Here is a 57,274-nt window from a genome sequence, read left to right as displayed (position 1 = left end):
GGTCAAGGCATGGCCGCCGAGCGCAACGCCCGGCAAGAGAAGCAAGATGGGAAACACTCGTCTCAACGCCGGCACGCCCTTCAGATCGACGAGAAGGACGTAGACGCTGACGAAGACCTCAATGATGACCTGCGTCGGTCATGTATACGGGGCTCCTGACGGCGACCGTTCTTGACCCGTTCGTCCAGGGAATTGAACTCGCGTCAATTAGTCCTAAAGGCGCTCAAACCAGCGTCATCTTTTTCAGCCAGCAACGCAACGCGATCAGACGGAAGCAAGTAGTTGTCGTTCAAGAGCCCTTGGCATAATGGCAACGCCATCTCTTACAGGAGAGCATGAATTCTCTTCTCCCCGGCGAGGTCGAGTTTTAGCATCCCGCTGCCGTTAAGTCCGGTGCAATTCACCTTAGCGGAGCAGGCGCGGATCACCCACGTGTTCTTCACCGAGCACCTGATGGTCGCCAAGCTCGGCACCACGGGCGTGAAGATCTCGATGCGTAAGGGAGCGTGAAGCGGTCACAGGCTGCTTCGCTCACTACACTGAGCGTCCTTGATTGATTTTATCGTCATTGCTTGACCATCTGGGCATCAGCAGCGCCGGTGAGGTCGAGCTCGGCGGCGATCTTCGCGCGGCCGGAGCTCGCATCGGCACGATGATCGGACGCGATCGCGACATAGACCGCCGGCAGCACGAAGAGCGTGAACAGCGTGCCTACGGACATGCCTGCGACGAGCACGAGCCCGATCGAGAAGCGGCTCGCAGCGCCAGCTCCCGTTACGGTCATCAAGGGTATGAAGCCCGTGACCATTGCCGCAGTTGTCATCAAGATTGGACGCAGTCGGACGCGCGCCGCCATCTCTATAGCCGAGCGACGGTCAAGTCTCTCCTTGAGCTGCAGCTCATTGGCGAACGCAACCATCAGGATGCCGTGCTTGGAAATCAACCCGACCAGGGTCAACAGTCCCACCTGGGTGTAGATGTTCATCGTCGCCCAGCCAAAGAATAGCGGGATCAACGCGCCGACGATTGCCATCGGCACGCTGATCAGGATGATGAGGGGATCCCGCAGACTTTCGAACTGTGCCGCAAGCACCAAGAATATGATTATGAGTGCAAATGCAAAGGGAATGGCCAGTTGGTTACCCTCGTGCACATATTGGCGGGCGTCGGCGAGGAAGTCGTGGCTGAAGCCTACGGGTAGTTTCTTCGCCTCGGCTTCCAGGAAGTCCACGGCCTGCCCGATCGTGACGCCGGGCATCGGGACGGCCTGAAAGGTCGCGCAGTTGAGCTGGTTGTAGTGGGTGAGCGCGTTCGGATCGGTCGCAGCCTCAATGGAGACTACGGTAGACAACGGGACCATCGAGCCCGTCGCAGCCTTCACATAATAGCTCCCGATTGCTTGCGGCGCCAGGCGTACCTCGCGTGGCACCTGCGGGATCACCTGGTAGGAGCGGCCCTGTAAATTGAAGCGGTTGACGTAGTTTCCGCCAAGTAAGGTGGCGAGCGCGTTACCGACTGTCTGCATGGTGATGCCAAGCTCGTTGGCCTTAGATCGATCAACCTTGATTCGTACCACCGGCTGGTTGAACTCGAGGTCGGAGTCGCTCACCATGAACAGACCGCTGTTCCGCGCGGCAGCCTTCAGCTTCGACATCTCCTCGTAGACGGATTGGAAGCCAAGCGTCGAATTGATCACCATCTGCACTGGTAGGCCACCCGAACCGCCAGGAAGCGGCGGCAAGCTAAAGGCAAACGCGTTAATGCCTTCGATTTTGGACAGCTCAGCCTGGACAAGGGACTTTAGCGCAATCGATGATCGCTTGCCCTCGTCCCAGGGCTTGAGCAGCATGCCGGCCATGCCAGTCTGCTGGCCGCTAACGCCATTGATCACAAAGCTCAAGTCAGTCTCTGGAAATTTCTGGAACGCGTGTTCGAGCTTGGCCCCGTAATAGTCGAGGTAGTCGATATTGGCGTATTTCGGCGCTTTGGTTAGAGCGAATACGATACCTTGATCCTCCTCGGGTGCGAGTTCCTTGGAAGTATGCATATAGAGAAACCCGACGAGGCCCAGCATAGTCAGCGCAAACAGGGCGGTAATCGGACGATAGTCGAGCGAGCGGTCGAGCTTGTGGCCGTACCATCGTGTCATGGCGCTGAGCCCGCGGTTCACAAATCTTGCAAACCGCCCCCCGTCAGCGCGCCTCAGGAAGAGGGAGCACATCATCGGCGACAGCGTCAAAGCGATCACGCCCGACACGATCACCGCTCCCGCTAGCGTAAACGCGAACTCGCGGAACAGCGCACCAGTGAGACCGCCGAGAAATCCGATTGGGGCATACACCGCAGCCAAGGTAATCGTCATGGATACAACGGGGCCGACGATCTCGCGCGCGCCCCTTATAGCAGCCTGTAGGGGCGGCGCACCTTCGTCTAAATGGCGATGAATGTTCTCCACCACCACGATCGCGTCATCGACCACGAGACCGATCGCGAGAACCATCGCAAGGAGAGTCAGGAGATTGAATGAGAACCCCAGCGCCAGCATCATGCTGCAGACACCAACGAGCGACAACGGAATAGTGACCACAGGAATAATGACCGACCGCAGCGAGGCCAGGAATAAGAAGATTACCACCACCACGAGTACGACGGCTTCGATGAGCGTCTTCTCCACTTCATCGATCGACGATTGAATGAATTTGGTGGAGTCGTATGCCACTTTCATCTTCAGTGACGGCGGCAGGTTACGCTCCATTTCTGGAAACAGCGCCCGAACGCCTCGCACTATGTTTAGCGGATTGCCTTGCGGGCTCGCCTGAACGCCGATAAAGACCGCGTGCTCGCCGTTCATTGCGACGCTAGTGTCTGCGGTCTGTGCGGCAAGCTCGATTACCGCAATGTCCTCCATGCGCACAAAGCCACCGTCATTGGCTTTGACGATCATGCGCTTGAAATCATCGACACTCCGCAGATCCGTGTTTGCCGTGACATCGGAGATTGTGAAGTAGCTCTTGGTCTGACCGGCCGCGGCCTGGAAGTTGTTAGCCGCGATTGCAGCCGAAACTTCGGCTGGCGACACGCCGTAGCCTGCCATTTTCCCAGGATCGAGCCATAGCCGCATCGCAAAACTCTGGCCCCCCAGGATGTCTGCCGCTGCGACGCCGTCGACGGTTGACATAACGGGTTGCACGACGCGCGTGAGGTAGTCGGAGATCGCGCTGGCCGCCAGTTCCTCGCTGGAGAAGGCGATATACATGACAGCGGTGGTCTGACCGGTCGACTTAGTGACGACCGGATCGTTTGATTCCTTCGGGATTAAGTATTTGACTGAATTAACTTTGGAGAGCACCTCGGTGAGTGCTTCGTTGGGATCGAAATTGAGCTTGATGTAGACTTGGATCGTGGAGGTACCGAGCACCGATGAGGAACTGATGTAGTCGACGCCCTCGGCGGAGGCGACTGCCTGCTCCAGGGGAGTGGTGATGAACCCCTGGATCAGGTCGGCGGAGGCGCCAGGATAGGAAGTCGTGATAGTGACGACCGTATTGGATAGCTTGGGATATTGCCGGATCGGCAGTACGGTGGCCGCGCGCAAGCCGATCAGCAAAATCAAGGAACTGATGACAATAGACAATACCGGACGTCTGATGAAAAGCTCAGTAAATGCCATCTCGACTCGCATTTCAAGGGGGATGCAAATTCGCCAGCAACTCGCGCACGGCAACGATCATCAATGCGGCGACTGCGCTAAGCCTGTGGTATGAGGGAAGCGTTATCGGCTACTCTAATGGCTGACGCGTTCCTGAGCATAACGCGCCCAATCGTCCGCTTCTCCATCTTCGTCGCTCGAATGAATGTTGACTCCGCTGTTCTGATGCCGATCACGATCTCGAATAGTCGGCACCTTCTAAAGATAAAGCCCCCTGCCTCTCGTCTTCGCACCTGATTGGAACGCAACGATTTTTTGCGCCGCCCCGTCGATCGAAGGATCCAAGTTCGACATCGAAAGTACAAACGACCAAACCGGTGCTCAACTCTACAAAGGTAAGTCGGTAATATAGCATGGGCTGCAAAACCCTATACCAAGGTTTGTCGAAATGAGCGCTGGTCGCAGCCGCGCGAAACTTCTGACGTTACCAGGCGCAAAGTTCTCGTTCCCACAATATTCCGTACGCACGCGCTATCGCTTCGCTAAGTCGCTAAACAAAGTCGCCTCGGAGTTGGCCCTTGGCTACGAGCTCGACGCCCCTTTTCCGAGCAGTGCCTTGAGCATTTCTTGCCGGCCAATATGCTGCGCGCGGTTTAGCCACGCATAGCGCTACCGAGTTCGCAACCCCAGTATTACGTTGTCGACCAGCCGCGTTGAGCCGACGTAGGCTGCCGCACAAAGCGCCGCGGGCGCCGCAGTGGACTGTCGGCGGGTTTGAGCGTGTCACCTTCGACAGGTTCAAGATACTGCAGGCGGTCAATTGCCTCTGAATGCTCCTTGGCGACCGCAATCAGCTTTCTCTACGTTGCACTCTCCCGAGCGAAATTCGTCGAGCGCTGCGGATAGTCCACGATTGATCGCAAGGGCCCGCTGACGCTCTTCTTAGCTGAGATAGCGGTTGCGACTGATCATTACGAGCCCATCCTGTTCGCGAACGGTTGGTAGTGACGATCTCGATCGGGAGATTGAGATCAATAACCATCCGACGCACGACCGCGCATTGAAGTCGCGCGGATAGGTGTTGTGATCCTCGTTTGGTCCGAACTGAGTGGGGTTGACGAAGATGCTAACTACCGTGACGTGGCACTGCGCCCGGCTCGCCGCGATCAGGGCCATGTGGCCATCGTGGAGATAGCCCATTGTTGGCACCAATCCGACCCGTTGATCGGCACCGCGGGATTTTGCGAGAGTACGGCCAGCGACCCTTGTGATCGTTTGCATGACGAGCTCTACATCAAGTTGGGTTGGACGGCGCCCAGTTGGTAATTGCCTCGCCGACGCCTTCGGGAAGCCTATAGGACTCTTGCGACCTCGGGAATGCACCACCGCGGACGTCCGCGGCCCAGCGCGAAAGCGCATCACGCAACTGCTGAAAGCCTTCTGCATAGGCGCGAACGAATTTGGGGCGATGACCTTCCGCCCAGCACGTCGTGAAACACGAGCACCTGGCCTGAACAAGTCCGGGCCGGCGCCGATTTCGATCGTCGGTATTGTCAAGGAATTGATTGCTCGAGCAGAAGGATCGGCCGGAATGCCCTCCAAATACCAAAGCGAAACAGCCGGCCTCCTGCAGACGGTGAGCATCATCGAGCAAACGCAGCGCCTCATCCGCTTTTCGACCCTGCACTTTGAACCCCCCATGGCATTGACGCTCTGGGGCATTAGACCGAGATGACCCGTCACAGGAATCTCGCAATCCACGAGGGCACGCACCATCTCGATTCTCTTGCCGCCGGCCCTGATCGAGCGCCTCGACAAACATCGATTACATTGACCGCGTTGTCTCCTCGCTTACCCAATCCTCCAGACATTCCGGCAAGAGCGTCAGCTGGGATCTGTCCGCGCCTGAAGCGTCCCATCCGTATCCCCCATCAGGAAACGGAAGAATCCGAGCCGACTCGAGCTTTTCACACATGGGGTAATTCCGGGCTCGGAGCCATACTCAGGCTCTGGGAATCAGCTCTCCAGGACTCGACAAGGCCTACCTCAGGGCCTTGCAACGACGGAGAGAGGCAATGGAGCACTATGTCGGATTAGATGTGTCACTGAAACTGACTTCGATCTGCATCGTCGATCGGACAGGAAAAGTCGAGCGCGAAGGGGTGGTTACGTCTGACCCGGAGGCAATCGCGACGTTCATCAAATTGCACGCGCCACACGTCGTTCGGATTGGACTCGAGACCGGAGCAACGTCGACATGGCTGTGGACCGAGCTGAATAAGATCGGGTTACCCGTTATCTGCATTGACGCCAGGCATGCGAAGGCGGTTCTGAAGATGCAGATCAACAAGAGCGACCGAAATGACGCCGCTGGTATAGCGCGTATCATGCAATGTGGTTGGTACAAGGAGGTTTGCGTCAAGGATCTCGATAGCCATGCGACCAAAGCCCTTCTTGTTAGTCGAGCTCTGCTCGTCAAGATCAAGCGGGATATCGAAAATCAAATCCGGGGGCTCCTCAAGAATCTTGGGCTTGTCATCGGACGAGCAAAGATGAATATGTTTGCTGTGCGTGCCGCGCAGTTGGCAGAGGATCGGTCAGAGCTTTTTGCCGCGGTAGATCCGTTGCTGAAGGCACGCGAGGCCGTTGAGCAACAGATTGTGGACCTTGACCGCAAGGTGCTGCGGCTGGCTCGCAACAATCTTCAGGTGCGACGGTTCATGTCGGCTCCTGGCATCGGCCCGGTCACCGCCCTTTGCTACCTTGCGACAGTCGATGACCCCGCTCGCTTCAAGAGATCACGAAGCGTGGGAGCCTACGCAGGGCTAACGACCCGCCGATACGCATCCGGCGAGATTGACTGGACGGGCCGAATCTCGAAATGCGGCGATAAGATGCTGCGAAGTTACCTCTACGAGGCGGCCAATGTGCTGCTCACACGCGTAGCAAAATGGTCAGCACTCAAAGCGTGGGGCATTCGGCTTGCGAAACGAAGCGGGCTACGCAAAGCCAAGGTTGCAGTTGCCCGAAAACTTGCTGTCATTCTGCATCGGATGTGGATCGATGGTACCGAATTTAAATGGTCATCAAAGGATGCTGCTGATCAGCCTGCATAAAGGATAACGAGTTCCCGCCGAACTGCGGGAGCGAACGTCCCTGCCGGGACGCTGGCGTTGGTGAGATCGCCCCTGGCTTTGCGGTGCTCGAAAGGGCAAAGCGCGCTTCACACATTGATCCGCTAACGTCATCCTACGCCATCATGCGGAGGGCACGCCCCTACCGCGGAGAGAACCATGGACCCGGCAAGGATGTTCAGGGAGAGCTTGACCTCACGCCCGGAATTAGAGAACAGCCAGGGTCACGACGCGGTGACCTTGACGCGGAGGCTTGTGGCTAACGCAGACCACGGGGCAGCCCTGTCGCTCGCTCCTCATCACCTTTCCAAGGAATTTCGGGAGGCATCGTCGAGAGACATTTGATATAATCTCCGCCAGGCTCTTCGCGGCGAGCCGCGGGCTGCTCTGTCGAGTCCCGCCACATGTATATCGATGGCCTACACGGTTGAACTTGCAGAGCTTGTTTTGATTTCGTTGGATCAGATCGCCGGGATGTTCACGTTCATAGCGCCGCACCGGCAGGGCCGGGTCAAGGTGCGCGATCGGCTCAATCCTAGCGGCCGCTGGATAGGGCTACGGCGTCAAGCCGACCTCGGTTGCGATCTATTTGCTTGTGTGGCGCTGTCGTCGCACACCTTCGGCGCATGTGGTAGACAGGGTTTGGCTTGGCATGAAAGAGGTCTTGTGGAGCGATCACGGTCCATCGACGCCTGCCTCGCGGAACGCTTGACCCACTTGGCGACGGTCTTCGCCGAAATAACAAAGTGCAGCGCGGCTGCAGCCTTTGTCAGGCCATCTACGATGACGCTCCGCGCCATAGCCTTTCGGCGTCAGAGGCGCATCCTTATGGGTGCCCATCGATCCTCCGGGAGTGGGCTAAAGCTTTGACAACTGCGCTCCCTCGTTCAGGACCGGTTGGACAACCTACCGAAAGCTCGCACTAGTGGTCTCACAGACATCCTACCCGAACCGGCTGACACCCAGGCGGCTCCTCTAAAAGCGCGCGTATGCGCGCAGCGATCTGCCGTGCTTCCTTGGGCCGCAGGTTAGGCTTCATGCAATCGAGTATGGCTAGCATCGCCCGAACTTCGTCGATGTTTAATGTCGCGACCTTTCGATCTGATAGTCCCAGCGACTGATCGGCGGCACGGACCTGATTGGCTACAAGTACCGCAAGCGCTTGCGACCGCAGGGACGCGATATGCCGCTCGAATGTATGCATTTATTGACCTGTAGCTGCCCTGGGCATGGTGTCGCAAGCGTTGGTGCAACCCGGTCGCACAGACTGGGGCTGGCCCCCTTTTGCTCCCAAGAGGCTCAAATTCTCAAGGGCTACTAAGCTGTATCTTCGAGAAGTAACAAAGGGCACCTACCAAAACCGGTCGGTCCCGTCCTCATCGGCGACTCTCTAAGCTGGGTCTTTGCCTCGAAGAAACTGGAGACACCAGCATTTCCAGACACGTGCGCGTTGCATAAACAAGAATGATAGGCCAAACGCACATGAGAGACCCAAGAATGTTGGCGGAGTAAATCCAGACGAAGCGCGATAGGAGAAGACGTTGGAAAGATATCCGAGACCTCGAAAGCCGCGACGGGGAGAACCGCCTTGATCGGAGAGGCTGTCGGCGCCGTCATCGGCCACACATGGCGGAGACAATTGCATCAAGACAACAGCGGACGGAATTCAGCCAGGCAATCTCCTTTCCCTCCTGAGCGTTGCTGATGATTATCGGAAGTAGTGCGGACGCGACTCGGCGTCGTTTGGTTGCGCTGGAGCAGACGCTGGTCCCTACCCCGCCCGCACTGCCAGTTGAACTTAGCAGAACTTGACTCAGCGCTTATCCCCCACGCATACACAGAGGCAGCGCTGTACCTGCCACCCAGCTAACTGCTCCAAACTCAGCTTGAAGTGACGGCAAGAAGCTGATCGGGAGCTTATCGCTCGCCAAACGAGCAAAATCGACGGAACGAGAACTAATCCGTGAGTTGGAAGCAGTGCGGACGCGGCTCGGCGCCTGACGGTCTGGGGGCATCATGAGGCACTATCCTGCCGCATCCGCAGTGCAATGAGCTTAACGGAAGCGTGACTCGGCACATGGTGGTCCTTCAGCTCATGCGCTGTCCCTGCCACGCCCCCGTTAACCAACGATTTCTTATCAGGGCTGGCTTACCGAAAGCTGACAGAGCTGCGCAGCAGTTTACAAAATGAAGGGCCATGTGGCCCGCTTGCCATCGGCAGCAATATCGACGTTTACGCCTCGGACAATAGCCATTCGGCGCGCTTGCGATCAGCGGCAGCCGCACCGGCGCTACGCGCCGGATTGACGCTCAGCCAATCCACAGCACGTTTGTGACTGATCGCCGCTATGACCTCACGCCCCCTGGCTCGTGCGGCTCTTCGATCGTGCAGTATTCGATCACGCCGATCAGCCGGTAGGGCGCGAAAACTAGACGCAATTGGCGAGTTCGAGAAAAAGCAGCGCGGATGCGACTCGGCGCCTATGTCCACCGGGGGACGGTGGATAAATGCGCTATTTTGCCGCATCCGCTTCGCCGGAAACCTTGGGGCCACATGACTCGGCACCCTCCATGGGAGAGAAGGAAGGCGCCGTCCCTATCACGTGCCGCTGGCTCAGTAGTCGGCCTCGGGGATCACAAGGCCAACCCACCCGGCTTTCCCGTGAGGCCCGTCGCCTCACGGCAGTGGGAATTTAGCGAGAGAGCGGCGTCGGGTGACCTACCAGCATTGGTAGTGATGCACAGCAATGGAAAAACTGTTGGTCAAACTTGAAGACCGGGCGAGTTAACGCCGCTCAGTCCTCCGAACGATCAGACGACGCCAGGGTCCCCCAGTTTCGCCACCTCTCGGTTTGGCTGCCGTAAGTAAAAAAAGAGCGCACCCTAAAGCATCGGCCAGCCGCAGCATTTCGTCACAACGCGGATGGCGCGAGCTGGCATGTCCTGCCGTCGTGAAGCGGTCCAAGTTAGGAACGGTAACAAGACTTGAGGCCGCTCCTCGAGAAGCGGAGGGCGTTTAGCGTCGACCGCCTAGTGCCACCTATGGGAGCAATCTTGCGCACCCCTGGATCACTCGCCACCAGCGATGACGGTTCGCGCATCTTCGATCGGCGCCGCGATAGAATTCTTGTCGACATTCTTCGGCACCAATGACGCGGTCTCCGACTAAGTATAAACTTACCATTATCCGGCATCCTTCGTTTGTTAGCGATGCAAGCTGCGATCGCAGCGCGCTTATGTCAGCGCGGCATAATTGAATGAATGCAGAGCAGCGCCTTCCCCGGGCGCTACGGGCTTGAGGAACGGATGCTCGGGCGGACCTTAGGATGTTGGGCCATGGCTTTTATTCTTCTTCGACCACGCGGTGTGCTCGCCCATTTTGCGCCGCCTGTCATACCAGAACCGCACTCGCGCCCCAACCACAAGCGGGACGTCGTAATTGGTCACGGTTCCGTCGGTGAAATAATAATCGCGCGTCTTGCCATCGGCGTGCAGGAAGCCATAGTAGCCGCGATCGTTCGGCTTGATCTTGACGACGCCATCGAGCGTTTCAGGCATTTGGCGGAAGCCGGACATTCCGCGCGCGGGTTTCGACCCATACCTTGTCTGCCACAGTCAAAGCTGACCCGCGTATGCGGCGCGTCTATCTCGTCGCGTCACAGCCGACGAGATCGCGCTCGTGAAAGTTGCTCACGGTCGTAACCCTCGCCAAGCGCCGCGTCGACGATATAGCCGTAGTGGCGGCTCCGATTGTTCGGTCTTCGCGGAAGACAATGATTCGCGCCTCAAACTCGCGAACTCGTTTTCAGGGAACTGGAAATTGCGTCATCACGCAAGACTTTGGTCCTGGCTTCGCTTCGAAGCGGGTGCTCAGCCAAGAACGAAATCACACTTTTCAGGCGCGTCAGGATTTCTCAGCCTCAGGTTGGCCGGTCGAAAATCGGTGCGGGCGTGACACTGTCGCGACGCTGTCTCAATTGCGTCGCGACATCGGGTCTCGTCGTCGCCTCAGCAAGCTTCTTAGTTCGCGTCGGTTCATAAACCAATGTCTTCGTCGAGCGCCAGCGAAGACGCGGCCGGTAACGAGACCGCGGCGATGTGGCTCATGCCGTCCACTGTGAGCTTCTGACCTTGCATGACGGCAGCATGCTTCATGCCGGGTTCGGGGGTATCAGGCGCTCCGTTACGCCGTTGCAGAGCATCTTTGAAGCATTGGAGCCCCCCACTACACCGCGGCTTTCTCGCGCCGATATAGCTCCCGGCGCTGTTCGCGATTCTGACGAACCGCTCGTTCCCCAGCGCCTCGCTCCCTTTGCTTGCGAGAGACCAAGGTACGGCCACCACGGCTTGCGGCGGCGAGCGTTGGCTTCGAGGCGTTTGTCCCTCGAGCTGGCTTCTGCGGCAAGCTTCCTGCCGTTAGGGAGCGCAGTTGCGCGATGAAGTTCGCGGCAAACAGCTCGTTGTCAAGCAGAGCCTTTGATCTGTAGAGAGGCGCAAGCCTCTGCATGCCCTTCTTATCACTAAGCATCGGTCAATCCCTTCTCTCGCGGTCGACCGAAACGGCTTTCGTTCCCAAAATTGAAGCCACGCCAGCAACGCGATGACGGCTTCGCGTGCCGCAATGCAGCCGGGCCTTGTGCGTACTGCAAGCGCGTGGCTCCGAAGCCCCGCAGGATCTTTCGCGATGGATTGCGAGAATTGGCGCGGCCTCAACTTGTTAGGCTGGGAGGCGATCAGTCTTGATGTTATCTGTGCTCAGCTAGCTTTGAAAGTCGCGTCTGCCGGTTCGTCAACGCTATGCCACCATTTTGCTTCGTCGGGACTCGGCGGAATAACTGGGAATATGGCAAATTGTGAATGTGAGGGATCGGCTGCGGAACTAGGCGCGGAAGAGAAGTGCGCTGCCGCCGTCGTCGGCCTTAGGATCTGCAGACTTGCTTGGCACGACGATCGGAAAGGAGCTTGTAGCTGCGCAATGCTGCGGTAGACTATTTATTTTGCGCGTTTGCCTCTTCGCTCTCGCCAAAAATCCCGACTCATCTGTGATATCTGTCTGTGCTGCAAAGATCCGCTCGCCTGCCGGATCGCAAAGGCGCGTATTAATCGGCGGCGTTTGGCGGCACCAGCATAATTCGGCGTCCTCTGCAGCTTAGCCGGGGTCAAGGAAGCTGTGACCTATCGATCTAAGAGGGCGCAAATCGACGTCGCTGATCAAGATCAGACATTGTCCATTGGTGACAGAAGCGATCAGCGGCGCTAGGTATCGTTCGGCAGCCGCTTCGGCTCATGATGTCGCTTGCCAAGGAACGCGTCCGCCCACTTTTGCAGCAGATCGCGAGAGTGACGCACCGCACCGTAACTGGCTGCCCGCCGTTCAGCGTCTCAAGGCTCTGGCCGACAGGAATTGACGGGCAGGGATCGGGCATGGCTCACCTGTTAATGTTTTGAAGTATTCCGAGCCCGGAAGGTCTAGCGGGGGAGGCAGCGCGGGCCGGCTCTCCGCGCCGTTTAAAGCTCTGAAACTACCGGCTCCGCGCTGCCAGCGGAGTTAAATGACGATGTGACTCGGCGCTCGTCGAAGAGGCCCTTGGAAAGCGCTGTCCCTATCACGTGCGCCACTTCGCTCGCCAGCGTCACGGTATTGCAACGCTGCCACCTAGCACCCTTGGGCGACTGCCCGGGGCGCTCTGCCTTTTATCGTAGAGAAGTCCCGCAAGGCACCCGCCAGATTTGGTCGGTTGAGCTAGTTACCAAGAAGAAACTGAAGTGAAAACCAGTCGTTGTGCCGACCACTCCTGTCCCCGAATCCAAGCCTGACGTCGCTTGTCGCGAGGGGCCATGAGGAGCTTCTGGCTTGTTCACAGTAGGCACGGATCTGATTCGCTACTCTGGCGAGGCCTTGAGTTTCCACTCAGGTATTCGGTAGATGGAGAGGGCGTGCGCTTCCCAGCGGCATCAATTCCGCCTAAGCAAAGCCATTGGCTCCTCTCTTTTTCTTCGCCTGGGCATCCGATTGCACGACGAGCTCATAGCGGCCGTTGCACCTAGTTTTCATCCGAGCAGGATGCTCGAAATGATCAGTTCCCCCCACGTCTTGTCGACTGGCCCCAGCGCAGGTGCGTGCACCTCGTTGAGCTGCGCGATGGCCTAAAGGTTCGGTCGTGCGGGAAGCCGATCGCAACTTTCCCTTGCAGACAAATCCAGACAAGGCGATCTTACGTCTCGCGCGAGTACTTGCCCGTGTGGCCGCGAGGGAAGATCATGAAAGACAGCTCATCGAGCGAAACGATAAGGAAAAGAGCGACGATCTATGCTCGATTCTCAACCGATCTACAGAACGAGAGATCGATTGATGATCAGCTTTCGCTTTGTCAGAGCTATGCCGAGCGCGAATGCTTAACTGTGGTCAGCACCTATGAGGATCGGGCCCGTTCGGGTGGCTCAGTCATGGGACGCGAAGGCCTTCTTCGGATGTTGGACCAAGCGCGGGAGAGATCCTTTGACGTGGTAATCGTCGAAGCGCTCGATCGTCTTTCTCGCGACATGGAAGATCTCGCAGGCATCCATAAGCGGCTGTCTTTTCTCGGAATCGAGATCCGGGCGGTTCACGAAGGTGTTGTCAACACCGTGCTGGTCGGCCTTCGCGGCTTAGTCGGACAACTCTATCGTGAAGACAACGCTCACAAGGTGCGTCGTGGCCAGGCAGGGCGGGTCAAGCAAGGTTTGGCTGGAGGTGGCCTGACATACGGATACGCCGCGGTTGCCGGAAAAAGCGGCGAGCGGGTCGTCCTCGAGACCGAGGCACAAGTGATCCGGCGCATCTTTCAGGAATACGTTGACGGTCGAACGCCTCGCGAGATCGCACACGATCTCAACAAGGAAAGGGTATCACCTCCGCGGGGGCGTGCATGGAATGCTTCAACTATCAATGGCAACGTTCAGCGTGGCGCCGGAATTCTGCAGAACGAGCTTTATGTAGGGCGCCTCGTTTGGAACAAGGTCAGGATGGTGAAAGATCCCGACTCGGGAAAGCGCCTGTCACGACCGAATCCGAGGAGTGATTGGCAGATTGCTGAAGTGCCGCATCTTGCAATTGTCGGTCCAGAATTGTTCACAGCTGCCCAGCAACGCAAAGGGGAGCGCAGCCACGGCCACCCCAGCCATCAACGTCGGCCCCGTCGGATGCTATCTGGCTTACTCCATTGCGGTTCATGCGGCTCGGGTATGGCAACGAATGGACGGGACAAATCGGGGCGCGTTCGGATTCGCTGCTCGGCGGCCACCGAAAGTGGCACGTGTCCTGACGCCAAGACGTTCTATTTAGACACGGTCGAGAGCGCAGTCCTCAGCGGCCTAAAGGCCGAATTGCGTGCGCCGAACGTTCTTTCGGAGTACGTGCGCACATATCTAGAGGAGCGGAAGCGCCTCGCAGCTACATCAAACGCAAAACGGCAGCGCCTTGAGCAGCAGCTTGGGCAATTGAACCGGGAAATCGAACGACTGGTGGATGCGATCGCAAAAGGGCATGGCGATCCGTCTGTTCTCGGACCGCGATCAACCGCACTGGATGCCAAACGAAAGCGGATATCCGAGGAGTTGCAGAGTGAACCGCTCGCCCCGAAGGAAGTCGCGCTGCATCCGGCCATCCTCAAACGATACGAGGATCAACTCGGTCGGCTTGAAGAAGCACTAGCAGAAGGTGCCAGTGGGGGCGACGGAGAGGCCGCAGAAGCCATCAGAGACCTGGTCGAGACGGTGACTGTGTTCCGCGATCCAGCTCGCCCAGGTGGTGTAGCCGTGGAGATAGCAAGCCGGCTAAATGCCCTGCTCGGGGAAAAGGCCTATCCCAACCACGTTAAAGGAGTGTGGGGAAAGGTGGTAGCGGGAGAGGGACTCGAACCCCCGACCCCAGGATTATGATTCCCGTGCTCTAACCAGCTGAGCTACCCCGCCACAGGGCTCGCGAACGGCTGCTATGGCCGATCTCGCGAACGCGCGGCATATAAAGAAGGGGGCGGGCGTAAGTCAATCCGCCTTCGCTAAAAGCTTTCCGCCTTTGCCAAGGCTTTCTTCGCCAAGGCTTTCTTGGCCAAGGCTTCGGCGGGACAAGTCGGCGAGAAAAGGCCGATTTGGGCGCCGGATTTGCCCGTTTGAAGACCGGACTCGTGGAGAATCCCCTTTACCCGGATCGCATCTGCGACGGCTCCGGCCTCTCCCGGCAGGCGGGGAGAGGCGAAGGGCGCGAGAAGCGCGAAATCGCTTATTTCGGCCGCACGTTCGGGTCGCCGCCGGGGCTGCCCGGGGGCGGGATCACCGGGGTGTTGCCGCCGGTTTCGGGGGCCGGGGCGTGCATCTCGGGGTCGACACCCGCGGGCGGGCACAGCACGCCGTCGGACTTTGCCAATCTGTCGCCGAGCGGTTCCCGGGACTGGCCGGTGGTGGTGCCGTCGGCCTGGCGGTTCGGGCGGTCCTGCGGGGTGCAATTGGCCGCATGTTGCGGGGATGGCGGCGCGGTCGCTTGCGGCGGCGTCGCCGGGGCGGGCGGCGCCTGCGCGATCGCGCTGCCGGAGGCGGCGATCAGCAGGCTGGCCAGGATGATGTTTGATGTCGTGCGCATGGGAGGGAAACGCGCAGGAAGCGCGGCCTGTTCCCGGTGGGAATGCGATGTGATCGGGCTATTCGCCGCGTTCACAGTGCACCTCTCCCGCTTGCGGGGAGGAAGCGCACTGCCGGCTTGGCAGGACGCGGGGCAAACCGCGATCAGGCTTTGTGGTAGCGGATCAGCGAAAAGTGCCCCATCGGCGGCATCGGCCTCCGCTCGGCCAGCGTGACGCCGCCGTGCCTGGCGGCCCAGCCCTCGAGGCGGGCCCACGGGAATTCCGGGCGCCAGCCGAGGCGGCGGGCGACGGGGGCGAAGGCGAGCTCGAACAGTTTGCGCGGGCCGGTCTCGGCGCCGATGTGGTTGACCAGGATCAGCTCGCCGCCGGGCTTGAGCACGCGCACGAACTCGTCGAGCGTGCCTTCGGGATCGGGCACGGCGGTGATGACATATTGCGCCACCACCGCGTCGAAGAAGTTTTCGGGGAAGGCGAGGTTTTTCGCATCCATCACCGAGAGCACTTCGACATTGGAGAGCCGAAGCGCACGCACGCGCGCCTGCGCCTTGCGCAGCATCGGCTCGGAGATGTCGACGCCGCAGATTTTCGTGGTGCGCGAATAGTCGGAGAGCGAAAGCCCGGTGCCGACGCCGACGTCGAGGATGCGGCCGCCGATGCGATCGGCCTCCGCGATGGTCGACTGCCGTCCGGCGTCGAACACCTTGCCGAACACGAGATCATAGACCGGCGCCCAGCGGCCATAGGCCTTCTCGACCCCGGCCCGCGAGATGTCTGCTGCCATGCCCCTGCCCTAACAAAAACTCTGGAGAGTAATAGCTGTTGGTGAGATCAAATCCAGCCCCGCGCGCGGTCTAGCGCCTCTCCCGCTTGCGGGAGAGGTCGACACGCTCGCAAGAGCGTGGCGGGTGAGGGTTTTTTCCTCTCGCGAGATATCGCGTGTGGAGAGAGCCCCCTCCCCAACCCTCACCCGCAAGCGGGAGAGGGGGCGCACCGCTGGTGCCGCGAGGATGCGATTCATTATCCTTAGCCGCGCACCGCTTCAGCGAGCGGCCTCGCTGCGTTGCTTGCGACCTTCGCGGCGGCGCTCTGAATAAAGCCGCCGCCGAGCACGCGCGCCTGCCCTGAGGGCGCGTCGTAGAACACGCAGGCCTGGCCGGGCGAGACGCCCTCCTCGCCGGCGACGAGCTCGACCTCGTAATGACCATCGCTGCCGCGCAGCCATGCCGGCTGGGGGCTGCGTGTCGAGCGCACGCGCACGAACAATTCGAGGCCGGCGCCGATGGCGCGGTCGATGTCGCCGCCGCCGATCCAGTTGACGTCGCGAAGTGCGATGCGGTGCATCTTCAAGGCATCGCGCGGGCCGACGACGACGCGGCGGGTGGCTGCCTCCAGTCGCACCACGAACAGCGGCGCGTGGGCGGCGATGCCGAGGCCGCGGCGCTGGCCGACGGTGAAATTGGCGATGCCGTTGTGCCGGCCGAGCACACGTCCATCGAGATCGACGATATCGCCGGGGTCCATCGCGTTGGGGCGCAGGCGCGTGATGATGTCGGTGTAGCGGCCCGTCGGCACGAAGCAGATGTCCTGGCTGTCGTGCTTGTCGGCAACGGACAGGCCAAAGCGCCGCGCGAGCTCGCGCGTCTCGGGCTTGGTCATGTCGCCGAGCGGGAAGCGCAGGAAGTCGAGCTGTGACTGCGTGGTCGCAAACAGGAAATAGCTCTGGTCGCGGTCGGCGTCGGCCGCGCAGACCAGCGCGCGCGAGCCGTCTTCGCGGCGGCGCGAGGCGACGTAATGGCCGGTGGCGAGCGCCTGCGCGCCGAGCTCGCGCGCGGTCTTCAGGAGGTCGCGGAATTTGACGCTGCGGTTGCACTCGATGCACGGCACCGGCGTCTCGCCGAGCGCGTAGCTGTCGGCGAAATTGTCGATGACGGATTCGCGGAAGCGATCCTCGTAGTCGAGCACGTAATGGGGAATGCCGAGTTTTGCCGCGACGTCGCGGGCGTCGTGGATATCCTGGCCGGCGCAGCAGGCGCCCTTGCGGTGGGTCGCCGCGCCATGGTCGTAGAGCTGCAGCGTGATGCCGACGACGTCGTAGCCTTCCGCCTTCAGAAGCGCAGCCGTCGTCGAGGAATCGACGCCGCCCGACATGGCGACAACGACCCTGGTGTCCTCAGGACGGCCTTCGAGATCCAGACTGTTGAGCATGGGCCTTAAGGGTTGTGACGGCGTGCGGCGATCCGCGATTTCATGCTTCTCGCGGGACGTCGGCGATCCCCGGGAACTATAGTTCCCGCAAGGCACGACTGCCCGGTCGAAAGCGGCTGAGAGTAACCTCTTTAATATAGGCGGCATTCCGGTGAAGCAATCACGGGGGCGGCCAGCTTAGGGCAATTCTTGCCGGGGAGGCAGAAATGGCGGGGTGGCGATGGGCCCTGCGGCGACGGGCTTTAACAATTAAGATATTGATTTTGCTATACAAATATACTTGGAAGGGCAGTGGCCCGCTCCTTGCTCCCCTGATACCGAAGATGTTTCCAAGGGGTCGCCTGTGGTCAGTCGTACGTCAGATGTCGTGGCCAGCGTGCAAGTGTCGAGCGCGCAGCAAAAGCCTGCGCGGTCGCAGAGCACCAGGGAGCCGTCCGCGAACGACTCCTTCGGGTCGCTGGTCGACAGCAACACCCAGGCGATCAACACCAATGCAGCCTCGCAGGCCCAGGATAGCGCGCCGCGGCGGAACGATTCGTCCTCCGCGGACAAGGGCCCGCGCGACACCTCCTCCACCGATCAATCCTCGCAGAGCAGGGCGAGCGACGACACCGACACCTCCGCGCCCGCCAGGAACGACAAGACGAACGACAAGGCGAACGACACGACCACCGATGCGGCCAAGGACGCCGGCACGGCCAAGGACAAGGTCAAGGACAAGTCCGAGGCGTCAGACGCCAAATCGGCTGATGCATCCGAGAAAACCAAGGACGACCAGACCGAGGGCACCGACACGCTCACCGCCGCAATCGATGCCGCGACAACGGCACCGGCCGACGCGGCGCAGGCCGTGCCCGATCCGAACGCGATCGTGGTTGCCGCGCCGGTTGTCCCGGCCGATCCCAACGCGGCGGCGAACCAGGCCGCCACCGCCTCGCCGCTGACGATCGCCGCCGCCGGCATCGCTGCCAGCGCCTCGACCGCGGCGCAGATCGCGGGCACCAAGACCGACACCGCCACGCCCGCCGACAAGAGCGCCAAGACCGCCGGCGCCAAGGTCGATGCCGACACCACCGCGACGCTGGCGGATGCCGCGACCGGAGCAACCGACGCGGCCACGACCGACGCCAAGGCGACCGGCGGGCTGATCCCCGTCAACCAGGGCACGCCGAAGACCTCGTTCCAGGCCGCCGTCGCCACCGCGCAAGGACAGTCCGACGTCTCCAATATCGGCCAGGACACCGGCGCGGCGAACGCCGCGGTGACGCAAGCGCCGGGCACTGCGACCGCCAATGCCGACGCGCATGCGCAAAGCGCCAAGCCGCAGGCAGATGGCGCAGCGACCGAGGCGAAGCCCGGCGCAGCGGACCGTACGCCCGACGCGATCCCGGCCGCACCCGCCGCCCAGGCCCATGCCAATGCGCACGCCGCCTTCAACACCGCCGACACCAGCGCGCAGGCCGCCTCCGCGATGCAGGCGCCGCTGACCAACACGACCTCGACCGCGTCCGCTTCGACCGCGACGCTGACCGCGACCGCGGCCAGCGCGACGGCGGTGCCGATCAACGGCGTGCCGATCGAGATCGCGGCCGCCATCCGCTCCGGCAAGTCCCGCTTCGACATCAGCCTCGACCCGGCCGAGCTCGGCCGCATCGACGTCCGCATCAATGTCGACCGCAACGGCAACGTCACCTCGCATCTCACGGTGGAGAAGCCGGAGACGCTGCAGATGCTGCGTCAGGACGCGCCGCAATTGCAGCGCGCGCTCGACGATGCCGGCCTCAAGTCCGGCAGCAACGGGCTGTCCTTCAGCCTGCGCGACCAGAATTCATCGGGCCAGAACTCCGGCCAGAACAACGACAATGGCGGCAATGCCCGCCGGCTGATCATCAGCGAGGACGACACTGTTGCCGCCGCACCCGTCGGGCGCGGCTATGGCCGCATGTACGGGCCGAGCAGCGGCGTCGACATCAGAGTGTAAAGGAGTATCGACATGACCACCACGACTGGCGCTACCGCTCCTGCTGTCGTCTCCGGGACGACCGACCTGCCGAAATCCTCCTCGTCGAACTCGCTGAGCTCGACCACGGGATCGACGCTCGCCGGCAATTTCCAGACCTTCCTGACGCTGCTGACGACGCAGCTGCAGAACCAGAACCCGCTGGATCCGCTCGACACCAACCAGTTCACCCAGCAGCTGGTGCAGTTCGCCGGCGTCGAGCAGCAGCTCAAGACCAACGATGCGCTGTCGCAGCTCGTCACCCTGCAGCAGACCACGCAGGCGACCCAGGCGCTGGGCTTCGTCGGCAAGACCGCCCTGGTCGACGGCTCGACCGCGAGCATGACCAAGTCGACAGCCACCTGGCATCTCAACGTGCCGACGGACTCCACCGTCGACATCACCGTCGCCAATGCCAGCGGCCAGACCGTGTTCACCGGCAAATATACCGCCGCCGCCGGCACCGACATTCCCTTCACCTGGAACGGCATGGGCAATGACGGCACGCAATGGCCCGACGGCAAGTACACGATCACGGCGACGGGCAAGGACGTCGCCAACAACACTGTCGGCATCGCCGCCCAGGTTCAGGGCGTCGTGTCGTCTGTCGACCTGACCCAGTCGCCGCCCCTGCTTACCATCGACGGCGCCAGCTACACCCTGAGCCAGGTGAAGAGCATCATCGCCACCAGCAGCAATTAAGGTGCGCGCCGCGCGCCAAACGTCATCCCCGCGAACGCGGGGATCCATGGCCCCAGGGAGAAGTTTGGCGAAGACCAGGGGTTAGGAAGTCATTCTTGGTACTGCTGCCCGCGTCTCATCGATAGATCACGCGGTATGGGTCCGTGCTTTCGCAGGGACGACATTGAGAGCCTCCGCAACACCGCGCTGCGGCTCCATTCGTTAGTAAAGTATTTACGAAGACCCCCTCGACCGGCCCGGATTCCACCGTTCCGCCGGCCGACACGGCGCCGTTCCAGCCATTTTCAACGAGAATTGTATTGAAGCCTTAGGCTTAGCGGATTTTTAAGCCGCCGGGCGTAGGGTTACGGGCGTGAGTTCAGTGGTTGAGAGTTTGTGAGTACGCCATGACAGAACCCCATCGCCCGAGGGTAAAATACGTCATCGGGCCGGACGGCAGTCCGTTGACGATCGCGGATCTGCCTGCACCCGGCACCAAACGCTGGGTCATCCGCCGCAAGGCCGAAGTCGTCGCCGCCGTCCGTGGTGGACTTCTCTCGCTCGAGGAGGCCTGTAGCCGTTATACCCTGACGGTCGACGAATTCCTCTCCTGGCAGTTTTCCATCGACCAGCATGGTCTGGCGGGTCTTCGCACCACCCGCATCCAGCAATATCGCCAGTAGGCGATCCGGAAATCTGCGGCTTTTGACGAAAATCGGCCTCGCCCCGCGAGGCCGATTTTTTTCATATCCGCCCTTTGCGCGACTTTTGTCCGACCTCTTAACCTTCGTTAACCATATCGAAACCATCACCTAGGCAATAATTGCCCAGTCGGCCTTTCCGGTGAAAGCGGCCGAATCTGTTGGGGCGGTTGCTTGCAAGGTCTTGCGGACTTTTTGAAGAGTATCGGCGCCGCCCGGTTCGGGGCGATGATCGCGGTCACCGCCGCGCTCATCGGCTTTTTCGCGTTCGTCATCATGCGCGTCACCACGCCGCAGATGACGACGCTGTTCACCGACCTCAGCGTCGAGGATTCCTCCGGCATTATCAAGGACCTGGAGCGCCAGGGCATCCAGTTCGAGATCCGCAACGAGGGCAGCATCATCATGGTGCCCAAGGACAAGGTCACCCGCCTGCGGATGAAGCTCGCCGAGGGCGGCCTGCCCAAGGGCGGCGGCGTCGGCTACGAGGTGTTCGACAAGTCGGACGCGCTCGGCACCACCTCCTTCGTCCAGAACATCAATCACCTCCGCGCGCTGGAAGGCGAGCTCGCCCGCACCATCCGCGCCATCGACCGCATCCAGGCCGCCCGCGTCCATCTGGTGCTGCCCGAGCGCCCGCTGTTTGCGCGCGAGGCGCCGGAGCCGTCGGCCTCGATCGTGGTCCGCGTCCGCGGCTCGCTGGAAGCCCAGCAGATCCGCGCCATCCGCCACCTCGTCGCTTCCGCCGTCAACGGGCTGAAGCCGCAGCGGGTCTCGATCGTCGACGAGGCCGGCCAGCTGCTTGCCGACGGCGCCGCCACCGATCCGGAGCAGGCGGTCGGCGACGAGCGCCGCATCTCGTTCGAGAAGCGGATGCGCAAGCAGGTCGAGGACATCGTCTCCTCCGTGGTCGGCTCGGGCCGCGCCCGCGTCCAGCTCTCCGCCGATTTCGACTTCAACAAGATCACCCAGACCTCGGACAAGTTCGACCCCGAGGGCCGCGTGCTGCGCTCGAGCCAGACCCGCGAAGAGCAGAGCATGACCGCCGACAACAACGGCCAGGTCACCGTCAACAACGAGCTGCCCGGCAACCAGCAGAACAACGGCGTCGCGGCCAAGGACCAGAGCAAGAAGTCCGAAGAGACCAACAATTACGAGATTTCCCGCACCACCAAGACCGAAGTGACCGAGGCCGGCCGGGTCAACCGCATCTCGGTCGCGGTGCTGGTCGACGGCATCTACTCCAAGAACGACAAGGGCGAGCTGGCTTACCAGGACCGTACCAAGGAGCAGCTCGATCGCATCGCCACGCTGGTGCGCTCGGCGATCGGCTTCGACCAGAAGCGCGGCGACCAGGTCGAGGTCGTTAATCTGCGCTTTGCGGATGCGCCCTCCACTGCCCCGATCGGCGAGCCCGGCGGCTTCCTCGGCATGCTCCAGTTCACCAAGGACGACGTCATGTACTTCGTCGAGCTCGGCGTGATGATGCTGCTCGGCCTGATCGTGCTGTTCCTGGTGATCCGCCCGCTGGTCAAGCGCATCCTGGCCTCCGACGAAGTCGCCGCCGCCATCTCCGGCGTTCTTGCCGGCCCGGCGGCCTCGGAAGAGAGCGCGCCGGCCGGCCAGGCACTGCTGCCGAGCGGTACCGCCAGCGCGATCGACGTCGCCACCATCCAGGGCCAGGTCCACGCCCAGTCCGTTCATCGCGTCGGCGAGCTCGCCGAGCGCAACCCCAACGAAACCGTCGCCATCATCCGCCAGTGGCTGACCGAACCAGCCAAGTAATCCCAGTCAAGTAATCCTAGCCAAGTGAATCAAGAAGTGATCTGACATGGCCGCCAGTCTGCAAAACGCCAACTCGAACGACATCACCAGCGTGATCTCCACGCTCGGCCAGCGTGCCGGCAACCGCGCGGGCGCCCAGACCGAGGCGGTGACGGGACCCAAGCGCGCCGCGATCCTGATGCTCGCGCTGGGCGAGCAGTATGGCGGCAAGATCTGGTCGATGCTCGACGACGACGAGGTGCGCCAGCTTTCGCTGGAGATGTCGACGCTCGGCACCGTCGAGGTCGACACGGTCGAGGACATGTTGCTGGAATTCGTCTCGCGCATGTCGGCATCGGGCGCGCTGATGGGCAATTTCGACGCCACCGAACGGCTGCTGCAGCAATACCTGCCGCCGGAGCGCGTCAACGGCATCATGGACGAGATCCGCGGCCCCGCGGGGCGCAACATGTGGGAGAAGCTCTCCAACGTGCAGGAAGAGGTGCTCGCCAACTATCTCAAGAACGAATACCCGCAGACCATCGCGGTGGTGCTGTCGAAGCTGAAGCCGGAGCATGCCGCGCGTGTGCTCGGCATCTTCCCCGAGGAGCTTGCGCTCGACGTCGTCAATCGCATGCTGAAGATGGAGGCGGTGCAGAAGGAGGTGATCGAGAGCGTGGAGAAGACCCTGCGCACCGAATTCATGTCCAACCTGTCGCAGACCCGCCGGCGCGACGCCCACGAGGTGATGGCGGAAATCTTCAACAATTTCGACCGCCAGACCGAGACCCGCTTCATCACCTCGCTGGAAGAGGACAACCGCGAATCGGCCGAGCGCATCAAGGCGCTGATGTTCACCTTCGACGACCTCGTGAAGCTGGATTCCGGCTCGGCCCAGACGTTGATGCGCAACGTCGACAAGGACAAGCTCGGCGTCGCGCTCAAGAGCGCCAACGAGGACGTCCGCAACTTCTTCTTCGGCAACATGTCCTCGCGCGCGGCCAAGATGCTCCAGGACGACATGGCGGCAATGGGCCCGGTCCGGCTGCGCGACGTCGACGAGGCCCAGGCGCTGCTGGTCAACCTCGCCAAGGATCTCGCCGCCAAGGGCGAGATCATGCTGACCAAGAACCGCGCCGACGACGAGCTGGTGTACTAATGGCCGCTCCGGCAAAATTCCTGTTCGATACCGACTTCGCGGCGCCTGAGCGGACGACGCGCGAGAAGGCCGCGACCGCCGCGGAGATCGCCCAGAAGGTCGCCGAAGCCGAGGCGCGCGCCTATCAGGACGGCTTTGCCGCCGGCCAGCAGGAGGCCAAGGCCGAGAGCGACCGCCGTGTCGCGCTTGCCATGGAAGAGATCAATATCGGCATCCGCGGCATCGCATCCGGCATCGGCAACATCGAATCCAAGATGGAAACCGAGGCGGTCGACGTCGCGGTGGCGGTCGCGCGCAAGCTGTGCGCCGACCTGGTCGCCGCCGAGCCGCTCGGCGAGATCGTCGCACTGGTCAAGGACTGCTTCTCGCATCTGGTCGCGACGCCGCATCTGGTGGTCCGCATCAACGACGCGCTCTACGACAGCGCACGCGAGAAGATCGAGCGGCTCGCCAAGCAGAGCGGCTTCGAAGGACGGCTGGTGATCCTGGCCGAGCCGGAGATTGCGACCGGCGACTGCCGGATCGAATGGGCCGATGGCGGCGTCGTGCTGGAGCGCGGCGCCATCGCGGCCAAGATCGACGAAATGGTTGGACGCTATGTCGCGTCCCGCAGGGGGAGCTAAGCCATGAGCGACACCGACGGACAGGTCCCGCTGCCCGATCTCAACGGCCCGATGCCGCCCACCGGCACGGACGTCGGCTACAACGAGGACGAATACGCGGCACGTGCCGCCGCCGACCTCGAGGCCGTGTTCGACGTTCCCGTGCAGGTCTCGGCGGTGCTGGGCCGCTCGAAGATGGACGTCAGTGAGCTGTTGAAGCTCGGACCCGGCACCGTGCTCGAGCTCGACCGCCGCGTCGGCGAGGCCATCGACATCTACGTCAACAACAAGCTGGTCGCCCGTGGCGAGGTCGTCCTGGTCGAGGACAAGCTCGGCGTGACCATGACCGAAATCATCAAGACCGAACGCAGCTGATAGCGCGCGCGACCAGACGGACAGGAGACTGACATGCGGCTTCTCATCGTTGGCACATTGAAGGGCCAGCTCACCACCGCCACCAAGATCGCGATGGACAACGGCGCCACCGTGACCCATGCCGAGGACCACGAGCAGGCCATGCGCGTGCTGCGCGGCGGCAAGGGCGCCGACCTCCTGCTGGTCGACGTCGCCCTCGACATCCGCGACCTCGTGATGCGGCTCGAGGCCGAGCACATCCACGCCCCGATCGTCGCCTGCGGCATCACCAACGACGCCCGCGCCGCGGTCGCCGCGATCCACGCCGGCGCCAAGGAATACATCCCGCTGCCGCCGGAGCCGGAGCTGATCGCCGCGGTGCTGGCCGCGGTCGCCAACGATTCCCGCGAGCTGGTCTATCGCGACGAGGCGATGGCGAAGGTGATCAAGCTGGCACAGCAGATCGCCGGCTCGGACGCCTCGGTGATGGTCACCGGCGAGTCCGGAACGGGCAAGGAAGTGCTGGCCCGCTACGTCCATACCCGCTCAGCCCGCGCCAAGCGCCCCTTCATCTCGATCAACTGCGCCGCGATCCCCGAACATCTGCTGGAATCCGAGCTGTTCGGCCACGAGAAGGGCGCCTTCACCGGCGCGGTCGCGCGCCGCATCGGCAAGTTCGAGGAGGCAACCGGCGGCACGCTGCTGCTCGACGAAATCTCCGAGATGGATGTCCGCCTGCAATCCAAGCTCTTGCGCGCCATCCAGGAGCGCGTGATCGACCGCGTCGGCGGCACCAAGCCCGTGCCGGTCGACATCCGCATCATCGCGACCTCGAACCGCAACCTCGCGGAAGCGGTGCGTGAAGGCACGTTCCGCGAGGACCTCCTGTTCCGCCTCAACGTCGTGAACCTGAAGATCCCGCCGCTGCGCGAGCGCCCCGCCGACATTCTGGAGCTCGCCCAGCATTTCGTGAAGAAATATGCCGAGGCCAACGGCGTGCCGATGCGCCCGATTTCGGCGGAGGCGCGCCGCGTGCTCTCGGCCAACCGCTGGCAGGGCAACGTCCGCGAGCTCGAGAACACCATGCACCGCGCGGTGCTGATGGCGCAGGGCGACGAGATCGGCCCCGACGCCATCATCACCCCGGACGGCGACCGCCTCGACCTCGCCAAGACCGCGCCGGCCGTGGCGCACGCCACGATGGCCGCCGAACAGGTGACGCGGGCGCTGGTGGGGCGCACGGTTGCGGACGTCGAGCGCGACCTGATCCTGGAAACGCTGAAGCATTGCCTCGGCAACCGGACCCATGCCGCCAACATCCTGGGCATCTCGATCCGCACGCTGCGCAACAAGCTCAACGAATATTCCGACGGCGGCATCCCGATCACCCCCGCGGGAACGCCGGGCGAGTATCCGCGGATGCCGATGATAGGGGCGTAGGGCGGCGCCCACTCTGGTTGAGATAATCGCGAATGCCCGGGCTGGTCCCGGGCATTTTGTTTGTGCACCGAACCCACCGCGCTCCCGCTATCGTCACTGCGAACGCAGGGACGACGGCGGTGGACATGGCGGCACCGCATTCTCCGACTAGGTCGCGCCGGCGCAACGCCCTATAACCCGCATGAAGACCAACGCGGAGAACTCCATGTCTCAAGCTCAAATCACGGACTGGCTGGCATTGCAGCGGCAGGCGATGATCGATCTGCTGCGCGATGTCGTGAACATCGATTCCGGGTCCTATGACAAGGAAGGCGTCGATGCGGTCGGTGCGCGGTTCGAGCGGCATTTTGCCGAGCACGGCATTCCGTTCCGGCGCGAGAGCCACGACACCTTCGGCGACGCCATCCATGCCGACGTCGCAAAACCCGGCAGCAACGAGAAGCCGGTGCTGTTGATGGGCCATCGCGACACCGTGTTCGGCAAGGGCGAAGCCGAGCGGCGCCCGTTCACGATCAGGGACGGCCGCGCCTATGGGCCTGGCGTCGCCGACATGAAGTCCGGCGTCGTGATGAACATCTTCGTCGCCACCGCCTTCCACAAATTCGGCGGCAATCCGCATCCGATCAAGCTGCTGATCACCTCGGACGAGGAGATCGGCTCGCCCTCCTCCCGGCCCGTGATCGAGCGCGAAGGCCGCTCCGCCCGCGCCGTGTTCAATTCCGAGCCGGGCCGCCCCACCGGCAACGTCGTGACGGGACGCAAGGGCGGCATCTTCATGCATCTCGGCATCACCGGCAAAGCCGCGCATTCCGGCGCCAATTTCGCCGCCGGCGTCAGCGCGATCGGCGAGCTCGCGCACAAGATCGTGCAGATCCATGCACTCACGGATCTCGACAAGGGCATCACGCTCAATGTCGGCCTGGTCTCGGGCGGGCAGTCCGTCAACACCACGGCGCCTTACGCCGAGGGCCAGATCGACCTGCGCTACGTCGATCCGGCCGATCGTGCCCGGGTGATGGACGCGATCCAGACCATCGTCGCGAAATCTTACGTGCCGGGCACGCGTGCGACGCTGACCATCAAGGGCGAGTTCGTGCCGGTGGTGCAGAGCGCGGATTCAAGGGCGCTGTTCGAAAACTATCAGGCCGCAGCAAGAGAGGTCGGCCTCACCACGCTGCAGGGCGAGTTCTCTGGAGGCTGCGCCGATTCCGGCTTCACCGCCGCGGTCGGTACGCCGACGATCTGCGGCCTGGGCCCGGTCGGCGGGCTCGCGCACACGCCGGAGGAATATCTCGATATCGACAGCATCGTGCCGCGCGCGCAGGCGCTGGCGCTGGCGATTTTGCGGGGGTGAAGGCAGGGGCCGTAGGGTGGGCAAAGGCGCACTTGCGCCGTGCCCACGATTTGCCTGCTCTGGATGGAAGTCGTGGGCACGCTTCGCTTTGCCCACCCTACGGGACCGCGCGCGTTCGCCTACGAATAACTCGGCGCGTCCGGCTTGCGGAAGATGTGGATGGGATCGCCGGGGATGATCACGGGCTGGCCCGAGAACATCGCGTAGGCATAGAGCGCGAGATAGGCGATCGCCAGCGCGCCGATGGCATAGAACGCCCAGGTCGCGACGCGCTTCATCGATCCGCTCCATTGCCGTCCCGGCGGGAGGCTCAGGCGCTTCTAGAGCGATGAGGGGGAAAAGGCCAGCCTTCCGGCCCGCCTGCCCGCGCGATCAAAGGCCGCGCCGGCCGTGCGCGGGAACGCTCACTTCCGCGAGCCTCGCGGCGTCCTCGTCCTGGTCGACCGCCACGTACTGGCCGTGCCAATAGGCCAGCGCCGCAGTCCGCGCCGAGCTCCTGATGTCCCTGACACGGCCGATGACGATGCCGTGCGAATGGCGTTCCACGATCTCCTCAACCTCGCAATCGAAGGCCGACAGCGCGCCGACGAGCAGCGGAACGCCCGAGACCGCCGTCACCCATTTGGCACCTTTGAAACGATCGGCGCCCTTCAGCCCGCCCTTGCCGGCAAAGCGTTCGGCGACATCTAGCTGGTCGGCACTGAGGATATTCACCCCGAAGGCGCTGTGCCGCCGGATCAAGGGGAAGGAGGAGGCATCGCGGTTGATGCTGACCAGCAGCGTCGGCGGCTCGACCGACAGCGAGGTGACCGAGGTCACCGTCATGCCGGTGACGTCCTTGCCCCGCCCAGCCGTGATGACGCTGACGCCGCCGGTGAGATGGCGCATGGCGCCGCGGAAATCGGCGGACGAGACGGGGATTTCAGTCATGAGATCGCGGGGTACTACATTCATGGCATGGTCCCCGAGGTGGGGTTCCCTTGTATTTAGGTACGATCGTCCGCCGACAACAGGTGGCTCAGGATCGAGCCTTCCAGACCCGCAAGCTCGGCCGAGCCGCGCTGGCGCGGCCGGCCCGCGTGAACCACGACATCATGAGCGATGCGGCCCTCTTCGATCACCAGCACCCGGTCCGCCAGCGCCACGGCTTCGGCGACGTCATGGGTCACCAAAATCGCGGTAAAGCCCTGATCGCGCCAGACGCGCTCCAAAAGGCGCTGCATCGAGATCCGGGTCAGAGCATCCAGCGCGCCGAGCGGCTCGTCGAAGGCCAGCACGCGGGGACGAGAGACCAGCGCGCGGCCGAGCGCGACGCGCTGCTTCTGTCCGCCCGACAGCACCGAGGGCCACTGGTCGCGCTTGTCGGCGAGACCAACCTCGGTCAACGCCTTCTCGGCGCGCGCATGCGCATCGCCTGAAGCGCGATCGCGGCCGAGGCCGACCTCGACATTGCCCAGCACGCGAGCCCAGGGTAACAGCCGCGGCTCCTGGAACATCACGCGGATGTCCTCAGGCTGGATGTCTTTTGGCTGAATGTCCTGGCCGAAGCTGATGCTGCCGGCATCGATCTTGTCGAGGCCCGCGATGAGGCGCAGCAGCGTGCTCTTGCCGCACCCGCTTTTTCCAACGATGGCGACGAACTGGCCAGCGGGGATGTGCAAATCGATACCGCGCAGCACCTCGTTGCTGCCGAAGGATTTGCGCAAGCCCCGGATGCTGAGCGGCAGGCCGCTGGTCTGCGCCTGGCGTTCTCCTTGGCGCACCACGCGGGCGTGAGGCGCAAAATTGGCGCGGCTGGCGAGCTCGGTTTCGGGAAGGGACGTACGAACGGCTGTCTGCATGTGATTCCCAGTATGTCTCAACGTTTTTGGAAGGCGGGGTGCCAGGAGAGCGTCAAACGCTCCAGCACGCGGGATGCGCTGTCGGCGAGCTTGCCGAGCAGGGCATAGATCAGGATCGAGAGCACGACGACGTCGATCAGCATGAACTCGCGCGCCTGCATCGCCATGTAGCCGAGGCCCGACGAGGCCGCGATGGTCTCGGCGACGATCAGCGTCAGCCACATGATGCCGAGCGCGAAGCGGATGCCGACGAAGATCGACGGCAGCGCACCCGGGAAGATCACGCGGCGGAACAGCTCGCCGTCGGTCATGCCGTAGATGCGGCCCATCTCGATCAGCTGCGGATCGACGGTGCGGATGCCGTGCAGCGTGTTGAGGTAGATCGGGAAGAACACGCCCAGCGCTACCAGGAACAGCTTGGCGCTCTCGTCGATGCCGAACCAGAGGATGACGAGCGGGATCAGCGCCAGATGCGGCACGTTGCGCACCATCTGCAACGTGGTGTCGGTGAGCTTTGCCGAGAGCTGCGACAGGCCGTTGGCGAGCCCGAACGCGAAGCCGATGCTGCCGCCGATCAAAAAGCCGATCGAAGCGCGCCAGAACGAAACCCAGATGTTGCGAACGAGCTCGCCGGAGAGCAGCAGCTTCCAGCCGGAGAGCAGGACGTCGCTCGGGGCCGGCAGCACCCGCGTCGGCACGAAGCCGGTCACGCTGGCGACCTGCCAGATCGCGATGATGGCAAGCGGCACGATCCACTGGATCAGGCCGTCGATCCCCGGCAAACGAAAGCTGCGCGGAAGTGAAACGCTGTCGATCACGCTCATGACTGCGACACCCGATGTTGCGGACGGAAATCGCTGCCGACCGTCTCGCCGAACGGACCGCCGTTGAAATGCAGCCCGGTCACGTTGGAGGGCTGCTCGAGCGAGAGCAGCGGGAATACCAGCTCGGCAAAGCGATAGGCCTCCTCCAGATGCGGGTAGCCCGACATGATGAAGGTATCGATGCCGATGTCCTGATACTCCCTGATGCGGGCCGCGACGGTCTCGGCATCGCCGACCAGCGCCGTCCCGGCACCGCCGCGCACGAGGCCGACGCCGGCCCACAGGTTCGGTGCGATCTCGAGCTTGTCGCGCTTGCCGCCGTGAAGCTGCGCCATGCGCTGCTGGCCGACGGAGTCCATGCGGGCAAAATTCTTCTGCGCCAGCGCGATGGTGTCGTCGCTGACATGCTGGATCAGCTCGTTCGCGGCACGCCAGGCTTCCTCGTTGGTCTCGCGAACAATGACATGAAGGCGGATGCCGAAGGACAGCTTGCGGCCGCGCGCGCTAGCGACCTCCCGCACCTTCGCGATCTTTTCGGCCACCAGCGCTGGCGGCTCGCCCCAGGTGAGATATTTGTCGACGGCATCGACGGCGACATCGATGCCGGCATTGGACGAGCCGCCGAAATAGAGCGGCGGACGCGGCGACTGCGCCGGCGGAAACAAGAGTTTGCCGCCCTCGATGTGGATGTGCTTGCCCTGGACATTCACGGTCTTGCCGGCGAGCAGGTCGCTATAGACGTTGAGGAACTCGCGGGTGACCTCGTAGCGCTCGTCATGGCCGAGGAAGATGCCGTCGCCCTTGTTCTCGACGGGATCGCCGCCGGTGACGACGTTGACGAGCAGCCGGCCGCCCGTGACGCGATCGAGCGTCGCCGTCATGCGCGCGGCGACACCAGGCGATTGCAGGCCGGGCCGGACGGCGACGAGATAGCGCAGCCGTTCGGTGAACGGCGCAACTGACGAGGCGACGATCCAGGAATCCTCGCAAGATCGCCCGGTCGGCAGCAGCACGCCGAAATAGCCGAGCTGGTCGGCGGCCTGCGCGATCTGGCGCAGATAGTTGAAATTGACCTCGCGGCCGCCGATGCCTGTGCCGAGATAGCGGCCGTCACCGTGGGTCGGCAGGAACCAGAGGATGTTGGCGTTGGGTTGCTTTGTCATGACTTGCGCTCACGAACCGGATTTCCGCGCGACGTCAGAAATCTTGATGGATTTGGGGATCAGGCCCAGCGCGAAGAACGCGTCGGCCACCTGCTGCTGGTCGGCGATGACGGCATCCGTGATCGGTTTGATGCCGTAGGACTGCCGCTTCAATGCCACCTCGACGACCGGCACGGACAGACCGATTGCCGGAGCAAGCTGCTCAGCCACCGCATGGATGTCGCCTTTGGCCCAATCGTCGACCGTGCTGAGCTCGGCGAGCACGGCGTCGACGATCTCAGGATTGGCGTCGAGGAATTTCTTCGAGGCAAAGTAGAACTGGTAGTTGGCGACGATGCCGGAGCCGTCTGCGAGCGTGCGCGCGCCTGTGGCCGCTTCCGCGGCGGCCTGGAACGGATCCCAGATCACCCAGGCATCGACCGCACCGCGCTCGAAGGCGGCGCGCGCATCGGCCGGCGCCAGGAACACGGGCTCAACTTCAGAATATTTCACGCCGGCCTTCTCCAGCGCCTTGACCAGGAGATAGTGGACGTTGGAGCCCTTGTTGAGCGCGACCTTCTTGCCCTTGAGGTCAGCGACCGATTTCAGAGGGCTGTTCTTCGGCACCAGGATCGCCTCGCCCTTCGGCGCCGGCGGCTCATAGGCGACATACTGGATCGGCGCGCCGGCGGCCTGCGCAAAGATCGGCGGGGCTTCGCCGGTGTTGCCGAAATCGATCGCGCCGACATTGAGCGCTTCGAGCAGCGGCGGTCCGGAGGGGAATTCGGTCCACACCACCTTGTAGCCATCGGCAGCCAGCTTCGGCTCCAGCGTGCCCTTGCTCTTGAGCAGCACCAGCTTGCCGTATTTCTGGTAGCCGATGCGGACCACCTTGTCCTGACCGTAAGACGTGCCGACGGCGGCGGCGACGATGCCGATCGACAGCACCACGGCCGCGATCAGACGCTGGATGATACGCCTCATGTTCAAACCCCTGTGTGTGGGAAGGCTGGTCGGCACGATCAGGCTGCCGGATTGCGCCAGACGATGTCGCGGATCGCGATCGGCTTCGGGATCAGGCCGAGCTTGTAGAAGCGATCGGCGACGCCCTGCTGGGTCGCGACGATGTCGTCGGTGACGGGGCCGACGACGAAGGACGACCGGTTCGCCGCGATGGTCTGGATCTCCAGCGGAATGCCGGTCACCGCGGCGAGAGACTTCGCGACCTCGTCGCGATGCTGCTCGGCCCATCTGGCGGTCGCGGTGGTGACGTCGACGATCTGCTGCAGGATCGCGCCGTGGTTCTTCGCGAAGTCGCGGTTGGCGATGTAGAAGGAATTGGTCTTGGTAACCTCGCGCGCATTGATCAGGATGCGGCCGTTCTGCCTGGTCTCGCCGATCGCGAAATACGGATCCCAGATCGCCCAGGCCTCGATGCTGCCATTGGCAAAGGCGGGGCCCGCGTCCGGCGGCGTCAGATAGACCGGTGTGATGTCGGCATAGGTCAGGCCCGCCTTCTCCAGCGTCTGCACCACGATGTTGTGCGCGCTGGAGCCCTTGGTGAAACCGACGCGCTTGCCTTTCAACTCAGTGATGGCGCGGATCGGCGAATCCTTCGGCACCAGAATGCCCTGGCCGTTGGTGATGGGCTGGCCCGCGGCATAGACGATCGCGGCGCCCGCGGCCTGCGCGAACACCGGCGGAGAATCGCCGACTGCGCCGTAATCGACGCTGCCGACATTCATCGCTTCCATCATCGGCGGGCCCGAGGAGAACTCGACCCAGTTCACCTCGATGCCCAGGGTCGCGAAATGTTTTTCCAGCGCCGCCTGCTGGCGCGTAATGACCAGCACGCCGTTCTTCTGATAGCCGATGCGAATTTCCTTCACCGCGCCTTGCGCGATTGCAGGCGAGGCGAACGCAGCGGCCGCCGCAGTTCCAACGGAGAGCTTGAGAAAGTCACGACGCTGCATTCCACGCTCCCGGCCGCACGCGGCCGTCATTCATTCCAGTTCGGGAATGATGGTGCGGGTTGTCGGAGGTGTCGAGACGTGCGGAAAAATAGCGATGCGAGCACTGCGCGTGCGGCAGCGCGCATGATTAATCTTTCAAGCGGCCGCAATGATGCAGAGGGATTTTTTCTGCACGCGAATGTGAGAAGCGCAGGCAGTGGGGCTGCTGAGGCGCGAAGCTGCCTCCACTACTTCCGCTGTCATTCCCAGCGAAGGCGGGGAATCCAGTATTCCAGAGGCGTCAGTGCTTCACACGACGGCCGCGGCGTACTGGATCGCCCGGTCAAGCCGGGCGATGACACTGAAACCGTGGTGGGCGCGTGCCTCGCGCAGGACCGCTTGCAAGCTAATGCCACCGCACCGGCAAATTCTGCAGCCCGCGAAACGCCCAGCCGCCGATCCGCACCTTCTCGTCGGCGGCGATCTCGAGCTGCTTCGCCCGCGCGAACACGGTCGGCAGCGCGACGTCGGCGATCATGGCGCGGGAGGCCCACGCGCCGGCGCAGAAATGCGGGCCGGCGCCGAAGGCGACGCTCTTGGTCGTATCGCGCCGCACGTCGAACTGATCGGCGCGCTCAAAATGCCTCTCGTCGCGGTTGGCCGAGCCGAACATCAGGAACACGCGCTCGTCCGTCTCGAAGGCGACATCGCGGATGCTCCAGGGCTTGGCGATACGCCGCGGCGACATGCCGATCGGCGAGATCCAGCGGGCATATTCCTCGAACGCCTCGAGCCAGGTCACCTCGCCCTTGCGCACCAGATCGAGCTGCTCGGGATGGGTCAGCAGCGCCCACACCGTGCCGGCGATGGCCTTGCGCGGCTCGTTCTGGCCGCCCGAGATCGCGAGCTTGACGTTGGCGCGCACGCTCTCCATCGGCATGCCGGAGGTGAGCAGCACGCCCAAAATGCTCTGGTCGGGATGCTTGCGCATCGCCGGCAGGATGTCGTCGATCGCGGCATCGATGCCCGAGGTCGCGGCGTGACAGCGCGCCTCGACCTCAGGGTCGCCGGCATAGTTGGCGATGCCCTCGATCATGCCCTGCGACCACGCGTCCATGTCGCCAAAGCCGATATTGGTGAGGCCAGTGATCGACTTCAGGCATTCGCCGGAGAACGGCAGCGCGAAATCGCGCATGAAGTCGATCCGTCCCGGCGCGATCGCGTCGAGGATGCGGTCGGCATGGGCCTGGAACAGCGCGGTCCAGTGCGCCTTCACCGTCTTTGGCGACACCGTCGGAAACATCGCGCGGCGCTCGACCTGGTGCGCCTCGCCGTCCTTGCGCATCATGTTGTGGCCCATTAGCCGGTTCATCAGGCCGGCGGGCTGGTGCGAGGAGAACACGTCGATCTGCTTCTCGGAGATCGAGATGTCGTCGCGGCTGGTCAGCAGCGTCGAGCCGAGTTGCGGCACGAACGCGATGGGAGCTTCTTTCCGCATCTTCGCGAGCATCGGATAGGGATCGGCCCAGAATGCGGCCGGGTCGATGTCGATGCGCGGCGCGGTGCTCAAGGCGGCCTCTCCGGATGTCGTATCCTAGAGGACAGACTAGCGAACTCCGCGGCCGGCGTCTGTCCCTAGCGATGGGGACACACGGCAGGAGAGCATTTACGTGTAAGTCCGGTTGACGGGACAAAACGGCAAGGAATTCCCCGTGGCTCACAACTTCGATATGTGCCGGACTTGGAGATTGTCGCGACGCAGGCATCGAATTTGCCGTGGCAGCCGGTTCCTGTACACTTGGCCTGCAAAGCCAAGACGGGATGGTCATGACCACATTGCTCATCGTAGGCGCGACGGGGCTGGTTGGCGGCCGCGCGATGACGCTTGCTCGTGCGGACCCTCGCATCACGCGCATCATCGCGCCGACGCGGCGTGCGCTGCCAGCCGAGGAGCGGGTAACCAATCCTCGGCTCGATGATCTGATTGCTGGTGCCGGCGGTGAGGAATGGCGAGCCGACGGCGCAATCTGCGCGCTCGGAACGACGCGAGCGGCGGCAGGGTCGGCAGCAGCATTTCGAGCGGTCGATTACGAACTTGTGCTGCTGATCGCGCGGCGGCTGCGCGACGCTCGAGTCGGCCGTTTCGCGCTGGTATCGTCCTTGGGCGCTGACCCGCGATCCCTGTTTCTCTACACACGGACGAAGGGCGAGGTGGAGGAAGCGATCGGGGCGCTCGCTTTCCCGTCCCTGACGATCCTGCGGCCAGGCTTCCTGGATGGCGAGCGTGCCGAAAGCAGGCCGGTACAGCGAGCAGTGCGGAACGTCCTAAACTTCGCGTCCCCCCTGTTGCCGCGGGTTGCGCGTGTAAGCCCGGTGACCAACGTGGCCCGGCAGCTCATCGAGGCGGCTGTTGCCGGCGAACCAGGAAAGCACGTCATTGGAGCGGGGCAACTGGCAGAGGGCGGCAGCTGACACCGCGGGTCCCGGCTCTGCACAGCAGCGCGTGCCGGACGATGCTGCGCGGCGCTCTGCTCACCGTTGGAGCCCAGACCTTTGGAGCTAGATCCTTGGAGTTACCGGGCCTCGGCGATCGTCGCTCCGGATGGCAGCATCTGAGCGTTGGCTGCCAAGGGCCGCTTCGATGGCGATGCAGGGTCCGGCAACCGGAACGCGGCGTCGGCCGGCGCGCCCTGGGATGGACGACGAACGGTTGCCGGAAGCACGATCACTTTCGCGCCGACCTTCACCCGCTCATAGAGATCCGTGACGTCGTCATTGGTCAGCCGGATGCAGCCGGACGAGACCCGCTTGCCGATCGTATCGGGCTTGTTGGTGCCGTGAATCCGATATTCCGTCTCGCCCAGATACATCGCCCGCGCGCCCAGCGGATTGCCGGGGCCACCTGCCATGAACCGCGGCAGATAAGGCTGACGCGAGACCATCTCCGCAGGCGGATGCCAATCCGGCCATTCCGCCTTACGAGCCACAGTCTGCTCACCGGACCATGTGAACCCCTCGCGGCCGACCCCGATGCCGTAGCGCAACGCCTGGGTGTCGTTCAGAACCAAATAGAGGAATGTGTTCTTGGTATCGATGATCACGGTGCCCGGCGTCTGGCGGCTGGCGTAGTCAACCACCTGCCGGACCAATGCTCCGGGACCATCAGCGTCGGCTTTTGGTGGTTCGACCAAAGGCGCCGGGGTCGGAATCGGAGCCGGAGCTACCGCCGGCGCGGATGCATGAACCGGGGGCGCCACGTAAACCGGACTTGACGATGCCTTGGCTTCCTGTGGGGACGGCTTGCGTGCCGGCTGCACGCTCGCCGGGCCTGACAGCAAACCGTAGCCCAATGCGGCGACGGCCACGGCGCCAATTGCAACTCTCGCGGCCATGGGTATTGCGAGCGCCTCTGCCTTTCCACGTTTCGCCCGCTTACCCATACTGTTTCCCCAGGTCACTGTGCCCTGAAGAGGTACCCAGCAAAATTTAAGAAACTTCGAAGCGATGCCGCGCAGGCGGGAACCGTCGGGGATGGTTAACGCCGGGCCCTTGTTCGACGATATCAAGATTGGGAGCACCGCTTGATAGTGAGCTGGCGATGCGGACAACGCGCTTCTCTGAATAACCCGGCGGAGCGGACACGCTGCGACCTTGACTGCTCCCAGCCCGACAGCCGACATTCTGAGGCCAGAAACAGAAGGCAGCTAAGGGGCCAGAAGCGGAAGCCGAGAACTCACTCGACCGTCCTGTCGGCACGAGAGAGTAGCATCGGCGGCATTTCGACACCTAGCATTTTGGCTGTCTTGAGATTGATGACCAGTTCGAACTTTGTCGGCTGCTCAACAGGCACCTCGGCTACCTTTGCGCCTCGCAATAGTCTTGCGACCTGACGCGCGCATTGGTGGAAAACCGCGCTGAGGCGGGGACCGTATCCCATCAGTCCGCCTTCTTCCGCCTGCTCGGGCCACTGCAGAATGGCGGGCAGGCGGCGGAGGGCCAGCCGATCGCGGATCAGGTACTGGAATTTCGATGCCAAGATCGGCGAGGCCAGCAGGTTGACGGCCCCGATCTCTTCGACCTTCAAAGCGTCAATCACACGGATGAGATCTTCCTCGGATCGTGCGGCAAACGGAACGATCTCGACGCCGAGCCTCTTGGCGGCGCTTTCGAGAGTACTCATGTTTGGTATCGGCAGGCGGTCCGCGAGAGCGGCTATTCGCCGGATAGCTGGCAGTGCTTCATGCAGCAGCTCCAATCGCTTGGCGTCGAGCTGAAACGCAAAGATGGCAACACCAGTGGTGTTACCTTCGGGATGCGGCATCGAGGCGACAAGCTTGCTGCCAAGCAAGTCGTCCGCGATCACCACGATTGGAATACGCTGCGTTGCTTTCTGTGCTGCGTGCCCTGCTTCGGCCCCGACTGCCATCAGCACATGTGGACTTGCCTCGACCAGTTCAATGGCCACACTGGCATAAGACGCGGCAGCCACCCTTTCGCCACGGCTGTCGATCTCAAGGTTTTTGCCCCTGACAAAGCCGGCTCTGCCCAGTTCATCGAAGAAGCTGAGCGGTACCGGCCCCAATGCCGCAACGCGGTACCGCTGGCCAGCCCGCTGTGCGCGGGCTTTGAGCGGCAATGCCGCAGCGCCAGCAATCAGCGTGACGAACTCGCGCCGCTTCATGTGGATCCCGGGAGCATTTGACCGGGTCTCAGTCTAGCACATTGGAGGCGAGGAGTGGCGTCGGCTTCGGGTCAAAAGGCGACGATCCCCGTAGGTGGACCGCGTGTCCGCTTTGCTTTCGGAAGCAGGTATCGCGGGCTCCCAGTCCCCTCAGTTCAGGCCGTGTGGCCCTGCCAGCAGGCCCAGCACGATTCCGAACAATTCGTTCTGCGAGGAGATGCCGAGCCGCTGATAGGCGCGCTTGCGGTAGGTCAGGGTCGAATGCAGGCTGATGCCGAGTCCTTGCGAGATCGCTTCGGAGCTGAAGCCAAGCAGGATGCGGCGGCAGACCTCCTGCTCTCGCGGTGTCAGGTTCGAGAGTGGCGCGCGCGTCGCGAACAATGTGGCGAGGTTCTGATCAGGAGTCGCGGCATGCTGGAAATGACGTGCGACGCTGGCGCCGATCGCGGGCGCGATCGCCTGGAGCCGCTCGCGTTGCGCGGCGCTGAAGCGACCCTGGGTCGTGATGCGATAGAAGTTGACGTAAAAGCAGGTGTCGCCGGTCCAGATCGCGGTCGCGCATTTGTCGACGATGCCGGAATCGTGGAAGAAGATCTTGCGGTAGCGCGCGCCGTACATGCGGGGCGCGAAGCTCGGCAGCATGATCGGCCCAGCGCCCTCGCCTTCGAACAGCGCATCACGGTTGGGATCGGATTCGTGGAACTGGCCGGCATAGGCGGCGCCGAGATCGCCGCCGATCGGGATATTGCCGGCATCGAGCAGGCAGGTCGCGGCACCGGCACGGCTCAGCGCGAACACCATGCAATGGCCGACATCGGCGTGGCGGCGCAGCGTGTCGATGAGGACTTTGGGGAAATCGGAGCGGCCGATGGCGAGCACCGCGGGCGTGATGTCACTAACCGCTGGAGTTGTGGCCGTTCCGTCGGGCCGCATTGGTTTCCTCCGTCTGACGCTGTTTTGCGGAAGGATAGCAGCAACGATCGGGCGCCGAAAGCCGGCAACGCCTGTGATGCGCTGCAGAGCCGGGGCCCATGCCGGATGCAGAGTCCTTACCCCGCCGCCTTCGCTGGCGCCACGTTGACCGCAAGCTTGCCGTAGCGGTCCGTAAACGCCTCGGTGTCGATCTCCTCCAGCTTGATCTCGCCGCTCATGACGCCCCGCTTCCAGGCCGCCTGCGCCGGGTCGTTCTGGAACTCCGGCATCACCTCGCGGCCGAACAGCTCCAGCGATTCGCAGATGTGCTCGTGGCTGTTTTTGCCGGCCTGGTTGAGCAGGATGACCTGGTCGATATGCGAGGACTGAAAGCGCTTCAGCTTCCTGCGGATCGTCTCGGGCGAGCCGATCAGGCCGCCGCGCAAGGCCGCCTCCTGCGCCTCCGGATTGTCGCGCTTCCACTTGTTGTACTCGTCCCACATGTTGACGGTGTAGGGCGCGGGCCGCTGGCGGTTCTGCGAGGCACCGTAGAAGCGCAGCGCGAACTGGAAGAAGGTGGCGCCGTCGGCGCGGGCGCGCGCCTCCTCATCCGTTTTGGCGCACATGAAGAACGAGACCAGCGCCATGTTCGGGTTGATCTGGTAGTCCGCCAGTTTATGCAGCCGCTTGGTCATGGCGTTGTAATAGGCGTGCACCCAGGCATGCGCGGCATCCGCACTGACGAACTGGAAACCGAGCGCGCCAAAACCATGGCGGCCGGCACGCTCGATGGTCGGCAGCTGCGAGCACGCCATCCACAGCGGCGGATGCGGCTTCTGCACCGGCTTTGGCACGACATTGCGCAGGGGAATGTCGAAATACTTGCCGTGATGTTCGCTGCCCGCGTCCTTGAACATCGGGAAGATCGCCTGCACGGCTTCTTCAAAGACCTCCTTCTTGGTCTCCATGTCGCGGCCGAACGGCGTGAGCTCGGTGATGGACGCGCTCTCGCCCATACCGAACTCGCAGCGCCCGTTCGAGAGCAGATCGAGCACCGCGACACGCTCGGCAACGCGCGCCGGGTGATTGGTGGTGAGCTGCAGGATGCCGTGGCCAAGCCGGATGTTCTTCGTGCGCTGGCTGGCCGCGGCGAGAAAGGATTCCGGCGAGGGCGAGTGCGAATATTCCTCGAGGAAGTGATGCTCGACCACCCAGGCATGGTCGTAACCGAGCTTGTCGGCGAGTTCCATCTGCGAGAGGGCATTCTGGTAGAGCCGGAGCTCGTCGCCGGCCACCCAGGGCCGCGGCAGTTGCAGCTCGTAGAAGATGCCGAACTTCATGGCGTCGCTCTCCCGCTCTATTGTTGTTAAGCTCATCTTAAGGTGTGAGGCGGAGCTGTCTACGGAGCAGCAATTCCGCCGCGCGGGAGACTGATCCCGAGCCTGGCATGGCGACGCATACCCGCCTCGGCGCCGCCGCTGCGACATCCGCGCAAGTCGACAGGTTGATCCAGATCAACGCCACCACGGCCCGATTGCAGCAAAAGGGCTGCAAGGCAACGGCCCGGATGCCGTCCCGCTTCCCATACCATCCCGAAGAGACCGAATATGTCGGCCCCTGACGACACGACTTCGCGCGTGCGCCGCAAGCGCATGGAGATTTTCGCTTTCCTGTTCCTGACCGCGATCGTGATGCCCGTCCTCGCGGTCGGAACAGTCGGCTCCTATGGGCTCGGCGTCTGGATCTACCAGATGTTTGCTGGCCCTCCCGGCCCGCCGCCCTCCCCGCATTGATCTCCTCCAAGCGAAAGACCGGCATCATGGCCCAAGCTTCACTCAACCGCCGCGCATTGATCACCGGCCGCGTGCTCAGCACCGACCGCATCGTGCCGCCACCGGGCGCCGAAATCGCCAGCATCATCGTGCAGGCGCGCCCCGAGCGCCTCGCCGAACTCGAAGCTGAGATCACCGCCCTGCCCGGCTGCGAGATCCATGGCCGCGACCCACGCGGCAAACTCGTCGTCGTGACCGAAGCGCCCGATGCCGGCAGCCTCGGCACCCTGCTCAACACCATCCAGTCGCTGCAACACGTCTATTCCGCGGCGCTGGTCTTCCACGCCATCGAAACCGCCTGAGTCAGGAAGAGCCATCATGACATCGCCAAAGCTCGACCGCCGCCAGATGCTGAAGCTCGAGGCCGCCGCGATTGCGGCCGCCGCAGCAGGCATGCCGGCTCCGGCGCTCGCCGCCAATCTCATCACCGAGCGCGACAACAGCGAAATGAAATGGGACAAGGCCGCCTGCCGCTTCTGCGGCACCGGCTGCTCGGTGATGGTCGCGACCAAGGACAATCGCGTCGTCGCCACCCACGGCGACATCAAGGCCGAGGTCAACCGCGGCCTCAACTGCGTCAAGGGCTACTTCCTCTCCAAGATCATGTACGGCCATGACCGCCTGACCCAGCCGATGCTGCGCAAGACGGGCGGCAAATACGACAAGAACGGCGAGTTCACGCCCGTGTCCTGGACCGAAGCCTTCGACATCATGGAGGTGAAGTGGAAGGAGGCGATCAAGAAGCGCGGCCCCAACGGCGTCGCCATGTTCGGCTCCGGCCAGTGGACGATCTGGGAAGGCTATGCAGCCTCGAAGCTGTTCAAGGCCGGCTTCCGCACCAACAACATCGATCCCAATGCGCGGCACTGCATGGCTTCCGCCGTCGCCGGGATGATGCGCACTTTCGGCATCGACGAGCCGCCCGGCTGCTACGACGACATCGAGGCGACCGACGCCTTCGTGCTGTGGGGCTCCAACATGGCGGAGATGCACCCCATCCTGTGGACGCGCCTCGCCGACCGCCGGCTGTCCGCGCCGCATGTCCGCGTCGCCGTACTCTCGACCTTCGAGCACCGCTCGTTCGACCTCGCCGACATCGGCATGGTGTTCAAGCCGCAGACCGACCTCTACATCCTCAACGCCATCGCCAACCACATCATCAAGACCGGCCGGGTCAACAAGGACTTCGTCGCCGCGCATACGATTTTCAGGCGGGGGCAGACCGATATCGGCTACGGTTTGAGGCCGGAGCATCCGCTTCAGAAAAAGGCAACGGGTGCAGCGAAGGCCAACGACTCCACCGACATGAGCTATGACGAGTACGTCAAGTTCGTGTCGGAATACACGCTGGAAAAGGCAGCCGAGATGTCCGGCGTGCCGCTGAACCGGCTGGAGGCGCTCGCCGAGCTCTACGCCGATCCCAAGACCAAAGTGGTCTCGTTCTGGACCATGGGCTTCAACCAGCACACCCGCGGCGTCTGGTGCAACAACCTCGTCTACAACATCCATCTTCTGACCGGAAAGATCTCCTCGCCCGGCAACAGCCCGTTCTCGCTGACCGGCCAGCCCTCGGCCTGCGGCACCGCGCGCGAGGTCGGCACCTTCTCGCACCGGCTGCCGGCCGACATGGTCGTGACCAACAAGGCGCATCGCGACCACGCCGAGCACATCTGGCAGCTGCCCGAAGGCACCATTCCCGACAAGAACGGCGCGCACGCCGTGCTGCAAAGCCGGATGCTGAAGGACGGCCTGATCAACGCCTATTGGGTGCAGGTCAACAACAACCTCCAGGCCGGCCCCAACGCCAACGAGGAGACCTATCCCGGCTTCCGCAACCCCGACAATTTCATCGTGGTCTCGGATGCCTATCCGTCGGTGACGGCACTGGCCGCCGATCTGATCCTGCCGACCGCGATGTGGGTGGAGAAGGAAGGCGCCTACGGCAATGCCGAGCGGCGCACCCAGTTCTGGCACCAGCTCGTCCCCGCGCCCGGCGAGTCGAAATCCGATCTCTGGCAGCTCATGGAGTTCTCCAAGCGCTTCAAGATCGAGGAGGTCTGGCCCGAGGAGCTGATCGCCAAGAAGCCCGAGGTTCGCGGCAAGACGCTGTTCGACGTGCTCTACAAGAACGGCCAGGTCGACAAATTCCCCGTGACCGACATCGAGCCGGGCTATCTCAACGACGAGTCCAAGGCCTTCGGCTTCTATGTGCACAAAGGCCTGTTCGAGGAATACGCCCAGTTCGGCCGCGGACATGGCCATGACCTCGCGCCGTTCGACACCTATCACCGCGAGCGCGGCCTGCGCTGGCCCGTCGTCAACGGCCAGGAGACGAAGTGGCGTTTCCGCGAGGGCAGTGATCCCTACGTCAAGCGGGGCACCGACGTGCAGTTCTACGGCTATCCCGACGGCAAGGCGCGCATCTTCGCGCTACCCTACGAGCCGCCGGCGGAATCGCCCGACAACGAATATCCCTACTGGCTCTCGACCGGCCGCGTGCTGGAGCACTGGCATTCCGGCACCATGACGCGCCGCGTGCCCGAGCTGTACAAGGCCTTCCCCGAAGCCGTGTGCTTCATGCATCCGGACGACGCGGCGGATGCCAAGCTCCGTCGCGGGGACGAGGTGAAGGTGGTCTCCCGCCGCGGCTTCATCCGCGCCCGGATCGAAACGCGCGGTCGCGACCGGCCGCCGAAGGGCCTCGTCTTCGTGCCGTGGTTCGACGAGTCCAAGCTGATCAACAAGGTGACTCTGGACGCGACCGATCCGATTTCGCTGCAGACCGACTTCAAGAAATGCGCCGTGCGCATCGAGCGGGTGAGCCTGTCATGATGAAACGATCTGCAATCGCCTTGCTCGCCTTCGCGATCACCGCGGCCTCGAGCTCGCTGACCGCACAGACCGTCACCTCAGGCCTGCGCGGTCCGGCCCCACTCAATGACGAGGGCCCGGCGCCGCCGATGCTGCCGAACCGCAACACGTCCGAGAAGGAGGTGCGCAATTATCCGGAGCAGCCGCCGGTCATCCCGCACACGATCGACGGCTATCAGATCGACCTCAACGGCAACAAATGCCTGTCCTGCCATGCGCGGGCACGCACGGCGGAATCGCAGGCGCCGATGGTCTCGATCACGCATTTCATGGACCGCGACGGCCAGTTCCTCGCCTCGATCTCGCCGCGGCGCTTCTTCTGCACGGAATGCCACGTGCCGCAGAACACCGCCAATCCGCCCGTGAGCAACGACTTCGTCGACATCGACACGCTGCTCTCGCGTGCAAGCCCGGGTGGCCGCCGATGACGACGACTGCTGACGAGCCCAATGCAGAGCTGAAAACCAAGCGCGGCTTCATCGCGCGAAGCTGGGACTTTGCGCTGGAGCTCTGGCGTGTGCTGACCCGGCCGAGCTCGGTGTTCGCGCTCGGCACGCTGGTGCTCGCGGGCTTCGTCGCCGGCGTTATCTTCTGGGGCGGCTTCAACACCGCGCTGGAATTGACCAACACCGAAAAATTCTGCACCGGCTGCCACGAGATGAAGGACAACGTCTACGCCGAGCTGAAATCCACCATCCACTTCAGCAATCGCTCCGGCGTGCGCGCGACCTGCCCGGATTGCCACGTCCCGCACAACTGGACCGACAAGATCGCGCGCAAGATGCAGGCCTCTAAGGAGGTCTGGGGCAAGATTTTTGGCACGATCGACACCCGCGAGAAATTCCAGGATCATCGCCTCGAGCTCGCCGCGCACGAATGGGCGCGCTTCAAGGCCAACGATTCACTGGAATGCCGCAACTGCCATAGTGCCGATTCCATGGACATCACCAAGCAGTCGCCGCGGGCCTCGGTGGCGCACCAGCGCTTCCTTTTCACGAAGGAAAAGACCTGCATCGACTGCCACAAGGGCATCGCCCACCAGCTGCCCGACATGCGCGGCGTTCCCGGCTGGCAGTAGGACCAAAAGGCAACCGGCTTCGCCCCGCTTGAACCGGCGGGGCGAATGGTTAGTTTTGGGGGATGGCGAATCGCCTCGTTTCGCCCTTCCTCAAGACAGATATGGCCAGTTTCACACCGCATCAGGATGCCGCTCTCAAGGCCGTCGGCGACTGGCTGAAGGCCAGGCCGGGCCGCAATGGCACGCCGCCGATCTTCCGCCTGTTCGGCTTTGCCGGCACCGGCAAGACGACCCTGGCCCGGCACATCGCCGAAGGCGTCGACGGCGAGGTGAAATTCGCGGCCTTCACCGGCAAGGCCGCCCTCGTCATGCGCAACAAGGGTTGCGACGACGCCTCCACCATCCACTCCCTGATCTACCGCGCCCGCGAATCCGGCGAGGAGCAGCCGAGCTTCGAATTGTGGGACGACGCGCCGGCCTCGAAGGCGAAGCTGATCGTGATCGACGAATGCTCGATGGTCGACGCCGAATTGGGCCGCGACCTGATGTCGTTCGACTGCCCACTGCTCGTGCTCGGGGATCCCGCGCAGCTGCCGCCGATCCAGGGCGGCGGCTTCTTCACCAACACCGAGCCCGACGCGATGCTGACCGAGGTGCACCGCCAGGCGCAGGACGATCCGATCGTGCGGATGTCGATGGACGTGCGCGAGGGACGCGAGCTCGACATCGGCCGCTACGGCGAGAGCGAGGTGGTCTCGCGCAAGGAGCTCGATCCCGATCGCGTGATGGGCGCCGATCAGGTGCTGGTCGGCCGCAACAACACGCGGCGCGCATACAACATGCGGGTGCGGCAGCGCCAGAACATCGAGGACGTCTTCCCGGTCGCGGGCGACAAGCTGGTATGCCTGCGCAACAACCGCAAGAAGGGCCTGTTCAACGGCGGGCTGTGGCGCGTGAAGTCGCGCAACACCTCGCGCTCGAAATCGCGCATCCTTTCGATGCGGCTGTCACCGGACGAGGATTTCGGCCACAAGGTGACCAAGGTCTCGGTGCGCGCCGATTGCTTCGAGGGCGGCGTCGAGCAGATCGCCTGGGAGCAGCGCAAGCCCTATGACGAGTTCGATTACGGCTACGTGCTCACCGTGCACAAGTCGCAGGGCTCGCAATGGGACGACGTCGTGCTGTTCGACGAGAGCTTTGCGTTTCAGGACTCGCGGGCGCGGTGGCTGTATACGGGGATTACGCGCGCAGCGAAACGGCTGAGCATCGTCGTCTGAAACTCCGCTCCCGTAGGGTGGGCAAAGGCGCGTAGCGCCGTGCCCACGATCTCCCTCCATAAGCAACAAGGCGTGGGCCGCTTCCGCCTTCGCTCTTCGAGCTACGGCGGACAAGTCGCTTTGCCCACCCTACGGCACGGAGAATGGGGCGCCGGAATCGCGCCCCTTACTTCCCCGCCACAAAGTAAAAATCCTCCCGTCCCGGCGGTGACCCATATGTGAATGGCTGCTGCTCGTGCTTCGTCGCAGCCCAGACGTCGTCGCGGATGATGTCGAACAGTTTTCGGATCTCGATGCGCGGCTGCCTGATCTCGCGGGCCAGCGCGGTGGCAAACGGGCTGTTGGCGCTGCCGTCGCCGTCCATCGCGGTCTCGCCGTGCTTGGCGGCGTAGACCACCATGAAGCCGGCGCCGGGCTCGATGTTGGAAAAGCCCTTGTCGACCAGCTTCAGCGACAGCGTGCGCTGCATGCTCGGCGCGAACGGATTGTCGCGGCAGGCATCCAGAACCACGAGGCGCATTTTCCGCGCGGCACCGACCGCGGCGATCACCTGCTCGAGGGCGACCGCCTGGGTCTCGGCGTCCTTGTCGGCGGCGAGCTTGGCGTCGACGGGAACGAGATAGTTCACCCCGCCGATCTCGAAGCCGTGGCCGGCGTAATAGACTACGGCCCAGTCGGCCTTCTCCGCTTCCTCCGCAAAGGCCTTCAGCGCGTCAAAGAACTTGTCGCGGGTGAGGTCATTGACGGAAATCACGCTCTGGAAGCCGACGTCGCGCAGCACGCTCGCGATCAGTTTGGAATCGCGCGGCGGATTGGGCAACGCATGGACGTTCTTGTAGGAGCCGTTGCCGATCACCAGCGCCACGCGGCGCCCGGTTGCTCCGGCCGGCGCCTGCAGCGTCAGCGCGGCGAGCCGCTCCTGCGCGACGGCACGGGCGCGAGCGACGTCGGGCTCGTCGAACTTCGTCAACGAATACGCGGCCGCGCGGTAATCGGCGCGCGCCTGCGCGAGATCTTTCTTCCGCTCGTAGATCTGGCCGCGGCCGGAATGCGCGCGGATGTTGTTCGGATTGATCTGGATGGCCGTGTTGTAGTCCTTCAGCGCGGCGTCGAGGTCGCCCTTCATCATGCTGACGTCGGCGCGGTTGTTGATCGCGAACACGTTTTTCGGCTGCCGCTCGATCAGGCCGTTGCAGTCGGCAAGGGCCTGCGCGTACTTGCCCATCAGGCCGTAAGTGATGCAGCGGTTGCTGGCGATCTGCGGCGCGGCCGGGTCGATCTTCTCGGCCTCCGCGAAATCGGCGATCGCGCCGTCGAAATCCTTCATCAGCGTCCGCGCGCGGGCGCGATTGGTCCAGCCGAGCAGGAATTTCGGCGTGTATTTGATCGACAGGCTGAAATCGTCGAGCGCACTCTGCAACGCGCCGCGGCGCGCGTGGATGACGCCCCGATTGTTGTAGGGGACACCGTAAGTGGGGCGCTTCTGGAGGGCGAGGTTGTAGTCCGCCATGGCGAGGTCATCCTGGCCCTTGCGCTCATAGGCGAGGCCGCGCAGGTTGAGGGCGATGACGTAATCAGGATCGAGATCGATCGCGATGGACAGGGTCTCGATCGCGCGGTCGTAGTCGCGCTTGCTGATCAGCGTATTGCCGCGCACGGAGAGCGCGATGGCCTTGTCCTTGCCGGTGAGCTTGTCGGCCTTCAGCAGATTGTCGCAGGCGCTCGCACGGGCCTGGGCCTCCGCCTGGCGGTCACGGCAGAGGGGGAGATCGTCGGCCTGCGGGTCGGCCGCCGCGCTGAACAGGCCGGCGGTCAGGATGACGAGGCTCAGGGAAACGACGCGCAGCATGGGTCAGGCCTGCTCCAGCCGGATTCTTCTTAAGTCGATCATCGATCGCACCGGTTCATCTAGCGCGGAGTTCCCGGTCTCGCCAAGCCGCCGGCGCCCTTCTATCCCGCGCGGCTCGTTTCACAGACTCGTGTCCGTCCCGCCGTAACAACCGGCGGCCGCGTCCGTACCTCGGATGGTGCGAAAACGCAGCCGGGCAACTGTTCGTCCGGCCCCGACCGCCCTAGACTGTCAGACCTTCCGAAAGAGGATCCGCCATGCGCAGACCTGCCCTCGCCTCCCTGCTCGCCGCAACCACCGCCCTTTCGCTAACCTTCGCACTGGCCTTTGCCGCGCCGTCTCAGGCCGCGGAGGACGCGGTCGTGATCCCCGCCCCGGCCATGGATGCGGCACCTGCGAGCGGGATCCAGACCGCCGTGATCGCCGGCGGCTGCTTCTGGGGCGTCCAAGGCGTCTTCCAGCACACCGCGGGCGTCGTCAACGCGGTCTCCGGCTATGCCGGCGGTACCAAGGCGACCGCCGACTACCAGACGGTCTCGAGCGGCCGGACTGGCCATGCCGAGGCGGTCGAGATCAAATACGACCCGAAGAAGATCTCCTACGGAAAGATCCTCCAGATCTATTTCTCGGTGGCGCACGACCCGACCCAGCTCAACCGCCAGGGCCCCGACGTCGGCACGCAATATCGCTCGGCCGTCTTCACCACCTCCGAAGAGCAGAAGAAGGTGGTGGAGGCCTATATCGCCCAACTCAACGGCGCCAAGGTGTTCAGCAAGCCGATCGTGACCAAGGTCGGCGCGCTGGAGGCGTTCTACCCGGCGGAGGCCTACCACCAGGACTATCTGACGCTGCACCCGAACCAGCCCTACATCGCCTATAACGACCTGCCCAAGGTCGAGAACCTGAAAAAGCTGTTCGCGGATAACTACATTGAAAAGCCGACGCTGGTGAGCGCCAGCAAGGCCACCAACTGATCGCGAGATCATCTCAAGAACGGGAGACCCATGCCCGACACTAAAATGAAAACCACGGACGACAAGGTCATCAAGAGCGAAGAGCAGTGGCGGCGCGAATTGTCGCCGATGCAGTACGCGGTGCTGCGCGAGAAGGCGACCGAGCGTCCCTTCTCGGGCGAGTATGAGCACGACCACCGCGCCGGCACCTATGTCTGCGCCGGCTGCGGCAATGTGCTGTTCGAATCCGAGGCCAAGTTCGATTCGGGCTGCGGCTGGCCGAGCTTCACCCAGCCGGCCGTCGAGAGCCATGTCGACGAGGAGCGGGACGTCAGCCACGGCATGATCCGCACCGAGGTGCTCTGCTCCAAATGCAGCGGCCATCTCGGCCACGTCTTCCCCGACGGCCCCGGGCCGACCGGCCTGCGCTACTGCATCAACTCGGCCGCGCTGAAGCTGGAGCCCAAATAACGTTGCCCGCGGTCGGGTTCCTTCATGGAACCCGACCGCGCGATGTGCTTTTCTTCTCTGGCGGTGCGGCCGATCATCGCATTTGGCGGCCGCCAGGGGAGGATGCCATGTCAGTCGGGACCGTCCTGATCATCCTGGTGATCATCTATCTGCTCGGCGGCCTGTCCGGCCGCGTCGGCGGCTACGGCTATGGCATGGGCCATTCCGGCATGGGCATCGGAGGCGTCGTCTTGGTCGTGCTCGTCGTCCTGCTGCTTCTTGGCAAATTGTAAGCCATATAAGCCATTGAAATAATTCAGCTAATTTCATCCGCGGAGCTGCCATGCGCGGATTCATCATCTCCCATCGCAGGGGTCGCATTTTTGTCAAAACGGCCTATATTAGTGGGCGAAAATGGCATGTGCGGCGGGCCCGCTCGATTGCGGCCCCTGCCCTCCCAAACCCCACGCGCTTAAAGCCCCAGAGAGATCACGAGGTCTTTGACCATGCGTCCACTGCGTCCGTTCAACTTCAACACGTCTGCCGAACTCTTCCCCGCCGCGATCCGCAAGAAGAAGCGCGCAGGCTTCACCTATCGCCGGTTCGGCACCGCGGCCGAAGCCGTGCAGTTCGCGATGGAGCAATTGCCGACGGATTCGCTGAACGGCGCCTATCTCCAGGTCGAGGAAGCGCGTTTCGACCAGAACGGCATCCGCTCGCTCTATGAGAGCGAAGCCTTCCCGTTGCCCCGCCGTCCCAAGCCGGCGCCGGCCGAGACCGACGCCGCCGACGCGGCATAAGTTTTTTCGCTGAGCCTTACGATGTGCGCAGAAAGCGCGATGGCCAAAAGGCTGTTGCGCTTTTTGCGTTTTTACTCCCTCTCCCCGTTCTTACGGGGAGAGGCGAAGAGGGGAAGCTTCAGATCCGTGGCTGCTTGTCGAGCCAGCGGCGCAAGAGGCGCACGTTGCGCATGTTGGCGCGGAACATGACGTCGAAAGCGTCGCCCGCGAACGGGACCAGGCCGACCACGCCGTCGAGCGCGACATTGCCGAGCATGCGGGTGGTGATGTACCAGGGCGCCCCCAGCGCCCGGGCCTCGCGCACCAGCCACAGCGAGATCGCCGTGGTGATGATGTCGCCGACGACGGGGATCAGGCCGATCAACCCGTCGATGCCGTAGCGTATGTTGGTGCCGGGCAGGATGAAGGCGACGTCGAGCAGCTTTGCGATCGCCTCGATCCGCGCGATCCGCTGCTCGCGCGTCAGATTGCCGAACGGGCTCCCGGCGAACGGATGATCCTTGCCCAGTTCGAAACCGAACTCGCGAAAGCCCTGCTCCAGCGTTTCAGGGCGGATTTCCCGACCATCCTGATCGATGATCGGCCCGCGTGCCTCCGGGCCGGAAGCGGTCGCGCGCGAGCTCCCCGTACGGGATCTGCGTGGAGCAAGGATATCGTCGTCGGACATGGTCATGGCTTTCAGGGAACGCGCTGGGGCGGCAGAGGTTGCTGCGCCGCGCCCGAACGTCGCGCGCTCAGGTCGGCGCCGCCACTGCTTGCGGCTCCTTGATGTATTTATGTACGAGCCAGGACGAAATCACCGCCGGCACGAACCCGACGAGGCCATACAGGATGAACTGCACCGCACCCGAATCCGGCCCGCGCGAGCTGTAGGTGAGCGAGGCCAGCACGAAGGCGAACAGGCCGACCAGGAGCATCCGCAAGCCCGGGCCGATCCGCCTGACATGGGTCAGGATGTCATCGACCGCGCCGATCATCAGCGAGGGCAGGAAGCCGAACAGGTAGCTGTATTGCAGGGTCTTGAAGAACACCGCGAACAGCTTGCCGACCTCGCCGAGACTGGTCTGGGCCCAATAGCCGGACTGATAGGTCGTCGTCAGCAGCAGCAGGAACCCGCCGACGAACGGGCCAACCAGGGCAAACACCAGATAGCGTTTCATCAAACACCCTTTCACTTCGCCGATGTTTATAGCAGCGCCGCGGGAACCTTGAATAGCGGGGCGGGCTCGGCCATTGGGGGAACAAGTGGCAAGGCGACGAGTTCAGACAGGACCTGAATTATCCCTGTCAGATTGGAGCCGCCGATGGCCCGCAAATTTCTCCTGGCGACGATCACGCTGGCAGCCCTGAGTGGCCTGTCGAACGCACCCGCTCTTGCGCAGGGCCACATGGGCTCGCCGCAGGAACAGCAGGCGTGCTCACGCGACGCCTCGCGCTTCTGTCGCAAGGACCTCGGCAATGACGGCGCCGTGCAGGGTTGCTTGCAGGCCAACCGGGCCAAGCTGTCGCGCTCTTGCAGCAAGGTGTTTCAGAGCCACGGCATGTGAGGACCGCGACCATCCCCAGCGAACGGAGGGTGAAGCCATGTTGCGCGACGAACAGCTCTCGATCCTGCGGGACATCAGCCAGTCCGTTGCCTTCGCCGACGACCGCCACGGCAAGATCGGCGAGCTCATCGCCGACGGCTACGTGATGAAGGACGGCGATCTGTTCGAGCTGACCGCCAAGGGCGTCACCGCCGTCGAGGAACACGCCGCCGCGCTCGGCGCGAGCGACGTGGAACAAGCGAGCGCATCCTTTGATCGGATGATCTGATCGCGCGCGCAAGCTTTGTGCGTGACGTCCACGCAACAATTGCAAATTCCTTTGCGCCTGCCATTGCAGCCGCGTGACAATGGCGCATACTTCGCTCGGGCGGCGCAGCACCTTTCGATTCGAACTTCAAGAAATCGAGCGACCACATGCGGGACCAAAGTTCCCGACGTGAAGGCTGTGACATGCGGCAGATCAAGCCACGTGCGGCGCCCCAAAAACCAAGTGGCTCAAGCCCACGGAACTCGGGGACGCATTCTGCATGACACGCTATCAAACCATCGCTTCGCTGCTTAAGACCACCGCTTCGCTCTTCGCCGTCGCAACCACGGCCATCGCACTCCAGACTTCACCCGGTCTCGCCTTCTCATCCGAAGCGCAGCAGATGTGCACGGGTGACGCGATGCGCCTGTGCTCCAGTGAGATCCCCGACATTCCCAGGGTCAGGGCCTGCATGGTGCGGAACAAGGCCCAGGTCAGCCCCGGCTGCCGCGCCGTGATGGACCGCGAAGCCGTGGCATCAGCATCGCGCAAGCGGGAAGCGGCGGCGCAGTAGTCGGGTCGAGTTCGGCTGGATCGTTGAGGCCCGGTTCGCCTCTTCCCGCCGGACAAGGTTCTCGCATGTGACTGTTGGCGGCGGCCGGCGCGCGCGCCTCGTCCTTCGAGACGGCGCTTACGCACCTCCTCAGGATGAGGCTAATTGGCGTCAGTGCCCTTGAAACTGCTGCCTCACACTCCGCCCTCATCCTGAGGAGCCCGCCTAAGCGGGCGTCTCGAAGGATGGCTGCAGGGAAAAGCTCTCAAACGCGATAGCCCTTCCGCAAGCGGGGGAGGTATCCCCCCGGCTCGCATCGACTCAGTCGCAGCTTGAGCCCCTAATCGCCCCACTGGGCGAAGGCGTCGTTGAAGGCGCGCTCACCGGGGGCGCCCTTCTCGATGGCAATGATGGCGCGGCGCTGGTTGGCATAGACCAGCGGCACGTCGAACCACGAGCGCTCCTTCAGGAGCTGGACGTTGCGGGAGCGGTCGGCGTCGACATTGGACAGGCCGACCAGGAAGAAGCCGTCGGTGACCTTGACCGCGAGGCCGGCGAGCGGCGTGCCGCGCGCCTGCTCATTCGACTTCATCAGGATGCCCGGCACGTTGGAGACGCTGCCGCCCGGAAAATCCGGCGGCAGGATGAAGGTCAGCTCCGCGGTGTGGCTCGCCGGCAGCGAGGAATCGGTGTTGCGGCGGAACGACATCGTCATCTTGAACTTGCGGTCGGGGATCTCGATGTCCGCGCGCACGGCGACGTCGGCCTTCTGGTTGCCGGACGCCTTGATCGGCTCGAGCCGCCACACCACCGAGCCGACATATTGCTTGCCCTTCGGATCGGACGGATCCTCGTCATAGAGCACGACCTTCTGCGCCACCGGCGCGACCGGCTGGTCGCTGGCCGAGGGCTGGCCGACGCGATCCGGAATCTTCGGCTTGCTCTGCGGCTGGGACGGATCCTTCGGCGCCTCTACCACCTGGGTCGGCGAGGACTTCAGCAAATTGGTCGCGATCTGGACCAGCTGCTTGCCCCAGAGGATGCCGGCACCGACCAGGATCAGCACGATGCCGACGGCGATCGCACTCTTGAACGGGAAGGTGGAGCGCGTGCGGGCGCGTTTCTTGGCGTCGCGCTCGGGCGCGATGCGCGGACGCGGCGACGGCGGCTGCGGCGCGTAGCGCTCGGCCTCCTCGACCGACTCGTCGTAGGAATAAGGCGCGTCATGCTCGCCGGCGCGGTTTTCCAGGCTCGGCTCGAGCCGGTCGAATTCCGGCGAGGGCGAGGGCACGTTGGCATAGGTGCGGCGCGCGGCGCGGCTGGCCTGTGCGGCAGCGCCGCCGAGATCGTTGGCGTCGGCGGTGATGTCGCGGAAGCCGCGCACGCCCGGTGCCGGCGGCAGCGGCGGCGGAGGTCCGACATCGGGAGGACGGCGCGCACCGGCGCGATCGCGTCCGGCCGCCGGCTCCGGCATCGGTGGCGGGGCGGACGGTCCCGGTTGGCGCGGGGCGTCGAAACGGGGCGCGCGCGGCGGACGCGGGGCCTCGCCTTGGTCATCGACATTGATGGATGGACGGTCGGCGCGCGGCGGCGGCGGCGCCGGACGCGTCCGCGGCGGGGCCGGCGCAGCCGGGCTGCCTTCGGCGGCTCGGGTGCTGGCGCGGCGAAAGGCATCGCCGCTGCTGCCGCCGCGGGCGCCGCCGCCGGGGCGCGAGGCCTCGCGGGCGCGCTGGGCAGCTTCCGATTCGACCTTGCGGACGGCCTCCTCCAGCGACAACCTTTCGCGGGTGATCTCGGATTCGGAGAGCGGCGGCTGCACGCTGCGCAGCTGTGCGATCAACGCCGTGCGCGCCCGCTCATAGAGCGCGCGACGGCTTTCGCCGGGAGCGTTCGGGTCCAGGGCGGCAATAGCGCGGGCGATCAGCGGATAGTAATCAGCCATTTCAACTCAACTATACGCGCGTCCCGGTAAGATATCGTTAAGCCTCAAACGGATTTTGCACCAGGATAGTATCTTCGCGTTCGGGGCTGGTGGAAAGCAGCGCAACCGGGCACCCCACCAATTCCTCGATCCGCCGGACATATTTGATGGCCTGGGCCGGCAGGTCGGCCCAGGACCGCGCATTGGCGGTCGGCTCCTTCCAGCCCTCGATGGTCTCGTAAATCGGCTCGACCCGGGCCTGGGCACCCTCGCCGGCCGGGAAGTGGTCGATCTCCTTGCCGTCGAGCTTGTAGCCGGTGCAGACCTCGATCGTGTCGAAGCCGTCGAGGATGTCGAGCTTGGTCAGCGCCAGGCCGTTGATGCCGCAGGTCCGGACCGCCTGGCGGACCAGCACGGCGTCGAACCAGCCGCAGCGGCGCGGACGGCCGGTGTTGGTGCCGAACTCGCGGCCGCGCTCGCCGATCCGGCGGCCGGTCTCGTTGTCCTGCTCGGTCGGGAACGGGCCCTGGCCGACGCGGGTGGTGTAGGCCTTGCAGAGGCCGAGCACATAGCCGACCGCGCCCGGTCCGAGGCCGGCGCCGGTCGCGGCCTGCGCCGCCACCGTGTTGGACGAGGTGACGTAGGGATAGGTGCCGTGGTCGACGTCGAGCAGCGCGCCCTGCGCGCCTTCGAACAGCATGCGCTTGCCTTCGCGCCGCTTGATGTCGAGCAGCCGCCACACCGTCTCGGCGTAGGGCAGCAGCTCCGGCGCCAGCGCGCTCAACTCCTTCAGGATCACCTTGCCGTCGAATTCGGGCAGGCCGAGGCCGCGGCGCAGCGCGTTGTGGTGGGCAAGCAGCCGGTCGATCTTGTGCGGGAGCGTGTCGAGGTCGGCGAGGTCCATCAGGCGGATGGCGCGGCGGCCGACCTTGTCCTCATAGGCCGGGCCGATGCCGCGGCGGGTGGTGCCGATCGCGGTCGCGGCGCTGGCGGATTCGCGGTGCGCATCGAGCTCGCGGTGCAGCGGCAGGATCAGCGTGACGTTCTCGGCGATACGCAGGTTCTCCGGCGAGACCGCAACGCCCTGCGCCCGCAGCTTGGAGACCTCGTCGAGGAAGGCGGCGGGATCGAACACCACGCCGTTGCCGATCACCGACAGCTTCTGCTCGCGCAGCACGCCCGAGGGCAGCAGCGCGAGCTTGTAGGTCTTGCCGTTGATCACCAGCGTGTGGCCGGCGTTATGACCGCCCTGGAAGCGGACGACGATGTCAGCCTGCTCCGACAACCAGTCGACGATCTTGCCCTTTCCTTCGTCGCCCCACTGGGCGCCGACGACGACAACATTGGCCATTCGCGGGTAATCCTTCGAAGATTTCTCTGTAGGTGGCATGATCCGAACGGAAAATTGGTACCCACTTTTCCGGAATCATGCCTGCGCCCAGCCCAATTCCCGGCCAGAGGCCGTTCGCACGCGAGGCAGCCCAACCGGATAAAGGAAGCAGCCTCTCTAGGCAAGCAAGAACGGGGCATTTTCAGGGCTTCGAGGCCACTCCAAGCCTTTGATATCCCCGGAAAATCCAGAAACCTTCGCGGCGGCGCGCGGGGCTTCGACCAAAGCGTGAGAGGCGCAATCCGCCGCTGCATGGTCGCGATGCATCCGCCCCCCGTTGATGCAGCCCCGATTTCCGTGTCTTTGGACAGCGCCGGGCGATCAGCCGGCCCGGATCCCGCCGGGCTGGAAGCCTCGGCGCATGCGGGGCACGCCAATCCCAATGTCCGCCACCGGCCAGACCACCAGCACGGAGACATCCGGTCACAGCTGGATCGCCAACCAGCCTTATCTGCTGCTCAGCATTACCGCGCTGTGCTGGGCCGGCAACGCCATCGTCGGGCGGCTCGCCGCCGGCCACATCCCGCCGGTCACGCTATCGTTCCTGCGCTGGTTCTTTGCCTTCCTGCTGGTGCTGCCGTTCGCCTGGAAACATCTTGCCCAGGACTGGCCCGCGATCCGCGGCCGACTTGGCCTGATGATCACGCTCTCGGTCACCGGCATCGGCGCCTTCAACACGCTGCAATACTGGGCGCTGGAGCATACCCAGGCACTCAATACGCTGCTGCTGCAGTCGGCCGCGCCGCTGATCGTGGCGCTGTGGTCGCTGGCCATCCTCGGCATCCGCCTCACCGCCGCGCAGGCGTTCGGCGTGCTGCTGTCGATGTGCGGCGTGCTGACCATTCTGCTGCACGGCGATTTCACCACGCTGTCGAACATCGAGTTCAACAAAGGCGACCTCATCTTCATCGTCGCGCTCGTCATCTTCGCGTTGTATTCGGTGCTGACCTTGAAACGGCCGCCGATGCACGGCCTGTCGTTCCTCGCCTTCACCTTCGGGGCCGGCGCAGCCTGTCTCATTCCGTTGGAGATCTGGGAATTGTCCGCGCGGCCCGTGATGAAGCTCGACGGGCCGAACCTCTTGACGCTGTTCTACGTCGCGGTGTTTCCCTCGACGCTGGCCTATCTCTGCTTCAATCGGGGCGTCCGCCTGATCGGCGCCAACCGTGCCGCGCCGTTCTTCCACGTCGTGCCGGTGTTCGGTTCGATCATGGCGATGGCGTTCCTGGGCGAACATCCGCAGGCATTCCACTTCATCGGCTTCGCGCTGGTGCTGTCGGGCGTGTTCGTGGCGTCGCGGAAGCAGGCGACGTAATTTCTTCCTTCCCCCCTTGCGGGAGAAGGTGGCGCGAAGCGCCGGATGAGGGGTTGCATCCGCGCACTCAAATGAGAATTGGACTCGCGGAAAGAGACCCCTCACCCGTCTCGCCGCTTCGCGGCGAGCCACCCTCTCCCACAGGGGGCCTGTTGCGTTATCGGTCTTGGAGGCTGAGGACATGAGGAGAGAGGGGCGCGGTCACGGCAATTGCCAGCGAGGTCTCTAGTGTTCGCCCT

50 protein-coding genes, 1 tRNA gene and 2 pseudogenes are annotated in these 57,274 nt (G+C 63.4%); 27 read left to right on the top strand and 26 right to left on the bottom strand.

Annotation, left to right across the window (positions count from 1 at the left end; all coding sequences use genetic code 11):
• Positions 1-565 precede the first annotated feature (565 nt).
• The 4 genes and pseudogenes from GGD67_RS12570 to GGD67_RS40060 all read right to left on the bottom strand — a co-directional run.
• Positions 566-3,670: an efflux RND transporter permease subunit gene (locus tag GGD67_RS12570; RefSeq protein ID WP_179733113.1), complete on the bottom strand. Its 3,105-nt coding sequence runs from the start codon at positions 3,668-3,670 to the stop codon at positions 566-568.
• A gap of 648 nt (positions 3,671-4,318) precedes the next feature.
• A pseudogene (locus GGD67_RS12565) lies at positions 4,319-4,930 on the bottom strand (4-phosphopantoate--beta-alanine ligase).
• A 13-nt stretch (positions 4,931-4,943) separates the two neighbouring features.
• On the bottom strand, positions 4,944-5,303 hold the full coding sequence (locus GGD67_RS12560) for a hypothetical protein (RefSeq protein WP_409411358.1): 360 nt from the start codon (positions 5,301-5,303) through the stop codon (positions 4,944-4,946).
• Positions 5,228-5,425, bottom strand: a pseudogene (locus GGD67_RS40060) (3-methyl-2-oxobutanoate hydroxymethyltransferase); the annotation flags it as partial. The gene GGD67_RS12560 and the pseudogene GGD67_RS40060, both read right to left, overlap by 76 nt.
• Before the next feature lie 299 nt (positions 5,426-5,724).
• Between GGD67_RS40060 and GGD67_RS12555 the strand changes: the two are divergent.
• Complete coding sequence (locus GGD67_RS12555; RefSeq protein WP_179733111.1) at positions 5,725-6,765, top strand: IS110 family transposase; 1,041 nt, start codon at positions 5,725-5,727, stop codon at positions 6,763-6,765.
• A gap of 3,339 nt (positions 6,766-10,104) precedes the next feature.
• On the opposite strand, the gene GGD67_RS12550 is transcribed toward GGD67_RS12555, so the two are convergent.
• Positions 10,105-10,359, bottom strand: a complete 255-nt coding sequence (locus tag GGD67_RS12550; RefSeq protein WP_179733109.1) for a hypothetical protein — start codon at positions 10,357-10,359, stop codon at positions 10,105-10,107.
• A 2,685-nt stretch (positions 10,360-13,044) separates the two neighbouring features.
• Between GGD67_RS12550 and GGD67_RS12545 the strand changes: the two genes are divergently transcribed.
• Positions 13,045-14,703 (top strand): recombinase family protein, encoded by a 1,659-nt coding sequence (locus GGD67_RS12545; protein ID WP_179733803.1) that lies wholly within the window; start codon positions 13,045-13,047, stop codon positions 14,701-14,703.
• Here GGD67_RS12545 and GGD67_RS12540 read toward each other — a convergent pair.
• From GGD67_RS12540 to mnmA, 4 genes are all read right to left on the bottom strand, one after another.
• Positions 14,660-14,736 (bottom strand) — tRNA-Met (locus GGD67_RS12540). The two genes, GGD67_RS12545 and GGD67_RS12540, sit on opposite strands and share 44 nt — an antisense overlap.
• A gap of 307 nt (positions 14,737-15,043) precedes the next feature.
• Positions 15,044-15,400, bottom strand: a complete 357-nt coding sequence (locus GGD67_RS12535) for a hypothetical protein (RefSeq protein ID WP_018318409.1) — start codon at positions 15,398-15,400, stop codon at positions 15,044-15,046.
• 143 nt (positions 15,401-15,543) lie between these two features.
• On the bottom strand, positions 15,544-16,182 hold the full coding sequence (locus GGD67_RS12530) for a class I SAM-dependent methyltransferase (RefSeq protein WP_018318408.1): 639 nt from the start codon (positions 16,180-16,182) through the stop codon (positions 15,544-15,546).
• 242 nt (positions 16,183-16,424) lie between these two features.
• Complete coding sequence (gene mnmA, locus GGD67_RS12525) at positions 16,425-17,606, bottom strand: tRNA 2-thiouridine(34) synthase MnmA (protein ID WP_018318407.1); 1,182 nt, start codon at positions 17,604-17,606, stop codon at positions 16,425-16,427.
• Between the two features lie 343 nt (positions 17,607-17,949).
• On the opposite strand from mnmA, the gene GGD67_RS12520 reads away from it, so the two are divergent.
• The 9 genes from GGD67_RS12520 (at position 17,950) to GGD67_RS12480 (ending at position 27,660) form a co-directional block, all read left to right on the top strand.
• The gene (locus GGD67_RS12520; RefSeq protein ID WP_179733107.1) at positions 17,950-19,587 is read left to right on the top strand and encodes a flagellar hook-length control protein FliK; all 1,638 of its coding nucleotides are present in this window, start codon (positions 17,950-17,952) and stop codon (positions 19,585-19,587) included.
• A 12-nt stretch (positions 19,588-19,599) separates the two neighbouring features.
• A complete protein-coding gene (locus GGD67_RS12515; protein WP_092260466.1) occupies positions 19,600-20,307 on the top strand; it encodes a flagellar hook assembly protein FlgD in 708 nt (235 codons plus the stop codon).
• Between the two features lie 386 nt (positions 20,308-20,693).
• Positions 20,694-20,969: a DUF1153 domain-containing protein gene (locus tag GGD67_RS12510; RefSeq protein ID WP_002714638.1), complete on the top strand. Its 276-nt coding sequence runs from the start codon at positions 20,694-20,696 to the stop codon at positions 20,967-20,969.
• A 192-nt stretch (positions 20,970-21,161) separates the two neighbouring features.
• Positions 21,162-22,772, top strand: coding sequence for a flagellar basal-body MS-ring/collar protein FliF (gene fliF / locus GGD67_RS12505; protein WP_092260464.1), 1,611 nt, complete (start codon positions 21,162-21,164; stop codon positions 22,770-22,772).
• Positions 22,773-22,818: 46 nt separating this feature from the next.
• Positions 22,819-23,910, top strand: a complete 1,092-nt coding sequence (fliG, locus tag GGD67_RS12500) for a flagellar motor switch protein FliG (RefSeq protein ID WP_018318403.1) — start codon at positions 22,819-22,821, stop codon at positions 23,908-23,910.
• Positions 23,910-24,533 (top strand): FliH/SctL family protein, encoded by a 624-nt coding sequence (locus tag GGD67_RS12495; protein WP_018318402.1) that lies wholly within the window; start codon positions 23,910-23,912, stop codon positions 24,531-24,533. The genes fliG and GGD67_RS12495 overlap by 1 nt, the downstream gene beginning before the upstream one ends.
• A 3-nt stretch (positions 24,534-24,536) precedes the next feature.
• Positions 24,537-24,887: a flagellar motor switch protein FliN gene (gene fliN, locus GGD67_RS12490; protein WP_018318401.1), complete on the top strand. Its 351-nt coding sequence runs from the start codon at positions 24,537-24,539 to the stop codon at positions 24,885-24,887.
• Between the two features lie 33 nt (positions 24,888-24,920).
• A complete protein-coding gene (locus tag GGD67_RS12485) occupies positions 24,921-26,306 on the top strand; it encodes a sigma-54-dependent Fis family transcriptional regulator (protein ID WP_018318400.1) in 1,386 nt (461 codons plus the stop codon).
• Positions 26,307-26,511: 205 nt separating this feature from the next.
• On the top strand, positions 26,512-27,660 hold the full coding sequence (locus GGD67_RS12480) for a M20 family metallopeptidase (RefSeq protein WP_179733105.1): 1,149 nt from the start codon (positions 26,512-26,514) through the stop codon (positions 27,658-27,660).
• Positions 27,661-27,779: 119 nt separating this feature from the next.
• Here GGD67_RS12480 and GGD67_RS12475 read toward each other — a convergent pair whose 3' ends face one another.
• From GGD67_RS12475 to GGD67_RS12440, 8 genes are all read right to left on the bottom strand, one after another.
• A complete protein-coding gene (locus GGD67_RS12475) occupies positions 27,780-27,938 on the bottom strand; it encodes a hypothetical protein (RefSeq protein WP_018318398.1) in 159 nt (52 codons plus the stop codon).
• A 94-nt stretch (positions 27,939-28,032) separates the two neighbouring features.
• Complete coding sequence (locus tag GGD67_RS12470; RefSeq protein ID WP_179733103.1) at positions 28,033-28,614, bottom strand: flavin reductase family protein; 582 nt, start codon at positions 28,612-28,614, stop codon at positions 28,033-28,035.
• 32 nt (positions 28,615-28,646) lie between these two features.
• Entirely contained in the window at positions 28,647-29,501 is an 855-nt protein-coding gene (locus GGD67_RS12465; RefSeq protein WP_179733102.1) for an ATP-binding cassette domain-containing protein, read from the bottom strand.
• 17 nt (positions 29,502-29,518) lie between these two features.
• Positions 29,519-30,325 carry an aliphatic sulfonate ABC transporter permease SsuC gene (gene ssuC, locus GGD67_RS12460; RefSeq protein WP_179733100.1) on the bottom strand — a complete coding sequence of 269 codons (807 nt, stop codon included), beginning with the start codon at positions 30,323-30,325 and terminating at the stop codon, positions 29,519-29,521.
• Positions 30,322-31,488, bottom strand: coding sequence for an FMNH2-dependent alkanesulfonate monooxygenase (gene ssuD, locus GGD67_RS12455; protein WP_179733098.1), 1,167 nt, complete (start codon positions 31,486-31,488; stop codon positions 30,322-30,324). The genes ssuC and ssuD overlap by 4 nt, the downstream gene beginning before the upstream one ends.
• Before the next feature lie 9 nt (positions 31,489-31,497).
• Positions 31,498-32,451: a sulfonate ABC transporter substrate-binding protein gene (locus GGD67_RS12450; protein WP_179733096.1), complete on the bottom strand. Its 954-nt coding sequence runs from the start codon at positions 32,449-32,451 to the stop codon at positions 31,498-31,500.
• Between the two features lie 38 nt (positions 32,452-32,489).
• Positions 32,490-33,440, bottom strand: coding sequence for a sulfonate ABC transporter substrate-binding protein (locus tag GGD67_RS12445; RefSeq protein ID WP_179733094.1), 951 nt, complete (start codon positions 33,438-33,440; stop codon positions 32,490-32,492).
• 385 nt (positions 33,441-33,825) lie between these two features.
• Positions 33,826-34,989, bottom strand: a complete 1,164-nt coding sequence (locus GGD67_RS12440) for a cytochrome P450 (RefSeq protein WP_179733092.1) — start codon at positions 34,987-34,989, stop codon at positions 33,826-33,828.
• Positions 34,990-35,246: 257 nt separating this feature from the next.
• Here GGD67_RS12440 and GGD67_RS12435 point away from each other — a divergent pair, with 257 nt between their 5' ends.
• Entirely contained in the window at positions 35,247-35,891 is a 645-nt protein-coding gene (locus GGD67_RS12435) for an NAD-dependent dehydratase (RefSeq protein ID WP_246783335.1), read from the top strand.
• A 101-nt stretch (positions 35,892-35,992) separates the two neighbouring features.
• Here the strand turns inward: GGD67_RS12435 and GGD67_RS12430 are convergent, their stop codons facing one another.
• From GGD67_RS12430 to GGD67_RS12415, 4 genes are all read right to left on the bottom strand, one after another.
• On the bottom strand, positions 35,993-36,859 hold the full coding sequence (locus tag GGD67_RS12430; protein ID WP_179733090.1) for a L,D-transpeptidase: 867 nt from the start codon (positions 36,857-36,859) through the stop codon (positions 35,993-35,995).
• Positions 36,860-37,152: 293 nt separating this feature from the next.
• Positions 37,153-38,100 (bottom strand): ABC transporter substrate-binding protein, encoded by a 948-nt coding sequence (locus GGD67_RS12425; RefSeq protein ID WP_179733088.1) that lies wholly within the window; start codon positions 38,098-38,100, stop codon positions 37,153-37,155.
• Between the two features lie 150 nt (positions 38,101-38,250).
• On the bottom strand, positions 38,251-39,033 hold the full coding sequence (locus GGD67_RS12420; RefSeq protein ID WP_179733086.1) for a helix-turn-helix transcriptional regulator: 783 nt from the start codon (positions 39,031-39,033) through the stop codon (positions 38,251-38,253).
• A gap of 116 nt (positions 39,034-39,149) precedes the next feature.
• On the bottom strand, positions 39,150-40,352 hold the full coding sequence (locus GGD67_RS12415) for an LLM class flavin-dependent oxidoreductase (RefSeq protein ID WP_179733085.1): 1,203 nt from the start codon (positions 40,350-40,352) through the stop codon (positions 39,150-39,152).
• A 107-nt stretch (positions 40,353-40,459) separates the two neighbouring features.
• Between GGD67_RS12415 and GGD67_RS12410 the strand changes: the two genes are divergently transcribed.
• The 7 genes from GGD67_RS12410 to GGD67_RS12380 all read left to right on the top strand — a co-directional run bounded on the left by GGD67_RS12410 (position 40,460) and on the right by GGD67_RS12380 (position 46,010).
• A complete protein-coding gene (locus tag GGD67_RS12410; protein ID WP_179733083.1) occupies positions 40,460-40,633 on the top strand; it encodes a hypothetical protein in 174 nt (57 codons plus the stop codon).
• Complete coding sequence (gene napE / locus GGD67_RS12405) at positions 40,620-40,805, top strand: periplasmic nitrate reductase, NapE protein (RefSeq protein WP_018318384.1); 186 nt, start codon at positions 40,620-40,622, stop codon at positions 40,803-40,805. Before GGD67_RS12410 ends, napE begins: the two co-directional genes overlap by 14 nt.
• Before the next feature lie 26 nt (positions 40,806-40,831).
• Entirely contained in the window at positions 40,832-41,146 is a 315-nt protein-coding gene (locus GGD67_RS12400; RefSeq protein WP_026202011.1) for a chaperone NapD, read from the top strand.
• Positions 41,147-41,162: 16 nt separating this feature from the next.
• On the top strand, positions 41,163-43,676 hold the full coding sequence (gene napA, locus GGD67_RS12395) for a nitrate reductase catalytic subunit NapA (RefSeq protein ID WP_179733081.1): 2,514 nt from the start codon (positions 41,163-41,165) through the stop codon (positions 43,674-43,676).
• Positions 43,673-44,143 carry a nitrate reductase cytochrome c-type subunit gene (locus GGD67_RS12390; protein ID WP_179733079.1) on the top strand — a complete coding sequence of 157 codons (471 nt, stop codon included), beginning with the start codon at positions 43,673-43,675 and terminating at the stop codon, positions 44,141-44,143. Before napA ends, GGD67_RS12390 begins: the two co-directional genes overlap by 4 nt.
• Positions 44,140-44,793 (top strand): NapC/NirT family cytochrome c, encoded by a 654-nt coding sequence (locus tag GGD67_RS12385; protein WP_018318380.1) that lies wholly within the window; start codon positions 44,140-44,142, stop codon positions 44,791-44,793. The genes GGD67_RS12390 and GGD67_RS12385 overlap by 4 nt, the downstream gene beginning before the upstream one ends.
• A gap of 101 nt (positions 44,794-44,894) precedes the next feature.
• Entirely contained in the window at positions 44,895-46,010 is a 1,116-nt protein-coding gene (locus tag GGD67_RS12380) for an ATP-dependent RecD-like DNA helicase (RefSeq protein ID WP_026202009.1), read from the top strand.
• A gap of 166 nt (positions 46,011-46,176) precedes the next feature.
• Here the strand turns inward: GGD67_RS12380 and GGD67_RS12375 are convergent, their stop codons facing one another.
• Complete coding sequence (locus tag GGD67_RS12375) at positions 46,177-47,859, bottom strand: caspase family protein (protein ID WP_179733077.1); 1,683 nt, start codon at positions 47,857-47,859, stop codon at positions 46,177-46,179.
• Positions 47,860-48,116: 257 nt separating this feature from the next.
• Between GGD67_RS12375 and msrA the strand changes: the two genes are divergently transcribed.
• From msrA to GGD67_RS12355, 4 genes are all read left to right on the top strand, one after another.
• A complete protein-coding gene (gene msrA / locus GGD67_RS12370; RefSeq protein WP_179733075.1) occupies positions 48,117-48,833 on the top strand; it encodes a peptide-methionine (S)-S-oxide reductase MsrA in 717 nt (238 codons plus the stop codon).
• 30 nt (positions 48,834-48,863) lie between these two features.
• Positions 48,864-49,283, top strand: coding sequence for a peptide-methionine (R)-S-oxide reductase MsrB (gene msrB / locus GGD67_RS12365; protein WP_179733073.1), 420 nt, complete (start codon positions 48,864-48,866; stop codon positions 49,281-49,283).
• Positions 49,284-49,390: 107 nt separating this feature from the next.
• Positions 49,391-49,555, top strand: a complete 165-nt coding sequence (locus GGD67_RS12360; RefSeq protein ID WP_084674830.1) for a DUF3309 family protein — start codon at positions 49,391-49,393, stop codon at positions 49,553-49,555.
• A 213-nt stretch (positions 49,556-49,768) separates the two neighbouring features.
• A complete protein-coding gene (locus GGD67_RS12355; protein WP_018318374.1) occupies positions 49,769-50,062 on the top strand; it encodes a hypothetical protein in 294 nt (97 codons plus the stop codon).
• A 118-nt stretch (positions 50,063-50,180) separates the two neighbouring features.
• On the opposite strand, the gene GGD67_RS12350 is transcribed toward GGD67_RS12355, so the two are convergent.
• Both GGD67_RS12350 and GGD67_RS12345 read right to left on the bottom strand, forming a co-directional pair.
• Positions 50,181-50,735, bottom strand: a complete 555-nt coding sequence (locus GGD67_RS12350; RefSeq protein ID WP_092260426.1) for a DUF4112 domain-containing protein — start codon at positions 50,733-50,735, stop codon at positions 50,181-50,183.
• Between the two features lie 61 nt (positions 50,736-50,796).
• Complete coding sequence (locus GGD67_RS12345; RefSeq protein ID WP_092260424.1) at positions 50,797-51,222, bottom strand: DUF5413 family protein; 426 nt, start codon at positions 51,220-51,222, stop codon at positions 50,797-50,799.
• 144 nt (positions 51,223-51,366) lie between these two features.
• On the opposite strand from GGD67_RS12345, the gene GGD67_RS12340 reads away from it, so the two are divergent.
• From GGD67_RS12340 to GGD67_RS12330, 3 genes are all read left to right on the top strand, one after another.
• Positions 51,367-51,609 (top strand): hypothetical protein, encoded by a 243-nt coding sequence (locus GGD67_RS12340; RefSeq protein WP_018318371.1) that lies wholly within the window; start codon positions 51,367-51,369, stop codon positions 51,607-51,609.
• Between the two features lie 37 nt (positions 51,610-51,646).
• Positions 51,647-51,877, top strand: coding sequence for a hypothetical protein (locus GGD67_RS12335; protein ID WP_026202008.1), 231 nt, complete (start codon positions 51,647-51,649; stop codon positions 51,875-51,877).
• 259 nt (positions 51,878-52,136) lie between these two features.
• Positions 52,137-52,430 carry a hypothetical protein gene (locus GGD67_RS12330; protein WP_179733070.1) on the top strand — a complete coding sequence of 98 codons (294 nt, stop codon included), beginning with the start codon at positions 52,137-52,139 and terminating at the stop codon, positions 52,428-52,430.
• 319 nt (positions 52,431-52,749) lie between these two features.
• Here the strand turns inward: GGD67_RS12330 and GGD67_RS12325 are convergent, their stop codons facing one another.
• Positions 52,750-54,351 (bottom strand): hypothetical protein, encoded by a 1,602-nt coding sequence (locus tag GGD67_RS12325; RefSeq protein ID WP_179733069.1) that lies wholly within the window; start codon positions 54,349-54,351, stop codon positions 52,750-52,752.
• A gap of 37 nt (positions 54,352-54,388) precedes the next feature.
• On the bottom strand, positions 54,389-55,681 hold the full coding sequence (locus GGD67_RS12320; RefSeq protein WP_018318369.1) for an adenylosuccinate synthase: 1,293 nt from the start codon (positions 55,679-55,681) through the stop codon (positions 54,389-54,391).
• A 421-nt stretch (positions 55,682-56,102) separates the two neighbouring features.
• Here GGD67_RS12320 and GGD67_RS12315 point away from each other — a divergent pair, with 421 nt between their 5' ends.
• On the top strand, positions 56,103-57,035 hold the full coding sequence (locus GGD67_RS12315; protein WP_179733067.1) for a DMT family transporter: 933 nt from the start codon (positions 56,103-56,105) through the stop codon (positions 57,033-57,035).
• The last annotated feature ends 239 nt before the right edge of the window (positions 57,036-57,274 follow it).

It is taken from the genome of Bradyrhizobium sp. IAR9 (assembly GCF_013408065.1).
Lineage (GTDB): Bacteria > Pseudomonadota > Alphaproteobacteria > Rhizobiales > Xanthobacteraceae > Bradyrhizobium.
Note: the sequence above shows the minus strand (reverse complement) of the source record. Positions and strands in the feature narration are given on the sequence as shown.

Bases quoted from the DNA above. Each gene is read 5' to 3' on its own strand.
- GGD67_RS12415 (WP_179733085.1), bottom strand. From the start codon at position 40,352: ATGAAGTTCGGCATCTTCTACGAGCTGCAACTGCCGCGGCCCTGGGTG.
- GGD67_RS12470 (WP_179733103.1), bottom strand. From the start codon at position 28,614: ATGAATGTAGTACCCCGCGATCTCATGACTGAAATCCCCGTCTCGTCC.
- napE (WP_018318384.1), top strand. From the start codon at position 40,620: ATGTCGGCCCCTGACGACACGACTTCGCGCGTGCGCCGCAAGCGCATG.
- GGD67_RS12350 (WP_092260426.1), bottom strand. From the start codon at position 50,735: ATGACCATGTCCGACGACGATATCCTTGCTCCACGCAGATCCCGTACG.
- GGD67_RS12515 (WP_092260466.1), top strand. From the start codon at position 19,600: ATGACCACCACGACTGGCGCTACCGCTCCTGCTGTCGTCTCCGGGACG.
- msrA (WP_179733075.1), top strand. From the start codon at position 48,117: ATGCGCAGACCTGCCCTCGCCTCCCTGCTCGCCGCAACCACCGCCCTT.
- fliN (WP_018318401.1), top strand. From the start codon at position 24,537: ATGAGCGACACCGACGGACAGGTCCCGCTGCCCGATCTCAACGGCCCG.
- GGD67_RS12545 (WP_179733803.1), top strand. From the start codon at position 13,045: ATGAAAGACAGCTCATCGAGCGAAACGATAAGGAAAAGAGCGACGATC.
- GGD67_RS12475 (WP_018318398.1), bottom strand. From the start codon at position 27,938: ATGAAGCGCGTCGCGACCTGGGCGTTCTATGCCATCGGCGCGCTGGCG.
- GGD67_RS12390 (WP_179733079.1), top strand. From the start codon at position 43,673: ATGATGAAACGATCTGCAATCGCCTTGCTCGCCTTCGCGATCACCGCG.
- GGD67_RS12345 (WP_092260424.1), bottom strand. From the start codon at position 51,222: ATGAAACGCTATCTGGTGTTTGCCCTGGTTGGCCCGTTCGTCGGCGGG.
- msrB (WP_179733073.1), top strand. From the start codon at position 48,864: ATGCCCGACACTAAAATGAAAACCACGGACGACAAGGTCATCAAGAGC.
- GGD67_RS12425 (WP_179733088.1), bottom strand. From the start codon at position 38,100: ATGAAGCGGCGCGAGTTCGTCACGCTGATTGCTGGCGCTGCGGCATTG.
- GGD67_RS12320 (WP_018318369.1), bottom strand. From the start codon at position 55,681: ATGGCCAATGTTGTCGTCGTCGGCGCCCAGTGGGGCGACGAAGGAAAG.
- GGD67_RS12385 (WP_018318380.1), top strand. From the start codon at position 44,140: ATGACGACGACTGCTGACGAGCCCAATGCAGAGCTGAAAACCAAGCGC.
- GGD67_RS12555 (WP_179733111.1), top strand. From the start codon at position 5,725: ATGGAGCACTATGTCGGATTAGATGTGTCACTGAAACTGACTTCGATC.
- GGD67_RS12465 (WP_179733102.1), bottom strand. From the start codon at position 29,501: ATGCAGACAGCCGTTCGTACGTCCCTTCCCGAAACCGAGCTCGCCAGC.
- GGD67_RS12535 (WP_018318409.1), bottom strand. From the start codon at position 15,400: ATGCGCACGACATCAAACATCATCCTGGCCAGCCTGCTGATCGCCGCC.
- GGD67_RS12380 (WP_026202009.1), top strand. From the start codon at position 44,895: ATGGCCAGTTTCACACCGCATCAGGATGCCGCTCTCAAGGCCGTCGGC.
- GGD67_RS12550 (WP_179733109.1), bottom strand. From the start codon at position 10,359: ATGTCCGGCTTCCGCCAAATGCCTGAAACGCTCGATGGCGTCGTCAAG.
- fliG (WP_018318403.1), top strand. From the start codon at position 22,819: ATGGCCGCCAGTCTGCAAAACGCCAACTCGAACGACATCACCAGCGTG.
- GGD67_RS12430 (WP_179733090.1), bottom strand. From the start codon at position 36,859: ATGGGTAAGCGGGCGAAACGTGGAAAGGCAGAGGCGCTCGCAATACCC.
- GGD67_RS12435 (WP_246783335.1), top strand. From the start codon at position 35,247: ATGACCACATTGCTCATCGTAGGCGCGACGGGGCTGGTTGGCGGCCGC.
- ssuD (WP_179733098.1), bottom strand. From the start codon at position 31,488: ATGACAAAGCAACCCAACGCCAACATCCTCTGGTTCCTGCCGACCCAC.
- GGD67_RS12495 (WP_018318402.1), top strand. From the start codon at position 23,910: ATGGCCGCTCCGGCAAAATTCCTGTTCGATACCGACTTCGCGGCGCCT.
- GGD67_RS12570 (WP_179733113.1), bottom strand. From the start codon at position 3,670: ATGGCATTTACTGAGCTTTTCATCAGACGTCCGGTATTGTCTATTGTC.
- GGD67_RS12510 (WP_002714638.1), top strand. From the start codon at position 20,694: ATGACAGAACCCCATCGCCCGAGGGTAAAATACGTCATCGGGCCGGAC.
- GGD67_RS12485 (WP_018318400.1), top strand. From the start codon at position 24,921: ATGCGGCTTCTCATCGTTGGCACATTGAAGGGCCAGCTCACCACCGCC.
- GGD67_RS12315 (WP_179733067.1), top strand. From the start codon at position 56,103: ATGTCCGCCACCGGCCAGACCACCAGCACGGAGACATCCGGTCACAGC.
- GGD67_RS12450 (WP_179733096.1), bottom strand. From the start codon at position 32,451: ATGAGGCGTATCATCCAGCGTCTGATCGCGGCCGTGGTGCTGTCGATC.
- GGD67_RS12530 (WP_018318408.1), bottom strand. From the start codon at position 16,182: ATGGCAGCAGACATCTCGCGGGCCGGGGTCGAGAAGGCCTATGGCCGC.
- GGD67_RS12420 (WP_179733086.1), bottom strand. From the start codon at position 39,033: ATGCGGCCCGACGGAACGGCCACAACTCCAGCGGTTAGTGACATCACG.
- GGD67_RS12400 (WP_026202011.1), top strand. From the start codon at position 40,832: ATGGCCCAAGCTTCACTCAACCGCCGCGCATTGATCACCGGCCGCGTG.
- GGD67_RS12340 (WP_018318371.1), top strand. From the start codon at position 51,367: ATGGCCCGCAAATTTCTCCTGGCGACGATCACGCTGGCAGCCCTGAGT.
- GGD67_RS12325 (WP_179733069.1), bottom strand. From the start codon at position 54,351: ATGGCTGATTACTATCCGCTGATCGCCCGCGCTATTGCCGCCCTGGAC.
- GGD67_RS12410 (WP_179733083.1), top strand. From the start codon at position 40,460: ATGGCGACGCATACCCGCCTCGGCGCCGCCGCTGCGACATCCGCGCAA.
- ssuC (WP_179733100.1), bottom strand. From the start codon at position 30,325: ATGAGCGTGATCGACAGCGTTTCACTTCCGCGCAGCTTTCGTTTGCCG.
- GGD67_RS12445 (WP_179733094.1), bottom strand. From the start codon at position 33,440: ATGCAGCGTCGTGACTTTCTCAAGCTCTCCGTTGGAACTGCGGCGGCC.
- GGD67_RS12330 (WP_179733070.1), top strand. From the start codon at position 52,137: ATGACACGCTATCAAACCATCGCTTCGCTGCTTAAGACCACCGCTTCG.
- GGD67_RS12360 (WP_084674830.1), top strand. From the start codon at position 49,391: ATGTCAGTCGGGACCGTCCTGATCATCCTGGTGATCATCTATCTGCTC.
- GGD67_RS12335 (WP_026202008.1), top strand. From the start codon at position 51,647: ATGTTGCGCGACGAACAGCTCTCGATCCTGCGGGACATCAGCCAGTCC.
- napA (WP_179733081.1), top strand. From the start codon at position 41,163: ATGACATCGCCAAAGCTCGACCGCCGCCAGATGCTGAAGCTCGAGGCC.
- GGD67_RS12480 (WP_179733105.1), top strand. From the start codon at position 26,512: ATGTCTCAAGCTCAAATCACGGACTGGCTGGCATTGCAGCGGCAGGCG.
- GGD67_RS12355 (WP_018318374.1), top strand. From the start codon at position 49,769: ATGCGTCCACTGCGTCCGTTCAACTTCAACACGTCTGCCGAACTCTTC.
- mnmA (WP_018318407.1), bottom strand. From the start codon at position 17,606: ATGCTCAACAGTCTGGATCTCGAAGGCCGTCCTGAGGACACCAGGGTC.
- GGD67_RS12375 (WP_179733077.1), bottom strand. From the start codon at position 47,859: ATGCTGCGCGTCGTTTCCCTGAGCCTCGTCATCCTGACCGCCGGCCTG.